At 42.5% G+C, this 57,671-nt stretch carries 48 protein-coding genes and 3 pseudogenes (1 of these 51 running past the window's edge); 23 read left to right on the top strand and 28 right to left on the bottom strand.

What is annotated here, in order from left to right; translation table 11 throughout:
- Positions 1-310 carry the start of a proton extrusion protein PcxA gene (locus MiAbW_RS00250; RefSeq protein ID WP_151694420.1) on the bottom strand. 1,028 nt of this gene lie to the left of the window's left edge, so the window shows 310 of its 1,338 coding nt (coding positions 1-310); it begins with the start codon at positions 308-310; its stop codon lies beyond the left edge, outside the window.
- Between the two features lie 77 nt (positions 311-387).
- Here MiAbW_RS00250 and MiAbW_RS00245 point away from each other — a divergent pair, with 77 nt between their 5' ends.
- Both MiAbW_RS00245 and MiAbW_RS00240 read left to right on the top strand, forming a co-directional pair.
- The gene (locus MiAbW_RS00245; protein WP_151694419.1) at positions 388-2,520 is read left to right on the top strand and encodes a recombinase family protein; all 2,133 of its coding nucleotides are present in this window, start codon (positions 388-390) and stop codon (positions 2,518-2,520) included.
- Positions 2,521-2,797: 277 nt separating this feature from the next.
- Positions 2,798-2,940: pseudogene (locus MiAbW_RS00240) on the top strand (ISNCY family transposase); the annotation flags it as partial.
- A 70-nt stretch (positions 2,941-3,010) separates the two neighbouring features.
- Here the strand turns inward: MiAbW_RS00240 and priA are convergent.
- Positions 3,011-5,569 carry a primosomal protein N' gene (gene priA / locus MiAbW_RS00235; RefSeq protein ID WP_151694418.1) on the bottom strand — a complete coding sequence of 853 codons (2,559 nt, stop codon included), beginning with the start codon at positions 5,567-5,569 and terminating at the stop codon, positions 3,011-3,013.
- 565 nt (positions 5,570-6,134) lie between these two features.
- Between priA and MiAbW_RS00230 the strand changes: the two genes are divergently transcribed.
- Both MiAbW_RS00230 and MiAbW_RS00225 read left to right on the top strand, forming a co-directional pair.
- A complete protein-coding gene (locus MiAbW_RS00230; protein WP_151694417.1) occupies positions 6,135-7,268 on the top strand; it encodes an RNA polymerase sigma factor, RpoD/SigA family in 1,134 nt (377 codons plus the stop codon).
- Between the two features lie 510 nt (positions 7,269-7,778).
- Entirely contained in the window at positions 7,779-8,939 is a 1,161-nt protein-coding gene (locus MiAbW_RS00225; protein ID WP_151694416.1) for an aminotransferase class V-fold PLP-dependent enzyme, read from the top strand.
- Between the two features lie 119 nt (positions 8,940-9,058).
- Here MiAbW_RS00225 and MiAbW_RS00220 read toward each other — a convergent pair whose 3' ends face one another.
- From MiAbW_RS00220 to MiAbW_RS20370, 9 genes and pseudogenes are all read right to left on the bottom strand, one after another.
- Complete coding sequence (locus MiAbW_RS00220; protein ID WP_151694415.1) at positions 9,059-9,835, bottom strand: RNA polymerase sigma factor SigF; 777 nt, start codon at positions 9,833-9,835, stop codon at positions 9,059-9,061.
- A 479-nt stretch (positions 9,836-10,314) separates the two neighbouring features.
- Entirely contained in the window at positions 10,315-10,407 is a 93-nt protein-coding gene (locus MiAbW_RS19480) for a PEP-CTERM sorting domain-containing protein (protein ID WP_172967330.1), read from the bottom strand.
- A 27-nt stretch (positions 10,408-10,434) separates the two neighbouring features.
- A pseudogene (locus MiAbW_RS20640) lies at positions 10,435-10,899 on the bottom strand (choice-of-anchor R domain-containing protein); the annotation flags it as partial.
- 511 nt (positions 10,900-11,410) lie between these two features.
- Complete coding sequence (groL, locus tag MiAbW_RS00205) at positions 11,411-13,036, bottom strand: chaperonin GroEL (protein WP_151694414.1); 1,626 nt, start codon at positions 13,034-13,036, stop codon at positions 11,411-11,413.
- Positions 13,037-13,082: 46 nt separating this feature from the next.
- Entirely contained in the window at positions 13,083-13,394 is a 312-nt protein-coding gene (groES, locus tag MiAbW_RS00200) for a co-chaperone GroES (RefSeq protein ID WP_002737272.1), read from the bottom strand.
- 707 nt (positions 13,395-14,101) lie between these two features.
- Complete coding sequence (locus tag MiAbW_RS00195; RefSeq protein ID WP_151694413.1) at positions 14,102-14,719, bottom strand: CP12 domain-containing protein; 618 nt, start codon at positions 14,717-14,719, stop codon at positions 14,102-14,104.
- 51 nt (positions 14,720-14,770) lie between these two features.
- Positions 14,771-15,097 carry a hypothetical protein gene (locus MiAbW_RS00190; protein WP_002751596.1) on the bottom strand — a complete coding sequence of 109 codons (327 nt, stop codon included), beginning with the start codon at positions 15,095-15,097 and terminating at the stop codon, positions 14,771-14,773.
- Positions 15,098-15,177: 80 nt separating this feature from the next.
- Positions 15,178-15,501 (bottom strand): thioredoxin, encoded by a 324-nt coding sequence (gene trxA / locus MiAbW_RS00185; RefSeq protein WP_002763751.1) that lies wholly within the window; start codon positions 15,499-15,501, stop codon positions 15,178-15,180.
- 153 nt (positions 15,502-15,654) lie between these two features.
- Positions 15,655-15,786, bottom strand: coding sequence for a hypothetical protein (locus MiAbW_RS20370; RefSeq protein WP_274596513.1), 132 nt, complete (start codon positions 15,784-15,786; stop codon positions 15,655-15,657).
- Between the two features lie 47 nt (positions 15,787-15,833).
- On the opposite strand from MiAbW_RS20370, the gene MiAbW_RS00180 reads away from it, so the two are divergent.
- Positions 15,834-16,274 carry a recombinase family protein gene (locus MiAbW_RS00180; protein WP_151694412.1) on the top strand — a complete coding sequence of 147 codons (441 nt, stop codon included), beginning with the start codon at positions 15,834-15,836 and terminating at the stop codon, positions 16,272-16,274.
- 238 nt (positions 16,275-16,512) lie between these two features.
- The gene (locus tag MiAbW_RS00175; RefSeq protein WP_151694411.1) at positions 16,513-17,685 is read left to right on the top strand and encodes a CBS domain-containing protein; all 1,173 of its coding nucleotides are present in this window, start codon (positions 16,513-16,515) and stop codon (positions 17,683-17,685) included.
- A 380-nt stretch (positions 17,686-18,065) separates the two neighbouring features.
- On the opposite strand, the gene MiAbW_RS00170 is transcribed toward MiAbW_RS00175, so the two are convergent.
- Both MiAbW_RS00170 and pcrA read right to left on the bottom strand, forming a co-directional pair.
- On the bottom strand, positions 18,066-18,494 hold the full coding sequence (locus MiAbW_RS00170; RefSeq protein ID WP_151694410.1) for a CAAD domain-containing protein: 429 nt from the start codon (positions 18,492-18,494) through the stop codon (positions 18,066-18,068).
- A gap of 375 nt (positions 18,495-18,869) precedes the next feature.
- Positions 18,870-21,191, bottom strand: coding sequence for a DNA helicase PcrA (gene pcrA, locus MiAbW_RS00165; RefSeq protein ID WP_151694409.1), 2,322 nt, complete (start codon positions 21,189-21,191; stop codon positions 18,870-18,872).
- 325 nt (positions 21,192-21,516) lie between these two features.
- Between pcrA and metK the strand changes: the two genes are divergently transcribed.
- Complete coding sequence (gene metK / locus MiAbW_RS00160; protein ID WP_151694408.1) at positions 21,517-22,767, top strand: methionine adenosyltransferase; 1,251 nt, start codon at positions 21,517-21,519, stop codon at positions 22,765-22,767.
- 169 nt (positions 22,768-22,936) lie between these two features.
- Here metK and MiAbW_RS00155 read toward each other — a convergent pair whose 3' ends face one another.
- On the bottom strand, positions 22,937-23,338 hold the full coding sequence (locus MiAbW_RS00155) for a DUF2203 domain-containing protein (protein ID WP_151694407.1): 402 nt from the start codon (positions 23,336-23,338) through the stop codon (positions 22,937-22,939).
- A gap of 72 nt (positions 23,339-23,410) precedes the next feature.
- Between MiAbW_RS00155 and MiAbW_RS00150 the strand changes: the two genes are divergently transcribed.
- Positions 23,411-23,692 carry a DUF6439 family protein gene (locus tag MiAbW_RS00150; RefSeq protein ID WP_151694406.1) on the top strand — a complete coding sequence of 94 codons (282 nt, stop codon included), beginning with the start codon at positions 23,411-23,413 and terminating at the stop codon, positions 23,690-23,692.
- On the opposite strand, the gene MiAbW_RS00145 is transcribed toward MiAbW_RS00150, so the two are convergent.
- The 5 genes from MiAbW_RS00145 to MiAbW_RS00120 all read right to left on the bottom strand — a co-directional run bounded on the left by MiAbW_RS00145 (position 23,689) and on the right by MiAbW_RS00120 (position 29,772).
- On the bottom strand, positions 23,689-24,090 hold the full coding sequence (locus tag MiAbW_RS00145) for an ATP-binding protein (protein ID WP_151694405.1): 402 nt from the start codon (positions 24,088-24,090) through the stop codon (positions 23,689-23,691). The two genes, MiAbW_RS00150 and MiAbW_RS00145, sit on opposite strands and share 4 nt — an antisense overlap.
- 341 nt (positions 24,091-24,431) lie before the next feature.
- Positions 24,432-25,799, bottom strand: coding sequence for a 23S rRNA (uracil(1939)-C(5))-methyltransferase RlmD (gene rlmD, locus MiAbW_RS00140; protein WP_151694404.1), 1,368 nt, complete (start codon positions 25,797-25,799; stop codon positions 24,432-24,434).
- Between the two features lie 162 nt (positions 25,800-25,961).
- Entirely contained in the window at positions 25,962-27,656 is a 1,695-nt protein-coding gene (locus MiAbW_RS00130) for a helicase HerA domain-containing protein (RefSeq protein WP_151694403.1), read from the bottom strand.
- Between the two features lie 354 nt (positions 27,657-28,010).
- A complete protein-coding gene (menA, locus tag MiAbW_RS00125) occupies positions 28,011-28,922 on the bottom strand; it encodes a 2-carboxy-1,4-naphthoquinone phytyltransferase (protein WP_151694402.1) in 912 nt (303 codons plus the stop codon).
- Positions 28,923-29,175: 253 nt separating this feature from the next.
- The gene (locus MiAbW_RS00120; RefSeq protein ID WP_151694401.1) at positions 29,176-29,772 is read right to left on the bottom strand and encodes a PEP-CTERM sorting domain-containing protein; all 597 of its coding nucleotides are present in this window, start codon (positions 29,770-29,772) and stop codon (positions 29,176-29,178) included.
- A 644-nt stretch (positions 29,773-30,416) separates the two neighbouring features.
- On the opposite strand from MiAbW_RS00120, the gene MiAbW_RS00115 reads away from it, so the two are divergent.
- Positions 30,417-30,710, top strand: coding sequence for a hypothetical protein (locus MiAbW_RS00115; RefSeq protein WP_151694400.1), 294 nt, complete (start codon positions 30,417-30,419; stop codon positions 30,708-30,710).
- Here MiAbW_RS00115 and hrcA read toward each other — a convergent pair.
- Together hrcA and MiAbW_RS00105 are read right to left on the bottom strand one after the other, a co-directional pair.
- Positions 30,697-31,773, bottom strand: a complete 1,077-nt coding sequence (hrcA, locus tag MiAbW_RS00110; protein ID WP_151694399.1) for a heat-inducible transcriptional repressor HrcA — start codon at positions 31,771-31,773, stop codon at positions 30,697-30,699. The genes MiAbW_RS00115 and hrcA overlap by 14 nt on opposite strands.
- Before the next feature lie 137 nt (positions 31,774-31,910).
- The gene (locus MiAbW_RS00105) at positions 31,911-32,249 is read right to left on the bottom strand and encodes a rhodanese-like domain-containing protein (RefSeq protein ID WP_151694398.1); all 339 of its coding nucleotides are present in this window, start codon (positions 32,247-32,249) and stop codon (positions 31,911-31,913) included.
- 324 nt (positions 32,250-32,573) lie between these two features.
- On the opposite strand from MiAbW_RS00105, the gene sbcC reads away from it, so the two are divergent.
- Genes sbcC through recJ form a run of 3 tightly spaced genes read left to right on the top strand, consistent with a single transcriptional unit; the run spans position 32,574 to position 38,212 of the window.
- Complete coding sequence (gene sbcC, locus MiAbW_RS00100) at positions 32,574-35,597, top strand: exonuclease subunit SbcC (protein WP_151694397.1); 3,024 nt, start codon at positions 32,574-32,576, stop codon at positions 35,595-35,597.
- Positions 35,598-35,616: 19 nt separating this feature from the next.
- Positions 35,617-35,871: a MoaD/ThiS family protein gene (locus MiAbW_RS00095; RefSeq protein ID WP_151694396.1), complete on the top strand. Its 255-nt coding sequence runs from the start codon at positions 35,617-35,619 to the stop codon at positions 35,869-35,871.
- A gap of 58 nt (positions 35,872-35,929) precedes the next feature.
- Positions 35,930-38,212, top strand: coding sequence for a single-stranded-DNA-specific exonuclease RecJ (gene recJ, locus MiAbW_RS00090; RefSeq protein ID WP_151694395.1), 2,283 nt, complete (start codon positions 35,930-35,932; stop codon positions 38,210-38,212).
- A gap of 48 nt (positions 38,213-38,260) precedes the next feature.
- Here recJ and MiAbW_RS00085 read toward each other — a convergent pair whose 3' ends face one another.
- The gene (locus MiAbW_RS00085) at positions 38,261-39,208 is read right to left on the bottom strand and encodes a fused MFS/spermidine synthase (RefSeq protein ID WP_151694571.1); all 948 of its coding nucleotides are present in this window, start codon (positions 39,206-39,208) and stop codon (positions 38,261-38,263) included.
- 174 nt (positions 39,209-39,382) lie between these two features.
- On the opposite strand from MiAbW_RS00085, the gene accA reads away from it, so the two are divergent.
- The 3 genes from accA (at position 39,383) to MiAbW_RS00070 (ending at position 42,089) form a co-directional block, all read left to right on the top strand.
- Positions 39,383-40,372, top strand: a complete 990-nt coding sequence (gene accA, locus MiAbW_RS00080) for an acetyl-CoA carboxylase carboxyl transferase subunit alpha (RefSeq protein WP_002744097.1) — start codon at positions 39,383-39,385, stop codon at positions 40,370-40,372.
- An 81-nt stretch (positions 40,373-40,453) separates the two neighbouring features.
- The gene (locus MiAbW_RS00075; protein WP_151694570.1) at positions 40,454-40,906 is read left to right on the top strand and encodes a cobalamin biosynthesis protein; all 453 of its coding nucleotides are present in this window, start codon (positions 40,454-40,456) and stop codon (positions 40,904-40,906) included.
- Positions 40,907-40,913: 7 nt separating this feature from the next.
- Positions 40,914-42,089 carry a lipid-A-disaccharide synthase-related protein gene (locus MiAbW_RS00070; protein WP_151694394.1) on the top strand — a complete coding sequence of 392 codons (1,176 nt, stop codon included), beginning with the start codon at positions 40,914-40,916 and terminating at the stop codon, positions 42,087-42,089.
- Positions 42,090-42,132: 43 nt separating this feature from the next.
- Here MiAbW_RS00070 and MiAbW_RS00065 read toward each other — a convergent pair whose 3' ends face one another.
- Positions 42,133-42,981, bottom strand: a complete 849-nt coding sequence (locus MiAbW_RS00065; RefSeq protein ID WP_151694393.1) for an alpha/beta fold hydrolase — start codon at positions 42,979-42,981, stop codon at positions 42,133-42,135.
- Between the two features lie 58 nt (positions 42,982-43,039).
- On the opposite strand from MiAbW_RS00065, the gene MiAbW_RS00060 reads away from it, so the two are divergent.
- Positions 43,040-43,933 (top strand): alpha/beta fold hydrolase, encoded by an 894-nt coding sequence (locus MiAbW_RS00060; protein ID WP_151694392.1) that lies wholly within the window; start codon positions 43,040-43,042, stop codon positions 43,931-43,933.
- 16 nt (positions 43,934-43,949) lie between these two features.
- Here MiAbW_RS00060 and aroH read toward each other — a convergent pair whose 3' ends face one another.
- The 5 genes from aroH to MiAbW_RS00035 form a co-directional block, all read right to left on the bottom strand.
- The gene (aroH, locus tag MiAbW_RS00055; protein ID WP_045358083.1) at positions 43,950-44,351 is read right to left on the bottom strand and encodes a chorismate mutase; all 402 of its coding nucleotides are present in this window, start codon (positions 44,349-44,351) and stop codon (positions 43,950-43,952) included.
- Positions 44,352-44,419: 68 nt separating this feature from the next.
- On the bottom strand, positions 44,420-45,241 hold the full coding sequence (sppA, locus tag MiAbW_RS00050; protein WP_151694391.1) for a signal peptide peptidase SppA: 822 nt from the start codon (positions 45,239-45,241) through the stop codon (positions 44,420-44,422).
- A 51-nt stretch (positions 45,242-45,292) separates the two neighbouring features.
- On the bottom strand, positions 45,293-47,311 hold the full coding sequence (gene ligA, locus MiAbW_RS00045) for an NAD-dependent DNA ligase LigA (protein ID WP_151694390.1): 2,019 nt from the start codon (positions 47,309-47,311) through the stop codon (positions 45,293-45,295).
- 14 nt (positions 47,312-47,325) lie between these two features.
- Positions 47,326-47,892 carry a Uma2 family endonuclease gene (locus MiAbW_RS00040; RefSeq protein WP_151694389.1) on the bottom strand — a complete coding sequence of 189 codons (567 nt, stop codon included), beginning with the start codon at positions 47,890-47,892 and terminating at the stop codon, positions 47,326-47,328.
- 111 nt (positions 47,893-48,003) lie between these two features.
- A complete protein-coding gene (locus tag MiAbW_RS00035) occupies positions 48,004-49,326 on the bottom strand; it encodes an aminopeptidase P N-terminal domain-containing protein (protein ID WP_151694388.1) in 1,323 nt (440 codons plus the stop codon).
- Between the two features lie 61 nt (positions 49,327-49,387).
- On the opposite strand from MiAbW_RS00035, the gene MiAbW_RS00030 reads away from it, so the two are divergent.
- The 7 genes and pseudogenes from MiAbW_RS00030 to MiAbW_RS20520 all read left to right on the top strand — a co-directional run.
- The gene (locus MiAbW_RS00030; RefSeq protein ID WP_151694387.1) at positions 49,388-49,861 is read left to right on the top strand and encodes a hypothetical protein; all 474 of its coding nucleotides are present in this window, start codon (positions 49,388-49,390) and stop codon (positions 49,859-49,861) included.
- 305 nt (positions 49,862-50,166) lie between these two features.
- Positions 50,167-51,111, top strand: a complete 945-nt coding sequence (locus tag MiAbW_RS00025; protein WP_151694569.1) for a PhzF family phenazine biosynthesis protein — start codon at positions 50,167-50,169, stop codon at positions 51,109-51,111.
- 270 nt (positions 51,112-51,381) lie between these two features.
- Positions 51,382-54,444 (top strand): FkbM family methyltransferase, encoded by a 3,063-nt coding sequence (locus tag MiAbW_RS00020; RefSeq protein ID WP_151694386.1) that lies wholly within the window; start codon positions 51,382-51,384, stop codon positions 54,442-54,444.
- A gap of 24 nt (positions 54,445-54,468) precedes the next feature.
- Positions 54,469-55,824 carry an FkbM family methyltransferase gene (locus tag MiAbW_RS00015; RefSeq protein ID WP_151694385.1) on the top strand — a complete coding sequence of 452 codons (1,356 nt, stop codon included), beginning with the start codon at positions 54,469-54,471 and terminating at the stop codon, positions 55,822-55,824.
- A gap of 55 nt (positions 55,825-55,879) precedes the next feature.
- Positions 55,880-56,938 carry a hypothetical protein gene (locus MiAbW_RS00010; RefSeq protein ID WP_238707160.1) on the top strand — a complete coding sequence of 353 codons (1,059 nt, stop codon included), beginning with the start codon at positions 55,880-55,882 and terminating at the stop codon, positions 56,936-56,938.
- A 93-nt stretch (positions 56,939-57,031) separates the two neighbouring features.
- Positions 57,032-57,376 carry a hypothetical protein gene (locus MiAbW_RS19840; RefSeq protein WP_238707159.1) on the top strand — a complete coding sequence of 115 codons (345 nt, stop codon included), beginning with the start codon at positions 57,032-57,034 and terminating at the stop codon, positions 57,374-57,376.
- Between the two features lie 39 nt (positions 57,377-57,415).
- Positions 57,416-57,671 (top strand): annotated as a pseudogene (locus tag MiAbW_RS20520) (methyltransferase regulatory domain-containing protein); the annotation flags it as partial.

Here is a 57,671-nt window from a genome sequence, read left to right as displayed (position 1 = left end):
TGGTGACAGTAATCACCCCATTATTAATTGTCGGTTGATTAGGTCCGAAGGTATTAACGATCGAACGACTAGCTTTAAACTCCGTCAATCTGACTTTAATTTTTTGCAGATAACCTTTAACTTCTGCGATAAAATAGGAATTGGTGCTGCTGCCATAATTCGAGAACTCCGCTGCCACTTTTCGCCCTTGAAAATGCTTGTCTTCTATCTCCTTAATCTTCAAAGCTGCATGATAGGCCTCATCTAAAGAACGTTCAGGAGTTTGTAATAACCATTGATTAACACCTTGCAAAATCCGATTAAGATTCATAGGAAACAATTACTTCCACAAGGAAAAAAGCTAGAGTACCGATCAGTCATCTTAACAAATACAATCGAGAAAAAACGATGTCAATCATACCAATTTGGATCGAAGGTGGCACGCGATCGGGAAAAACCACCGCTTTAGTCGGGGAATTTCGGCGCTGGGTTGTTTCTCAACCTCAGTCTAGGGATTCATTGTCTCGCAATCAACTGAAATCATCGCCCCTTCCCCGATCGATCTTAGTTTTCGCTGCCAACGATGATAACAAACGGGAATTAGCCGATCGATTAGCCATTGCTGTTAAGGGTAGCCATCCGATTCTCTGCAAAACCCCTTTAGGTTTTCTCACCGATGAAGTCATCCTGTTTTGGCCGTTAATTTTCGAGTTTTTGGGGCTAAAAGCCCAATTTCCCCGCCGATTACGCCCAGAAACGGAGCAGGAACTCGCCACCCGTCTCTGGCAACCAGCAATCGCCGAATTCTTCCAGCTTACCAGCATAAATGAATATCGTTTCGTGCGTCAAGTTCTCGATTTGTTACAATTAGCTGGCGCTAGTGGTGTTCCTGCAGAAAAGATACCCGAAAGATTAGCCGACGGATTATCAGAAACAGATTTAAAACGAGTTTTAGCGATTAATGAGCAGGAAATACCAGAAAAAGTCGGGGAATTAATTGTTAAATGGCGTGATTGGTCTCTAGAACGTGGTTTATTAAGTTATGGCATTATCTACGAACTCTATTGGCGCTATTTATTTCCTGATAGTCGTTATCAACAGCAACTATTAAAACGCTTCCGGGGAGTTTTTGCGGACGATGTGGACGATTATCCAGCTATTACCAAGGATTTACTCGGTTTTTTTCTCGATCATGATTGTTTTAGCGTTTTTACCTACAATCCCCAGGGAAAAATTCGCTTAGGATTAACTGCCGATCCCGATTATCTACAAAAATTAGCGGCACGCTGTCAAATTATGCCATTATCTACCACTGACGGGTTAGCAGTTCAGTTTAGCGAGAAGGTTCTCTCCTTAGTCAGCGACGGTAACTATCTTGGCAATCTTCCCGATCGATTTATCTCCCTGCAAACCACCTCTCGCGCCGAATTGTTACGGAAGACAGCCACAGCTATTATTCAATCAGTCAAGCAAGGAGCAGTAAAAGCCGAAGAAATCGCCGTTATTGCTCCTGGTTTAGACGAAATCGCCCGTTATAGCCTGATGGAAATTTTAACTGGTGCTGGGATAGCCGTTCAACCCCTCAACGAACAACGACCCCTGATCAGTTGTCCTCTGATTCGGGCATTATTGACCCTTCTCGCCCTTATTTACCCAAATTTGGGGCGTTTAGCCCCCCAAGAGGCCATAGCGGAAATGCTGGTGATTTTTAGCCGTTATCGCTGGGATGAAGAAGATAATTTAATTCCCGATATCGATCCAGTTCGCGCCGGATTAATTGCCGATCATTGTTATCAAGTGGATTTGGAAAATCCTCGTTTATTAGCGATCGAAACTTTTCCCCGTTGGGATCGCTTAGGACAAAAAGCTTGTACTGCCTACGAAAGAATTTGTCACTGGATCGAAGGGATGAAAAAACGGCAGCAGCAAGCCAAACTTTCCCCGATTTTTGTCTTAAATCAAGCGATCGAACAATTATTAAACGATGGGGAAAATTTGCCCTTCGATCACTTGGCAGCTTTGCGAGAATTAATGGAAACTGCCCAACATTTTTGGGAGATTGATCGCCGTTTGCGTGAGAGTGAACCCTCTTTTCAAAGTCCCAGTGAAACTATTAGTCAGTTTATCCAACTTTTGCGCCGTGGTACAATTACCGCTAATCCCTATCCTGTGCGACAATTTATTAAATCTTCCCCGGCAGTTACCCTAGGTAATATCTTTCAATATCGTTCTTTTCGTTCTAGTCATCGTTGGCATTTTTGGCTAGATTGTTCCTCCCCACTCTGGGAACAAGGAGGTGCTGCTACTCTTTTTGCTGCGCCGATTTTTTGGCGAGAAAGTCCCTATCAACGCTGGACAACAGCAGCAGAATTAGAGGAAAATCAGACCCGTTTACAGAGAATTTTAAAAGATTTATTAGCAAGGGTAAGCGAAAGAGTTATCCTCTGTCACAGTGATTTAGGAGTATCGGGAACCGATCAAACTGGACAACTTTTATCCTTAGTACAAGGAGCAAAAGAATATAATTATAGTATTACTTGAATTATCAGAATTAAGATTTTAGCAAAAAGAAACGAGATGGAAAATGATATACTACTTCGCTTAAAACTTTAATGTGGTTTTCGTTTTTTATGTTGAGCGAATTATCCCGCAAGATTCGGTAATAACTCCCAGTAATAATTTGGTAGTATTGGTGAGCCATGTTGCTTATTTGGTATAAAGTGTGTAAAATATTTATTAATAAAAATAATTGGCTCACATCAGTCTTTAAACCTCTAGCTTGATGATGACTTTTCTGATAAACATCTTTTTGTGACTCGTGGAAGGTTTACTCAAATATATTTCCTTGTCCTAGTTGTGGTTCTCACCATAGGATCAAGAACGGTTCTATGTCAAAAATGTGGAGGCGAGTTTGTGAGCAATCCCACTAATAAAACTATCTCTCCCGATACCAAACAATTAATTGATCAACTCTTGCTCGCTTTAGCAAAAGTTTGAGCTATCACCACTACAATAAAATCACTACCCTTGATTATTCTATAGTTAAGGGATCCACATCGATCGCCATACTTACCTTGGGTAAAACTAAGCTTTTCATGGGAAGAAAAAGACGGCCGATATCAGCCTTTTCTCCCGATAATTTTAACAGAATTTGCCAGCGATAACGGTTAGCAACTCTCATAATTGTTGCGGGTGCAGGTCCTAAAATATCCCAATCTGAACCGAAATTATTAACACATTCCTCTGCGACATTTTCGGCACTTTTCTGCACTGCTTCCCCATCTAAACCACTAAAGCGAATTAAGACTAAACTGCCGTAGGGAGGATAATTTAAGCTCTCTCTCTGCATTAATTCCGTCTCGACAAAACCCTCATAATCGTGGGTTTGCACTGCTCTAATCACGGGATGTTCGGGGGTATAGGTTTGGATAATTACCTTTCCTTCTGTTTCTCCCCTTCCTGCTCTCCCTGCTACTTGGGTGAGGGTTTGAAAAGCGCGTTCGGAGGCGCGATAATCGGAGTGATAAAGTAAGCCATCGGCTGCCATTACTCCTACTAAAGTAACTCGATCGATATCTAATCCTTTGGTGAGCATTTGGGTTCCCACTAAAACATCAAACTCACCATCAGTAAATTTTTTTAATAGTTCCCGGGGAGCATTTTTATTACGGGTGGTATCACTATCAAAACGCAAGCAGCGCAAATCAGTAAATTCTTTGGTTAATTCTTGGGTGACGCGCTGAGTGCCAGTACCGAAAAATTTCAGATAGGGAGAACCGCATTCAGGACATTGTTTCGGATGAATGCGACCATAGTTACAGTAGTGACAGCGTAGTAATTCTTGCGCTCCCGGTTCGGTGTGGTGGTAGGATAGGGAAACATCACAGTGGGGACACTCCAGCACATAACCGCAACTTCGGCAAGATACAAAGGTACTATGTCCCCGACGACTGACGAATAAAATTGCCTGTTCTCCCTTGTCGCGCAGGGTTTCCAGAGATGAACGCAGGGATTGACTAAACAGGGAACGATTGCCTCGTTGCAATTCCCGCCGCATATCGACGATTTCCACCCGCGGTAAGGGGCGATTTTGAATGCGATCGGGCAAAGATAGGTAAAGACGGGGATTAGCTTGGGATTCTAGCCATGTTTCTAGGGATGGCGTGGCCGAACCTAAAATTACGGGACAATGGTTTAATTGAGCGCGCCATTTAGCCACGGTACGCGCGTGATAGGTGGGGAGTAATTGACTTTGTTTAAAGCTGCTATCGTGTTCTTCATCGAGGATAATCATGCCTAGATAGGGTAAAGGGGCAAAAATTGCCGATCGCGTCCCGATAATAACTTGCGGGGTTCCTGTCAACATCTGTCGCCAGGTATCGTATCTTTCTCCTTCCGAGAGGGCGCTATGATAAACATAGACTCGATCGCCAAAACGGGCCACAAAGCGATCGGTTAGTTGCGGTGTTAATCCAATTTCGGGGACTAAAACCAAGGCAGATTTACCCGCTGCTAGGACGGGTGCGATCGCCTGTAGATAGACTTCTGTTTTACCCGATCCCGTCACTCCATGTAAGAGAGCGCTTTCACCACCTTTCAGGGTTTGAATCGCTTCTAGGGCTTGTTTTTGACTAGAAGTGAGTGTTTTTGGTTGATCCCTGCTCATAATCGCCGAGGATAAGCGCAGAAATTCTCGATCTTGAATCACCACATAACCCTTGTCAATTAGCGGTTTAAAATGCTTTGTCCCCGCAAGTTGTACCAATTCTGGCAGCCACATTTCTCCTCCCTGGTGGCGTAAGATTTCGACAATTTTGCGCTGATTTTCGGTTAAATCAGCAGGAAAGTCAGTTATCAGCAGGGTAATGGCTTTTTTTAACTTAATATTAGGACTTTTGGGTGCTTCTAGATAACTTTCTACCCAACCGCGCTTAATTAAATCTTTGATACCCTTATCGGCACTTTTTACCTCCTTTCGCAGGTATTTCGCCGAATAATCGCCTTCTTTTTGATTCTTGAGCAGGGATAAAATCTGATGGGAGAGGGGAGTACAAAAAACCTCCGCACCGGGGGGAATCGCTTCTGGTTTTAATCTGATGCGACGTTGAGGTGGTCGCAGTAAATTTGAAGGCAACGCAGCACAAATAGCCGTAACGATATCTGTTGCATAGTAATATGCCACTTTTTTGATAATTGGCCAATAATTGTCGATAAAAAAGCCCTTAGCGACTACATCTTCCACCGGACGAATTTGATCTTCCCGCAATCCGGCAGGTAAATGTTCGAGAAAACCAATCGCAATTCCCCGAAACAATTCAGAACGAACGGGAACGTTTAAAATATCCCCGAGTTCTACGGATAAATTAGATGGAACACGATAGGTGAGTATTTGTTGCCCATCTGATAAGGTTCCTGCCTCCTCTACAGCTAAATCAAGGGGAACATCATCAGATGATAATTTTTGTTTATCTTGACCATCTATAGCATAGGAGAGAATTACCAAAACTTCTAACCACGGTTGCCCAGTTGTGGTTAATTGGTAAGGTGTGCGAGGTTCCGCTACAGTTAGAGTAGCACAGCGATCGAGCATAGTCAGTGGGGAGATGGGGTGATCGGGAGAATAGGGTATTTAAATTATAGTTTAAAGCTTGAGGGGCATAAAACCAGTTAATTTTCTCTAAAAATACTTTAAATATTGCTTTTTTGCCCACAAATTTTGATTTTTAGCTAGGGCAGTCTTCCCAAATGATAATCATTGACTATTAGCTATTAAATCGCACCATAGTTAGTCAAAAGTTGAGAATAGTTCTCAATAGGAAAAGCAAAGAATAGTAATAAAAAGCTGACTGCTATCTTGATTGTTAAGAAGGGTGATCTTTACCTAGTCAAATACCAAAAACCTTAGTTAGAGTGTATGAGTAGAAACACTGAAAGCTCCTCCCATTTACCAGAAAATCTGATTATCTGGTGCGGCGATTTGTAACCATCGACACAGAATCGCATAATTATATCCCAGAAATGGCCGCCATTAATTAAGAAAACGTTTAAAAAATCTGCTCCCCGAAAATTCAATGTAACAATCATCCCATTGGGAGAAACTGAGTTTTTCCCCGCTATTATAATCCCACTCCATCCATAACCACTAATAACTGCTTATGAAAATCTCTAAACTAGCCGCCGATGATAATTTTAATCAAATCATTGCCCTGGAGACAAATCCTTTAGAATTGGACAGCGTGGATTTTGGGGAAAGAACTGACGAAGATCTGACTGAACCTTTACCAGAACCCCTAAAAACCACTGCTGCAGCTAGTGGAACAGGATACGATAAAGGCAGCAATGAAGATACTGTTGGCGCATTTTTTAAAGAAATGGCCCGTTATCCGCTGCTGAGTGCGGAAGAAGAAATTGAATTAGCCCACTCAGTTAAGTTTCTGATGGAAGCGGAAGAAGTGCGCCAAAAACTGCAAGAAAATTTACATCGTCCCCCGACGAAAACGGAATGGGCGATCGCTTTAGACTTAGATAATGAACGTCAACTGGAAAACCGTCTTTATCGCGGACGAACAGCTAAACGGAAAATGATTCGTTCTAATTTGCGCTTAGTGGTTTCTATCGCTAAACGCTATTTAAATCGCGGAGTTCCTTTCCTAGATTTAATTCAAGAAGGTGCGATCGGACTCAACCGTGCGGCCGAAAAATTCGATCCCAATAAAGGTTATAAGTTCTCTACCTATGCTTATTGGTGGATTCGACAAGCAATCACCCGCACTATTGCTAACGATGCGCGGACAATTCGTTTACCGATTCACATTGTTGAAAAACTCAATAAACTCAAAAAAGCGCAGCGCATTCTCAAGCAAGATTTGCAGCGCAATCCCACTGAACGAGAACTCGCAGAAGCGTTAGAAATAACTCCCGAACAATTGCGGCAATTATTACAATTGCGTCGTCAATCTCTCTCTTTAAATCATCGTGTGGGTAAGGGAGAAGATACGGAATTAGTGGATCTGTTGGAAGATGATGATCTACAACTTCCCGAAGATAAAATGAATGAGATGATGATGCGTCAGGAAATTTTCGCAGTTTTAAGTGATGTTCTCACGGAACGGGAAAAAGATGTTATCTCCCTCCGTTATGGTTTAGCTAACAGTCAACCCTATACCCTAGAGGAAGTGGGGGGAATGTTCAATTTATCTCGCGAACGGGTACGTCAAATTCAAACTAAAGCGATGCGAAAATTACGTCGTCCTCAAGTTGCGCGTCGTCTGAAAGGATGGTTACATTAATAATTTTTTCTAACTCGTTCTCTCCTCTCTCCTTTTTCCTGGAGAGCTTTTTTTGTCGATATTTAGGTTAAAATTAAGATCAACTTGATTGGCTCTCTTAGGTTTGTTGGGTAAAATGTATTCTAAGATACAGTACTTGGAACGAACCACAAAGACACAAAGGACACAAAGATTGAGCGTTCCTATATAAGTCAAACTGATCACACAAAGAAGAAGAGAGCCGCTGATTTTCTCAATAGATAGTCATAATAGCTACCTACTTACATCTTCCCCGACAACAAGAGCATCTAATCCAACGGAAAGTGAAAACGGGAAAATATCAATCTCCCGAAAATCATCCTTTCATAGATGGAGAAACTTTTATAACTGCAATTATCCATCGTTTTCAAACCATGGCAGATTAATCTAAAATGGGTTGTTATGTCATATACTAGCTAGTTAGAAGCTGAATACAATAGGCAATTTTTCAGCTATTTTTTCTAGTTCTGAATAAAATCAAATTAATTCAATATGTCCAAAAACTCTTGGTTAATTCCCGATAATATTTATTTTCTCAACCATGGTTCCTATGGTGCAACCCCTAGAATAGTCTTGGATTATCAGCAACAATTACGGGAAAGAATGGAAAGACAACCTTTAGCATTTTTGGGGAGAGAGTTAGAAGGATTATTAGATATTGCTAGGCAAAAATTAGCGGATTTAGTGGGAGTAAATAGCGCTGATTTAGTCTTTGTTCCCAATGCAACCACAGCAGTGAATGCGGTGTTAAATTCTTTAACTTTTCAGGAAAATGAGGAAATTTTGATCACCGATCAGACCTATAATGCTTGTGCTAATGCAGTTAAACATATAGCTAAAAGATGGGGATTGAAGGTAATTATCGCTAAAATTCCCTTTCCTGTACAGTCTCCTTTAGAAATTAGTCAGGCAATTTTAGCATCTGTTTCTCCCCAGACAAAATTAGTAGTTTTAGATCATGTCACCAGTCCCACGGCCTTAATTTGGCCAATCGCAGAAATTGTGCAAGAATTAAATAATCGGGCTATTGATACTCTTATCGATGGCGCTCATGCTTTAGGTTTTTTACCCCTTAATATCAGGGAAATTAATCCCACCTATTATACTGCTAATTGTCATAAGTGGTTATGTAGTCCCAAGGGGGCTGCTTTTCTCTATGTTCGCAGGGATAAACAGGCAATAATTCGACCTTTAACTATTAGCCATGGCGCAAATTCTCCTCGACAAGATCGCTCCCGTTTTCAGTTAGAATTTGCTTGGATGGGAACCGATGATCCCAGTGCTTATTTATCAGTGCCAAAAGCGATCGAGTTTTTAAATTCTCTCTCTATTGATGGTTTACTGGGTCTGATGGCGAGGAATCGTAATTTGGCTTTAAAAGCCAGAAATTTGCTTTGTCGTACCTTGCAGGTCAATTATCCCTGTCCAGAATCAATGATCGGATCGATGTCCTCGATTCTAATTCCTAATTATTCTTGGACAGCAGAAGATCTATCTAGACAACTCTGGGAAAAATATCAGATTGAAGTGCCGATAATTACCTGGGGAGACGCATCATTAATTCTGAGAATTTCTGCTCACTACTATAATTCGATCGAGCAGTATGAATATTTAGGTGGGGTTTTAAATTACTTACTATTTGGGCAAAAATAAGCTGAGAGCATCCCAATCCTAATAATGTTGTTTTTATGCAAAAAATTGAGTTTTTGAGGTGTGTTTTGATCATTTTTCTGATTTTTGGAGATTTTAGGGGTTGAGAACCGATAATTTGCTTAAAATACTTCTTGAGTCATGGTTTCCTTGAGAATTTCTAAACCTTTTTTCACCCGACGGGAGACGGTAACGACACTAATGCCTAATTGTTCGGCGGTTTCCCGTTGAGTAAGATCTTTAAGGAAGACAAATTCGAGAATATGACGGGTTTTGTCTTCTAATTGAGCGAGTGCCTGTTGTAAACGAATGCGATCCTCTTGACATAGTTGAAAGCTGCGATAATGGGGATCGGGAATGAGGTCTTTTAAACAGGTATTATTATCTTCATCGTTATTAACCGTCACATCGAGACTGAGGGGTTCACGGTTTTGGAAAGCCAGTTTTACCTCTTGCCATTCTGCGAGGGAAATATTTAAAGCGAGGGAGATTTCCGTATCGTTGGGTTGACGATTGTGAACAGTTTGGAAATGCCGACGCACATTTGTCGCTTGTCTGCCTAAATCTAACCAACGGCGAGGAATACGAACTGTGTAACCTTTATCCCGCAGATAGTGTTGAATTTCGCCGCGAATATAGGGAATAGCGAAAGAACTAAAGGCATTACCTTTGCTGCTGTCAAAACGCTTAATCGCCCGAATTAATCCCATACAGCCAACCTGCACTAAATCTTCGTAATTTTCATGGCATTGATTGACCCAATGATGAGCTTCCTTTCTGACTAATCCTAAATTTAACTCCATAATCCGATCCCGTAACTTATTATCCCCTGTTTTTTGGTATTCTTGGAACAGGGTGAGGGTTGCCAGCTTAAGATTTTCTTGATTGAGGATAGACATCGCGTATTAAAGGACTTAAAAAACCATTGACTGTAAAAGATCACTATTGCAATTAGCTTTGACTAATCCCAACACAGTCTAGATTAGAAGCGGAAAGCAATCGCAACAATGTCATTGACTATGATACAACCTTTATATAAAGAATTGTGCGATTTCAGGCGGGGAAAGGAAGTATTTAAGACAATTTTTCTGCATTCGTGGCGGGCATCTACACCCCTATCCCGCCTCCTTGGGGGTTGGCGGTGAGGAAAATCAAGCATCTCTGCCATTGCTGATCATTAGCCTACAATATTACTAGGCGATCGAATATTCCCCGAAATTCATGAGTCAATCCCCCGTCACCGATTCCCTAAAAATTATCCTGACAAATATCACGGAAAAATTAGTATAGTAAATTTGTAGGTCGGGTTGAGGCAACGAAACCCGACATAGATCCTCGGTTGTTGGGTTGAACAGAGTGAAACCCAACCACCGGCAACTTATCCCTTGTTCCGACGACCTTTAACCCCCAGTAATCCCAATCCGAACAGTGATAACGCCGCGATCGCACTAGGTTCGGGCGTGCTGGCCACTGGACCGGTTATCTCGGTCGCGTTGATCTGGAAACTGTTGAGAGTTCTACTGTTATTGAAACTCGATCCACTAAAGTTCCTAAACCGGTTTCCCGATAGCGTCGCGATGCCCGTCGGGGTTATACCCGGATTAGAGGCGCGCCAGCTGAACCCTCCAACGGTACTGGCAACGTATAACCAGTATTTAGTACCGGCGGTAAACGTGAGGGGGCCAGTGGGAGTGAAGGTGTAGTCAAAGGTTGCCACTCCTTGAGGGGTGGGATTGGTGAAATTGGCGAGGACGGTACTGCCCGGATCGCTACCCCCGACATCATTGCGGATCTGGACGAGAGGAACATCTCCACTCTCGTAGTTCTCGAGTCGCAGGATGGCGTTGTCGAGGCTGTAATTGTTACCCGCGGGCAGGGTAAAGGCGAGTGCTTTTACAAAAGTCCCCGAATCGGCAGTAAGAATAGTACCACCATTATCATTCGTTTGCGGGAGATTCCCGATCAGAACCGCCGCGCGGACAGGGTTTACCCCCCCCCACTAGGACAAATGAACTACTGATGCCTGTCAACACCAAAGACATAGATGAGGTTTTCATGATCTCTAAAAAAGTTAAGAAATTATGTAGATTAGCCTATCGCAGCCGTCTCTTCTTTTCAACTATTGATTAGATTTTCTTATCATTTACCGTCTGGTATGATATTTAATTCTATAGTGTATTGACAAAATAGCTAGAAAGTGGTATGCAACATCGGGCAGTTTCTGCTCGTGCCAAGTGCGATTCCTTTAGGGAGAGGGTAATAGATCCTCGGTTGTTGGGTTTCACTCCGTATTAAGTAGTCGTGCAAAATAAATTTCCTAGTGAAGAAAGGCACTCATGCAAAAGGCAAAAGGCAAGAGGTGGCTAGATATGTGTAATTAATTTTGCTTAGGTACTTAACCCGAAGTGATGTTTTTTTATCAAAAAAACTCGATCGCAATTAAGCGATCGAGTCGAGAAAAAATAGACTAATTATTAATAGTCGAAGTCACCACCGCCGGCGGGAGCAGCGGGTTTTTCTTTTTCGGGTTTATCCACGACAATACACTCGGTAGTTAAAACCATACCGGCGATAGAAGCGGCATTTTGTAGGGCAGAACGAGTCACTTTCGCAGGGTCAACGATACCCGCCTCAAACATATCGGAGAACTCACCGGTAGCGGCATTATAACCGACATTAAAGGGCTTCTCTTTCACCCGTTCGGCAATAACTGCACCGTTTTGGCCGGCATTTTCAGCGATCCGTTTTAAGGGAGCAGCAATGGCGCGAGAAACGATTAAAGCGCCGGTTAATTCTTCATGGTGTAGGGTTTCTTTAGCCCAGGTTTCCAATTGGGGAGCGAGGTGAGCTAAAGTAGTACCACCCCCGGGGACGATACCTTCTTCTACGGCTGCTTTAGTGGCGTTAATTGCGTCTTCTAGGCGCAATTTGCGGTCTTTCATTTCCGTTTCCGTAGCGGCACCGACTTTAATCACTGCCACACCGCCGGCTAATTTAGCCAGACGTTCTTGCAGTTTTTCTTTATCGTAGGAAGAATCGGTTTCCTCGATTTGACGGCGAATTTGCTCACAACGGGTTTTCACTGCCACGTCGTTTCCTTCGGCGACGATGGTGGTGGTATCTTTGTTCATGGTGATACGACGGGCCGTACCTAAGCTGTCAATTTTGGTGGTTTCCAGTTTTAAACCCGCATCTTCGCTGATGACTTGACCACCGGTTAAGACGGCGATATCTTCTAACATCGCTTTTCTGCGATCGCCAAATCCGGGAGCTTTCACCGCAGTGACGTTAAGAACACCGCGCAGACGGTTAACCACTAGGGTTGCCAAAGCTTCTTTTTCGATGTCTTCGGCGATAATTACTAGGGGTTTGCCTTGACGGGCCACTTGTTCGAGAATGGGAACCAAATCCTGTACTAAACCGATTTTTTTGTCGGTAATCAGAATAGCGGGATCTTCAAAAACGCATTCCATGCGTTCGGTGTCGGTGACAAAGTAGGGAGAGATATAACCTTTGTCAAAACGCATCCCTTCGGTGATTTCTAGTTCGGTGGTCATCGATTTCCCTTCTTCTAGGGAAATTACGCCTTCTTTACCGACTTTATCCATGGCCGAGGCGATCATTTGACCGACTTCATCATCGTTACCGGCAGAGATAGCGCCCACTTGTGCGATCGCTTTGGAATCTTCTACGGGTTTCGCGTGTTTGGCGATTTGACTGACGAGGAAATCGGCAGCTTTATCGATGCCTTTTTTCAGAGAAATCGGGTTAGCACCGGCGGCGACGTTGCGTAAACCTTCTTTAACGATAGCGTGAGCGAGAACGGTGGCGGTAGTTGTACCATCCCCCGCTACATCGTTGGTTTTTGAGGCAGCTTGGCGAATTAAAGCCACACCGGTGTTCTCGATATGGTCTTCCAGTTCGATTTCTTTAGCGATGGTGATGCCATCATTGACGATTTGGGGCGCGCCAAATTTCTTTTCGAGGACGACGTTACGACCTTTGGGGCCAAGGGTGACGGCTACCGCTTCGGCCAGGAGGTCCATGCCTTTTTCTAAGGCGCGACGGGCATCTTCGTTGTAGATAATAGATTTAGCCATAATGTATCGTTATTCGTGCAAAATAGGGGTTTTCAAGGGTAGATGACTAGGAAACGGCGGCGAGAATGTCTTTTTCGGAGAGGAGAACGAATTCTTCGCCACCAAGTTTGATATCGGTTCCGGCATATTTGGAGTAGAGAACTTTGTCACCCACACCTACTTCTACAGGGGTCCGGCTACCGTCATCGTTGCGTTTGCCGGGGCCGACGGCCACAACTTCCCCGATTTGGGGTTTTTCTTTAGCGGCATCGGGAAGGAAAATGCCACCGGCGGTTTTTTCTTCGCTGGGGCTAACTTTAACGAAAACTCGATCGCCTAGGGGTTTAACAGTTGTTACGTTGATGCTGACTGCAGCCATGGAATATCCTCCGTTTGTCTTGTATTTGGGTAAGTGCTTTTTTCAGATTAGCACTCTTACCTTCCGAGTGCTAATTTACCGAAATAGAAGGCCCCCTGACAACTGCTCGATCGGTACGGGTTTCCGAACTATGGTGTTAAGCTATAGCAGTTATCTTAATGGTGAGGTACAAAGTTTTCCTTTTGGGAAGGCAGCAGTCAGCATATCCCTTTTCCGTCCCTCTAGGGAAGGGGAAAACAGAAATGACAGGAAAAAACGGATACCAACAAAGAATTTATCAATCGATTAAGTATTTGTTTAAGAATAACCTGAACAATTTTGACCAGGGTAATCGCACATTATTCTGTATAAATTGCAACAGACAAAAATCCCTGACTATTACTTTCAGCAGGTTGAACTAACAGGAGTTAATCTGAGAGAAAGTACAAAGTTATGTAAGTCCAGCTGAATAAAAGTAAAAACCTTGTTCAATAATATCTTTAGGCTTTTTAGACATCAAAAAGTGCTCACCATTGGAGAGATCGGAGGTAAAAATCTGGGACTTTTTCCCTGAAAATGGTTAAAAACCGCCCGAAACGCTGATTATGGGGGTTTAAGCAAGCGTCGGTGATAGAGCAACAGAAACCGCGACCTCAGCCCTAGAGAAGTCGCGTGTAGTTCATATTCTCACCCTCAAAGCGATCGAATTTCCCAAAACCCGCAAAGATTTAATCCTCATAAATGCGGCACTCTAAAGCATCGGGATTAGCCTCGCAGTAGGACTGGAGTGAGTTACTCCCCTGTTTTTTGACCCGTTGATGAGAGGCTTCCGCCTGGAGTTCCTCCACCACATCCCAGGCCGCGGCGCAGTCTGGAGAGGTCTCACCCTTGGCTGCACAAATTGCCCGCGCGTCTTCCCGGGCTGCTTCAATTTCATCTTCAATGAACAACCGCTTGGGCTTTTCAACAAAATCGCTCTTGAAGAGAATATCACTGACAGAAATAATACCCAGCAAAGTTTTACCCTGAATCACCGGTGCGCGGCGAATGCGGGTTTGAGCAAATAACCGAGCCACATATTCCACCCCCAGTTCAGGATTGACGACCACACAGGGCTTGGCCATAATTTCATAGACCCGCATAGTTTTAGGATCGTGGCCAAAGGCCGCCACTTTGTAAACAATGTCGGTTTCGGTGACAATTCCATAAGGATCCTGTTCATGGCGCGGTTCGACAATCAAACCCCGCAGTTTTTTTTCTTTCATCAATTTCACAGCATCGGCAACCGTTGCCGAACCACGAATGGTGACAACGTTTTGGGTCATAATTTCTTGAGCTTGCAGCATATATGGTTTGGTTTTTTTTAATGAAAGAACTGGTATAAATGCAAAAGTTGACTAGGGTTGCCCCGATAGCAATTTCCTAGACTCTTGTGGGCTGAGTGCCACTTTGAACACAGATGACAAAGACCAATGGGCGATCGCTGGTTGGGGCTGAGGCGGCATGGCCGCAGCTGTGTTCCCCTGAATGCCAGGAGCATAGGCTTCCAGCACAGCACCATTTTGCCAACACATGGCGATGAAATAATCACACACTGGGCATTCCGTCTGAGCAACCTGCCGGGCTGGACACTTATATCCTGCGGGCAGGCGATCGCTCAAGAGCCGTTGAGCTACGCTACCACAGTTGGGACACCGGATTTCTATAAGCTTGTTCATCGCCATACCTCAAAATTGAATAGTGATGTGAGAAGGAAAGGGTCAACTTCGGACGTTTGCCCAGAGTGTTTGTTCACGGTGGAAGACTATAATTGTCGTTCTACGGCTGCCGTAAATTCTTCATAGGGTTTAACCCCAACTAATGTTTCTATCAATTTCCCCTGTTTAAATACCATGACAGCAGGAATACTTCTAATCCCAAAGCGTTTGGCCACGGGTTTGTTACTGTCCAGGTCAAGTTTGAAGACTTTGGCGCGATCGCGATAGTCATCGGCCAATCGATCGATCAACGGCGCCACCAGTTTGCAAGGTCCACACCAGGTTGCCGTGCAATCTACCACCAACAGTGATTCACTCTTTAAGAGGGAATCAAATTCAGTTTCATCTTGAATAAATGTAGCCGTACCCATGTTTATATCTCCAAATTGATTTTGTGTAACTTAGGACAAATTCTCTGATCGCTGCGTTTTACAATACAAATCCAGCCTTGACCCGCTCCTCATCTAAAAATGCTTGGCCTTATCGCCGAAACTTTCTTCTTTGAAAAGGGTTGAGGTCTAGGACTATGAGTAAAGCAAAATGGCATTAGTCAATGTCCGCCTCCCGGGGGTATCGTCTATAGTTTGGTCGTCCCAGACATCGATGGTGATATCTAGTCCCTGCTCATGCAGGGGTTTTAATTTGTAAGTCGTCATCGGCTGCTCCCAATCAAAACAAATTTGCGACGTCAAGTTGCGATAATATGGTTTTGCAAGTTATTGCATTTAGATACCCTATGACAGCGACCCCTTCCAACGATTTATCTGCCTGGGAGCGGCTAGAACAAGGCAGACAAGCAAAAGCAAGCAACGGTGGTTATGCGGGCTACGGCTCTCCTGCCTTTGGACAACGATCGATCGATGGGGAATTAGTGGATGATCCGGAAGAGTGCCGGGTCATTGAACTGATTCGCCGTCATCACAAATCAGGGAAATCCTTGCAGAAGATCGCCGATTGGCTTAATGAACAGGGCTACACCACCAAACGCGGTCTACCATGGCAGCGTATTTCCGTAAAGCGGGTGCTGGATCGACTTTATGGAAAGGTGTCCAGAATTTCCGGAGTAACCCTTCAGGCCGACCAGAACCCGGAAGTACTCACCCCAGCGTCTGGTGATGCAGCCCCTAAAACCATTAGAGGCTGAATGACCCCTAAATAAAAAGTTTCAGGGTTTAACCTGTTACATCCCTCTATGATACACCGAAGTGGGTCTAAAATCTTTACGAGTTTAATAAAAATTGTAATAAAACGTTACATCTTTTAGGAAAAAGTTAAATGACGCTACACTTTGAGATAGTTTTAGAACGGGTTTTGGCAACTCTGAGAGTCTGGGTTCTTTGCCCGGTGGCTGTTCTGTCTATCTTGGCCTTTGTGATTGCAGGATGGTGCTGATGTCCCTCGATACACCTCTGAGTTGGGCCCCCGATCTGGAAAAGGCGATCAATCGCCACCCCTTGACGGTGCCGCCAACCACTTCCCTGGCAGATGCGATCGCTATGATCGGCCAGGCCCATAGTCGTCTGTGTTTGCTCACCGATGACCTATCCCCTCTAGCTGCTCCGGCCGGAGAGGTGCGTGTTAGCTGTCTGCTGGTGGTGCAAGGGCAAGAGTTATTAGGAATTTTGACAGAACGGGATGTGGTGCGACTCACCGCCCAAGGAATTAACCTGACCGAGACAACCGTTGCCGATGTGATGGTGCATCCCCTGATCACGTTGCCCCAGCAATCTGCTCAAGACATTTTTGCTGCCCTGTTTTTGTTTCGGCGCTACCGCATTCGCCATTTGCCGATTGTCGATGACCAAGGACACTTAATCGGGGTGATCTCCCATGAAAGTATTCGCCAGATTTTGCGTCCGGCCAATCTGTTGCGGTTTCGTCGCGTATCGGATGTGATGACCAGTCAAGTGGTACAGGCCCCACTCACCGCCACAGTCCTGCAATTGGCACAGTTAATGGCGGAACATCGTGTTAGTTGTGTGGTGATCACCCAGAGAAATTCCGAAGATAATGACTACCCCGTTGGTATTGTGACAGAGCGAGATCTTGTCCAATTTCAAGCAGTTCAAATCGATCTGCACAAAACTAAGGCCCAGACGGTGATGAGTACGCCCTTATTTCTCCTCAGCCCCGAGGATTCCCTGTGGACAGCCCATCAGGAAATGCAAAAACGGCGGGTGGGGCGTTTGGTGGTTTCTTGGAACTGGGGTCGGGGGTTGGGTATTGTCACACAAACCAGTCTGTTAAGGGTTTTTGACCCGATGGAAATGTATGGGGTGATTGAAAATTTACAACAAACGATTCAACAGCTAGAGTCCGAGCGATCGCCATCCCTTCCTTCTCCACCAGCGGACTTATTACCTCAACCAACTTGTGACCCATCCCCCAAAGATATTGCCAGCGATCGCGAATTATTACTTGTCTTGCTGGACAATGCCTACAAAGACGTAAAGTATATGTTGGCTAACTTAGATATTGTGGTAGAGCAGCGGCGATCTCTGCTTCAATCTGTTCTAGAGAAGCTTGCCTACCTCGGTCGTGAAATTAGCTCTTAGATATCCCTCTTCTGTCAGAGGAGGAGAGTTAGAATAGAGAGAAAAGCCCTCATACTCAACTTAATCGCTTGATAAATTCTCTGTGGGCATTCGTTGGCTCTCTTGGGTTTGGTGATCTGGCAAAATATATTCTAAGATACAGTTCTGCGGGCGAGGGAGTGGAACGAACCACAAAGACGCAAAGGACACAAAGATTGATTGCTCCTATATAAGTTAAACTTATCACACAAAGAATAAGAGAGCCATCCGTTTTTCCCCGTCATTTCTGTTTTCCCGTTCATATACGGTGAGAAAAACCAGACGGCCTCGATTGTTGCTTTTGTGCAAAAACAAAAGAGTTGAGTGTTTCCGCTCAACTCCTGGGTTATCTATGCTTGATTCTATAAAGGGTTATTGTGACTGCCAAAAACTTGCGCTTTTAGTGCATCAATTTCGGCTAATAACTCGCGGCGATTTTGATCCTTGAGCAGATAGCGCCAGACAAACCAACCAGTGTAAACGATTCCAACTAATTGTAGGATAGGAGCAAGGAGAGGAATATCATCGATCGCATCTAAGACCGCTAGGGTAACTTTCACGGTAACAAAACTCGCTAAAATTGCCCCTAGAACGATTAAAGGTTTTTTGTATCCAGAGAAGAAACTACCAATATAATCAGGGACATTAGCCAGATAGGACATCACCGAATCCCAAACTGGTTCTACATATTCAGACCAAATCTGTTCGGTGCTGCTGCTGGGTTTGCTCAGAGACCCAGGTAAATCCGTTCTAATCGGATTTTTGGTCTCGGTCGGTTGCATTGATTCCATATTAACTGATCCTCATCATTAAGGTTAGACAGTGCGCGAATACGACCAACGGGGGTCAATTTTAACAGACTGAATAGACTAACTCGCTGTTGCCCATATTATCGGATAATTGCGATAGTAGGCGGAAAGTTTCTCAACAACTATTAAGAATCAAGGATTTAGCTTCTCAATTTTATCGTCAGTCTGACCGCAATTCTCTATTTTAACAGCAGGTAGCGATCGGAGTTGAGGAATCGGGGGGTGTCAGTTATCAGTGAACAGTAATCAGTTATCAGTGGGGAGATAGGGAGTAAAAAGCCGGTGGGTTACGGCGAATACTCAATTTTTAGTGAGATTATAACTTATTTTCGCCTAACCCACCCTACAGATGATTACCTATTCGTGGATAAGTTGCATGGGTGCGGTGCGAGGATCGATGATTTTCTGACCTAAACCCGAAAATTTGACCGCTAGATTCATTGTTTTGCCCGTACTGAGGATATGGGTCACTTCTCCTTCTCCAAAAGTGGAGTGTAACACTCGATCGCCCACCTGCCATTTTCTTTGATTAGAGACAGCTTTTTCCATGGGAACCACTTTTGGGGTCTTTTTCGGTTTCAGGTTGCTTGTGAGCAATTCTGGGGGCAATTCCTGCAAAAATTGGGAAGCTACCTTTGTCTCTTTATTCCCCCAGACGTATCTTTCTTTTGCGTAGGTTAAAAATAATTGTTCCTTGGCCCGAGTCACCCCCACATAACACAAACGGCGTTCTTCCTCAAGGGCAATGGGATCGTTTAAACTACGATTATGGGGAAAAATGCCCTGTTCTAAACCGACTAAAAAGACGATAGGAAACTCTAAACCTTTGGCCGAATGAAGGGTCATTAACGAGACTTTTTCTTGACCTTCCTGAAGATTATCTAAATCCGAGGCTAAACTAGCACTAGCGAGAAATTCCTGGAGATTGGTTTCTTCGTTTTCTTCTTGGAATTGTACCACAGCGCTATACAATTCTTGAATATTTTCGATCCGGGTATCAGCTTCCTCGGTTCCCTGCTGTTTTAATTCATCAATATATCCCGAATCTTCCATGATTTTATCTAAGATTTCACTAGCGGATAAATCGGTAATTTTTTCTTGCAGGTTTTGGATAATTTTAGCTAATTTATTTATGCTTTTAGTGGCACGACCAGCGAGAGTATTAACGGAAGTTTCATCGCTGATAATTTCCCATAAAGGTACTCCTAATTCTTGGGCAGCTTTGAGCAAATTATCGATTGTGGTTTTACCAATACCGCGCCGGGGAGTGTTAATAATTCTCAGTAAACTAACGGTATCAGCAGGATTGGCAATCACTCGTAAATAAGCGATTGCATCTTTAATTTCCTGTCGATCATAAAATTTAAATCCCCCGACAATATTATAGGGGATATTATTGCGAATTAACGTATCTTCAAAAGGACGAGATTGAGCATTAATTCGGTAGAGAATAGCAAAACTACCCCAATTTAATTCGGGGTTTTCTTGGGTAAATTCTCGAATTTTATCGAGAACAAACGCCGCTTCTTCCTGTTCATCTCTGGCTTTAAAAACATAGATACTCTCGCCTCCTTCTCTGGTGGGAACAAGGACTTTATCGATTCTTTGACTATTCTTTTCAATTAACTTATTTGCCGCTTGTAGAATATTTTCCCGTGAACGATAGTTTTCCTGTAGTTTCACCATCGTGCGAGTATCATCATCGGGTAAACCATCGCCAAAGTCCGCTTGAAAATTGAGCAGAATAGTAAAATCCGCCATCCGAAAACTATAGATAGATTGGTCGGCATCACCCACCACAAAAATCGATCGATCCGTCCAATTCCACTCACTTTTTTTCGTTTCACCATTGGTGGACAAAAGCCTAATTAACTCGTACTGAATCCGGTTAGTATCTTGGTATTCATCGACTAAAATATGCTTAAATTGCGTGTGCCAATAACCGAGAATAGATTCATTTTGCTGAAAAAGACGGACTGGAACCAGTATCAAATCATCAAAATCTAGGGCGTTATTTTGTGCCAATTGCATCTGATAAGCCTGATAAACCTCAGAAATGACCTTTCCCCGAAAATGAGGGTTTTCTCTGGCGTAATCTCTGGGGGTTAAACCTAAATTTTTGGCATTACTAATCGCATAACGTAGATTGCGAGCATCAAATTTTTTATCGTCTAAATTCATTTGTTTAGTGACGATATTTTTCACCAAACTCTGGGCATCAGATTCGTCCATGATCGAAAAATTTCTTTGCCAACTATGACCATATTCATCCTGATATTTATTAATGTCATAGCGCAAAATACGACCGCAAAGACTGTGAAAAGTCCCAATCCAGAGTTTTTTAGTATAATTCCGATAAACTTGAGAAAAGAGTTTTTTCTGTTCGTATTCTTCCAAAAGTTCTAATCTTTGACCGTATTTTTCCTGTGCTTTCTGTTGAGCAAAAGTTTTTTCAATTCTCGTTTTCATTTCCCGGGCTGCCTTATTGGTAAAAGTGACCGCGAGAATATTTTCCGGATCGACCCCGTGATGACAGATCAAATGGGCGATACGATAGGTTAAAGCGCTGGTTTTTCCCGATCCTGCCCCAGCAACCACCAACAAAGGGCCGCAAAAATGCTCCACAGCAAGGCGCTGAGAAGGATTGAGTTGTTCTAAATAATCGGCTGTAACTGTCATAATCTTTCCATATAGCTCTGCCACCTCTATTATTCAGGCTACATCATCGAGACGGGGATCGGGCATTAGTCAGCCCCTTCAAGAAATAAAAATTTTTTTGGCCAGTTTGTTTCAAATCGTTCAAGATTCTAAGTTGTCCTCTACAATGGAATTAGCGGAGACGAAAGTTTCCGTTCACTCCTCACACCACACTCCGTCCGGACAATGTTCGGGCGGTTTCTTATTGAAAATACTCGATCTCTACAAATTCCCTGTTACACTGTATAGTCAAAGATTTCCGAGAATCTTTTCTTGTTCAAATGTACTACTATGTGAGGGACATCACTTGTCTAAACGTTATTTGTTCACCTCCGAATCGGTTACAGAGGGACATCCCGATAAAATTTGTGACCAGATTTCTGATACCATTCTCGACGCTCTGTTATCCCAAGATGACCACAGTCGTGTAGCGGCTGAAGTGGTTGTCAATACAGGGTTAGTCTTGATTACTGGTGAAATCACCTCGAAAGCACAGGTTCATTTCGTTGATTTAGTTCGCAAGAAAATCGCTGAAATCGGCTATATAAACGCAGATAACGGATTTTCCTCGAATAGTTGCACCGTTTTAGTCGCTTTAGACGAACAATCTCCCGATATTTCCCAGGGCGTCACGGCTGCTCAGGAAAATCGCGAACTTCTCAGCAATGATGAACTTGATAAAATTGGTGCGGGAGACCAGGGTATTGTCTTCGGTTTCGCTTGCAATGAAACCCCCGAATTTATGCCCTTACCGATTAGTTTAGCCCACCGCATCGCTCGCCGTTTAGCGGCAGTCAGAAAAACGGGTGAACTGTCCTATCTGCGTCCCGACGGTAAAACGCAAGTATCGGTCATTTATGAAGATGGTCGTCCCGTGGGTATCGATACTATCCTTGTTTCTACCCAACACGATGCCACTATCGGCGATATCACCGATAATGATCTCGTCCAACAAAAGATTAAAAGTGATCTCTGGGAAGCAGTAGTACAACCGGTCTTCAGCGATTTAGAGATTAAGCCCGATGCCAATACCCGTTATCTGGTTAATCCCACCGGAAAATTCGTCATTGGTGGACCCCAAGGCGACGCGGGATTAACGGGACGGAAAATTATCGTCGATACCTACGGTGGCTATTCTCGTCACGGTGGCGGTGCTTTCTCCGGTAAGGATCCTACCAAAGTCGATCGCTCCGCGGCCTATGCTTGCCGTTATGTGGCTAAAAATATCGTCGCGGCTGGTTTGGCCGATAAGTGCGAGATTCAAGTGGGTTATGCGATTGGGGTAGCTCGTCCGGTGAGTGTCTTCGTGGAAACCTTTGGCACTGGCAAAGTCCCCGATGATGTCATTCTGGACTTAATCAATAAATACTTTGAACTTCGTCCGGCCGGTATTATCCAAACCTTTAACCTGCGTGGTTTACCCTCGGAAAGAGGCGATCGTTTTTACCAAGATGTAGCAGCTTATGGTCATTTTGGTCGCAATGATCTCGATTTACCCTGGGAAAGAACCGATAAAGCCGCTATTCTCAAAGAAGCTTTGACTTCTGCGGTGGTATAGGGTTAAAAATTAACTGAAAATTTTGATTGAGGAGTAGAGTTTCAGGCTCTATTCCTTTTTTCGTCATTAAGTGTGCATTATTAAATGGCAGTTTTCTGCTGTCTTTTCACTGATTGCCAGTTCCTGTTTACCGATCACAGCAAAAAGCTTCCCTCTCCGCTGCAGTTAATCACCCCGTGCAGGATCGCAGAATCCAACCCAGCAAGACTCCAATACCACCAAAGCGGACAATTTGCCAAAAAACTTCCCCCAGCAGTCCGCGACGGATTCCTTCCCAGAATAGGTGCTTTAATTCCCCTTCTTTGAGTAAATTGCTTTCTAAAATTACCTCTAATTCTTGAATCTGTTCGCGAATTTGTGCCAATTCCTTTTCTAGTTCAGGTAGGGGATTTTCGCGCCATTGGGGTTCTATTTGGCTAAATTGTGCCTCTAGGTCTTTTTTTTGCTGTTCTGCTTCGTTGATCTGTCGATAACGGTCTTTTAGTGATGCGATCGCCGCTTCGACTTCTGCAATTGCTTGGGTAAATTCTGCCGATTCATCGTTAGGGTACGGGTTTTCTTCTAAGGACATGGACTCGATCCGATTGCCTGCGTCTAAACTATAGTTATAGACGATTTTACGGTTTTACGAAACCTTTTAATTATGATTCCATCCCCTGTCTCCTCCCCATCTCAGACTCTTGATCATCTATCTACCCTGGAATTGGCGCGGATTTTGGCGGAACGTTTGGCGATCGCACCGATTGACTGGCATCGTCTGAAAGCCAATCGTAATGCTCGGGCTGCTGAACAATTGGGGACGGCTTTGGTGTTTTTATTAGATAATCAGCCAGAAGAAGCACTTCCTCGGCTACAACAGGCTACAGGCTGGCTCGATCGCTCGATTTCTGCTCCTCCCTGTCCTTCTCACGGTCATGGTCATTAATTCAACCAGCGTTCCTGTTTAATTTGTTTACAAAGTTTCAGTTGGGTTCCTTTTTGATTCCAGTGAACTTGGTCGAAGATTTGATATAATATACACAGTCCTCGGCCATTTTCCGCTTCTTCGGGGGGTAAATCGGGACAATCGCAACCGCAGCCATGATGGGGACAACGGGGGGTAAATCCACCACCTTCGTCGGTAATTACCCAAGAATACTCGTCTTTACTGCTAGAAAAGTGAACCACCACGGTTTTGCCCGGATCAAGATGATTGCCGTGTTTAGCGGCATTAACTAAAGCTTCTTGCAATCCTAATCTAATTTCTGGTTCTAATTTTTCGGGAATACTAGCGGTCAATAAATCTAAAATCGGACAAAGATACAAGGTGGAAGCGAAACTCATGGTCTTCCAGCTTCGTTTGCTTGTGGGCAGTGAAATAGCAATCACGCGCTTTACCTCTAGCTTTTATTCAATGACTGTTCTCTTACAGAAAGATTAAGGTTTCTTAACCGTCGATCTAGATGATTGCCATACCTAATGAGTCATATTTTGTCCCTTTTCTGTCTCTGAGATGGATTAGATATTTTTATGATTGATCTACACACCAATCGAGAATCAAGGCAGCTTTGAGCGGGTAATTAATCAAAAAAGTAGTTGACTGGAACGGGTCTTAATATGCTATTATCTTTAACCGTTGACTTTTCAGCTATAAACGGCTAAAGGGTCAGGTTTTTCCCCTTATTTCATCCTACCATATTTGCTGTTTTTTGTCTAAGAAAAGCGGCGCATTCGACGTGGGGAGTTTGGGGAAAGAAATCGGCGGTTTGCACTTCTAGCAGTTGATAATCGCCTGTTTTACAGAGATACTGCAAGTCTCTGGCTAAAGTTGCACTTTGACAACTGATATAAACAATGCATTGACTTTGCAGCCGTAACAGACTATCAAGGACAGAGCGATCGCAGCCTTTGCGGGGTGGATCGAGTAGAATAATGTCAGGTTTAACTGTCAGTTGCGGTAAAGTTTTTTCTACTGCCCCCAAAATAAAGGTTGTGTTGGTAATATTATTTAATTGGGCGTTAATCTTGGCTCGATCGAGGGAAAAGCTATAGGATTCTAGTCCAATCACCTCTTTAACCCGTTTAGCGAGGGGTAAAGTAAAAGTACCGATACCACAGTAGGCATCAATAAGAATTTCTTCACCTTTAAGGTCTAATTTCTGACAAATAAGCGCCAATAAAGCTTCAGCAGCCTCTGTATTAACCTGAAAAAAGGTATCGGCAGCCAATTGATAGGTTAATCCGGCAAACTTTTCGGTAATATAATTCCGTCCGGCTATAGTTGTGGTCTGAGCGCCAAAAATAGCATTACCTCGATCGGGGTTATAATTCAGGGTTACACCGACTAAATTGGCGTATTTTGCCAGCCATTGCCGCGCCTGGGTCTCAATTCCCTGTAAATTATTATCGGTACTAATCAGGGTTAATAAAATTTCTCCAGTGTGGCGGCCAATTCTTAGGGATAAATGGCGTAATTGTCCTTGATTGGTCTTTTCATCGTAAATTGACCAGCCTTGCTCCTGAATATCCCGTTTTATCTCTGCTAGAAACTGATTTAAAGCCTGATCTTGAATCGGACATTGATTGAGATTAATCAGATGATGGCTGCCGCGACGATAATAACCTGCTTGCACATTGCCGGTGGGAGAAAATCCGAGGGGATAGGTAGCTTTATTGCGATAAGCGAGGGGAGAATTACCGGTGAGGGGAGGATGAACCAAAGGATCGATAAAACCGCCAATTCTGGTTAATACCTCTTGTACTTGCTCTTTTTTGACCTGAATCTGAAATTGATCCTCGATGTGTTGCCATTGACAGCCGCCACATTTATCGGCGACGATGCAGCGGGGACGGATACGATGGGGAGAAGCTTGTAGAATAGTTTGTAGTTTGCCGATCGCATGACTTTTTTTGATATAGGTGATGCGAGTTTCAACGCGATCGCCAATGACCGTATCTGGCACAAAAATCACCTGTCCTCGGTATTTTCCCACACCTTCGCCCGTATGGTTGAGGTCGGTAATCTCGATCTCGATTAAATCACCTTGTTGCATAGTTAGGGAAACCAGTTTTCATCCAGGGTTTCTGCTGGGGTAATAATGACTTCTATCGGAATTTCTTGCTTGCTCAATTCTTCGGGATCGGTATTGGAGCGGTCATGAGGGGTAAACAGTAAAAACAATCCAACTCTATTCTACAATTAAAAATCAATTTTTTTAAAATCCTAGATCGGCCTTGGCAATTTTGGCCGCCGCTAAAACTTCCTCATCGGGTAATTCTCGCCAGTCGGTCGCACCTATTTCAGTATAGAATTTTTGATCGTAGGCGCGAGTACGAATTACCACCGGCATGGGGACCGCATGACCTAAAACTAAAGCCTGTTGTTTTGAGTCTAATTTCGCTAACACTGATCGCAAACTTCCCCCTCCAGAAACCCCAGTAAATATGGCTTCGATGTCCTTTTCATCGTTTAATAAACAGGTGATCCTCGTCCCTACCTGAGACATGACTTCGTTATCAATTCCTGAAGGTCTTTGATCGACAATTAGGAGAGTAACAAAGTATTTTCGCATCTCCCTAGCGATAGTTCCAAAGATAGTTTGATGTACCACAGCAGAATCTAAAAATCGATGAGCTTCTTCAATGGTAATCACTAACTGTTGCGGCCGATCAACGGGGTTTTTAGTTTGTAAAAAATATTCAGCTTTTTTAACATAATTAGCATGAATCCGACGGGTGATCATATTGGTGGCTAACATATAGGAAAGCATATTACTTTGGGAGCCAAATTCGATGACAACGTGCTTACCCGCATCTAAAGCTTGCAAAACCTGATCGATATAATTGTGGGGACAAACACTTTTTAAATATTTCAAACTCTCCAGACGCATTAATTTTCTCTGGAGGGACATAATTGATCCCGCATGGCCCTGTTTTTCCGTACAGAAGATTTTAATATCCTCGTTACTCATACTTAATAACTGAGTAATCCAAAATTCTCCATACTCGTTATAGAGAATATTGGCATTATCTAAACTAGCTTCCGAGATGCCTAATTCCCGACCGATTAAACGAATATCTTCGATTTCAATCTGATTATAACTTAAGAATAATTCCTGCGCTCCTCGTACTCCCCGGCGTTTGGTAGAATCGGGATCGAGGGTATAAATTTCTACCTGTCCGGGGAATAATTGACATAATCCTTTCACCGTAGAAACCTCTTTCCCCTCTTTCATCGCTTCCCAACCGTATTCCGAGTGCATATCAAACATGAGGTTAACCCCTGCTTGTTTGCGAATAATGCCCGAAATTAGTAATCTAGTTAAAAAGGATTTTCCCGTCCCGGATTTGCCAAAAACACCGTTACTACGTTCCACAAAGCGATCGAGATTAATACATATTGGCACGTCCATGTCAAGGGGTTGACCAATAGCAAAATTCTTTCTGGTGGGATCATCTTCCCAACCGAAAACCATGCGAAAATCCTGCTCACAAGCTTCATAAACTTGGCTAAAATGGGCGGGAATAGTTTTAACTGGCAGTAATTCTAAATCGGCGCTGGTTTGGGGTTGAAAAGAGCCTAAAGAAGTGTCGGAAACTGCGGGAGAATTACCTCCCGTCGGTGTGAACATGAGCATAGGCGATAGTTCAATAGTACCATAAGTACCGCTACCCGCCAAAACATCCCGCATAAAACTATCATCGGGATGGGGAGGATTCGCGATAATCCGGGGACTGGAGTTACCCAGGGAGACATCGGTGAGGAGACAGAAAAAACGCGAGCGAGTGCCTTGCACCACTAAAAATTTACCGACGCGCATATCTTCTACCGAAATATCGGGATAAAGACGGATTTCTAAACCTTCACTCAGGGAACCTTGAATAACCGATCCGAGGGGCTGTTCACTCATGCTAACCTTGATTTGTGGCGATCTATCTCCCTATTCTGTCACTTTTCCGTTAATCAGTGCAAACTCGATCGGGTACAGTAAACAGTCATCAGTGATCAGTAAAAAGACAGTAGGAAACTGGAAGATGTACAAGACTAAGGCTGAATCCGCCGTATTTAACACGGCCCACTTAATACATACTGCACACTTAAAACTCAAATCTGATAACTGATAACTGATTCAAGTCGGTTAATTTTTTGCGGTCTATCCCACCTAAAAATGAGGGGTTCGCAGGCAGGCACGGATTACCATTATGAATATAAGTATATGTCAAGTGACGGGGTTTTGTCAAGGGGTTTAAGAAAAAAATCTGGTCTATGAACGGGAAGCAAGGCAATAACCAAGGGCAAAGAGAAGGCCACTAAAAAAGTGGAGATTAACCGCCATAAACTTGCAGTTACTGACTAGCTGGGGTTGGTCGTGATTTCGGTTAACGTGGTTGACTAATTGCCAAGCGAAAGGGAGACTAAGAAAGATTAAAAGAGTGAGAGGGGGATAAACTTGCAGCAGGACAAAAACTACCGTTAAAACGTAAACGAGAACCGTCACTGCGGTTAAAACTCTAGAACCTTTCAAAGTACCTAAACGGGCAATAGGTGATTTTTTACCCGCTTTGAGATCATCGGCGACTTGATGGAAATGGGAACAAAAAAGGATGATAGAAGTGGTAATCCCGATAATAATTGAAGCTGCTAGACTAGAGAGAGAAAAAGTGCCAGCTTGGGAATAGTAGGCAGCGGCAATCGCCAAGGGTCCAAAAGTAAAGAAACAGATAATTTCACCTAATCCTTGATAACCGAGACGGAAGGGCGGCCCTTGATAGGTATAGCCCAAAAAACAGCAGAGGGCGATTAATTCTAGGATAGTCCAATCGCCTCGCCCATAACTAATAGCAAGAATGCCGGCGATGCCTAATAATAGAAAAAGATTACTCAGCCAGAAAATTAAAGATTTGTTACCGGTTAAATTAACGATCGAATGTGCCTTATTGACATCGATCCCGGTATCGGCATCAAAAACATCATTACTGAGATTTAACCAAGCGAGAATTAAAATAGCTGAGAGGATAAAAGTGGCGAAAATCAGAGGAGAAAATAAACCTGTTTCCTGATAAGCGATCGCTGTTCCCAAAATAATCGGTATAATCGCCACACTATACATTGGTGGTTTAATGGCTGCTAACCAGAGTTTTTGGGGCGAGGGAGTGGTGACAGTATTGGTGGTCATAGTTAATTAAATAGGGTTTGCTGGAGAAGTTTTTCCTAGAGGTAGGGTGTGGGGTGTGGAAAAAGTCCCTAAAATTTCCCCCCCCCGATAACTCCAATGGAATGGTCGGCACTTTTTGAAATCAAAAAGGCCTAAAGATATTATCCAACAAGGTTTTTAGATTTATTCAGCAAGCCCTAGATAGTTCTTCAAAATTGAGATGCACCTAACCCGACACACCTCGTTTTAGTGTCAAACCGCAATTTTAGATGATTTAGACTTTGGTTTTGGCTTTTTCTTGCAGTTGACGACGGGTAGCGGCACTGGCTAAACCCAGACCGAATAAACCGATAGCGGTCATAGCTCCTGGTTCAGGTGTTTTGGTGGTGATTTGTAATTTAACGCCATTAATGCTGGTTGTACCAGTACCAGAGAGGACGCTGAACTGAACCACGAGATCCGTATTGGCAACACTTGGAACAATGGACTTCAGATCAATGTTATAGGAGCCAGTGGTAGAGAAACTGTCAGTAAAGACAGAACTACCGTTAGATAATAAATCGAAGGTGAGGGGGTTGCCAGCAGTGTAATTAAATAGCACATTGGCACCGAGGAAATTAGACAGAATTGCACCGCCGGTGGTGGGATTAAAGGGGATAGTGCTACCACTGCCAGTACCATTAATGGTGGCACTAATCCCATTGATGGGATCGGGAGTGCCAGGAGGGGTGGAGGGGGAAGTAAAACCACCTGTAACGGTTACGAATTGAATGGGTAGGGAGGTAACAAGGGTTCCCGCTTGGACTGCGGGGGCAACTAGGGCAACGGTAGCGAAAGTAGATAATAAAACTGCGACTTGATGGCTTCTCATGATTTTTTCCTTGTCTAGTAAGGAGATAAATTAAGCAAATTACCGGAGTTCAAAAGGTTTAGGGGAACATCGGCAGAAAATTAACATCCGCAGACAATAGATAATACCTACTATATACTGTTGATTTTCGAGGTTGATTCTAATTGGTAGCTTTTGATTTTGTCAAGGAGATTTTTGTTAATTTTTCTTTACATAAAACAATTTACGAGCGGATATCCACGAAAAAAGCTGATTTTAAAGTGAGCCATTTATAAGTGCAGATTATCAAAACCCTGCACTGGGGATAGGAATTAATCTATCCTAAGCTGTTCGTAATTTAAATTGCCTGTTGAGATCAGGCAAGAGGCAAGAGGCAAAAGGCAAGAGGCAAGAGGCAAAAGGCAAGAGGCAAGAGGCAAAAGGGAGAATAAATAATCAGTTTTTAATAAGCTGGATTTACTATAATCTATCGTATCCAATGAAAAAGCTCTATTGAAGAAAACTTCAGTTTGTCAAGACTGTTTGGTACATTTTAGGAAAACTTGACATAATCTTTAATATAAATTCATGATTAGGGTGGGTTTTCTGGGGCAACTCAAGCGATCGCTAAAGATGTTATTATCTAGACAGTCAGCTGAAAATTCCCGCAACCTTCCTAGCCACCGATGAGAGCGATCGCTAAAGATGATATTGTTTATATTCACCATGAGGATGTACCGGTTTATAAAAAAGGCGGTTCAGTGGTGAGAAATAGTTATTTCTGGGCGCTAAAATCGATCGCCTGTGGGGCGCGTCGGGGACAGGATTGGGAGTTCGATGCAGATGTGTGGGTGGCGCTGGTGCGGATGTTGCTCTGTTTTGCCAATTCTGGCTATTTGGGGGATGGTGAGACAATTTTAGAGTTTACCGTCGATTGTCCCATTCCCGAACCTCTGCGGGCGATATCTACTTACTTATAGCCTCGCTGAGATAGTTAGCGGTGGATTCCACTAGGGGAATGGTATTTTCGTATAACATTCGCGTCGGTCCGATAATACCAACACTACCGACGGGAGTATCTCCCTGTTTATAAAAAGCGGAGATAAGAGTACAAGGGCGCATGGATTCCAGAGTATTTTCGGAACCAATGCTGATTTTGACTTTTTTAGCTGATTTTTCTGGTTCTGGTCTTTGTAAAATCAGGGGTAAAAGGCGATCCTGTTCTGCTTCCAATAGATGTAGCAACATTTGTACTTGTTGCCATTGGGCGAATTCTGGCTGTCGAATGACTTCAGCGACACCATGGACGATAATCTCTGGGGTGGCAGTGGATTGGAGACTAGCGCTGATTTCTTGGCTTAATTGTTGGAGAAAATGGGTATAACGGGCAAATTCTCGCTCGATTTGCTGCCAATCGAGGTTAATTAAATCTGCCAAGCAATAACCCTTTAATTTTTCCCCGAGAAAATTAGAGAGGATTTGTAATTCTTCTGCTAATCCATCCTCCTTGTCCGTTGCCATGTAATCGGGAATCTCTATCATAACCGAGCGTGTTTGTAAACTATCTGTAACAATAATTAACATTATCTGCTTGGCTGAGACGGGGATTAATTGCAGATGACGCAGGGTATTAGTGAGGGTGTGGGGAAGGGTAACGATAGCGATATAACCGCTTAAACTGGCTAAAAATTGGGTGGCCCGTTGCAGCAGACTTTCGAGACTCCAAGCGGGAGATTTAGCGTTTTGATGCAGATAATAGCCGATTTTTTCGCCGATACGGTCATCGGGAGTCATTAACTCATCGACGTAGAGACGATAACCCCAATCGGAGGGAATGCGTCCGGAGGAAGTGTGGGGTTGATAGAGTAAACCTTCTTTTTCCAGTTTACCGAGGGCATTGCGAATCGTGGCGGAACTAACAGTAAAATTGTACTCCTCCAGCAGAGTTTTCGAGCCAACTGGTTCGGCCGTGGCGATATAATGTTGAATTGTCGCCTTTAAGATATGTTGATAGCGATCGCTGAGATGGGTTCTAGCGGACATAGGGGAATAATCTTAAGATAAAGATTTATAACATTTTTTTAGACAGTATAACGCTTAATCAGTTATCAGTTATCAGTCCTCCGTGGGGAGAAAGGGGATAGTTTACCCCTCTCTTTTCCCGATGGGGGCTATAAAAATTAGTAACGGGGAATATTGGGATCGACGAGGAGGGAATAAGCATCGATGCCACCGTTAATATTTTTAACATTGGTAAAACCCTGACTTTGTAGCCATTGGCACATCTGTAGGGATCTCATGCCATGGTGACAGATAACGAGGGTTTCCGCTTGGGGGTTGAATTGGCTGGCAATAGTGGGCGACCATTCTTGGTATTGACTCAAGGGTAAAATGGTAAAACTGTCCACAGATGCGATCGCAACTTCCTCTGGTTCGCGCACATCAATAAGTTGTAAATTAGGATCATGATCGGCTAAACGGAGAGCGAGTTCATGGACGCTAATTTCGGGAATGCTCATAGATTTGGTCTTAAGAATCGGTTATCTTTCCTTTAGAGTAGCAAATCGAGGAACCCTGAGCGTTTATCTGTGAACAGTGCCTAAGTTGTAATGATGGTGAGGAGAATTCTGGGGAACAAAAAAGTGCATTTGCCCCTGGCTTGATTTCAGTTAAGCTTTGATTAGAGGTTATTGCGGGAGGGAGTTATTGATAGCGAATAGATTCACTCAGATGTATTGCCCTGAAGCTATCTTATCCTCGGTTTTTTATCCTCCGATTAATTTCTAACCTGTACTGTATTCTCCCCCCACTTACCCACTCCCCACTTACCCACTCCCCAGCTTATGATTCCTCTACAATTAACCCTAAAAAATTTTCTCAGTTATCGCGAGGCAGTGCTGGATTTTCGCGGACTACATACTGCCTGTATTTGTGGTGCCAATGGTGCAGGAAAATCCTCTTTACTGGAAGCAATTACTTGGGCAATTTGGGGAGAAAGTCGCGTCTCGATTGGTGATGATGTGATTCATGCGGGCAGCGATTATGCGCGGGTAGATTTCGAGTTTAGTTATGGGGGAGAAATCTATAAAATTATCCGTAGTCGTCACCGGGGAGGGAAAGCTTCTGGTTTAGATTTTCAGGTGATTAATGATCAAAGTTTTCGTCCTTTATCGGGCAAAAGTATTAAAGATACCCAAGCACAGATTAATACTTATCTAAAAATAGACCATAAAACTTTCATTAATTCTGCTTATTTGCGACAGGGACAAGCGGACGAGTTTATGAAACAGCCTCCCAGTGGTCGTAAACAGATTTTAGCAGAATTATTACAACTTGATCGCTATGAAATTTTAGCAAATAAAGCTAAGGATATATCGAAACAATTTGATGGACAGTCCCTCCAGATCGAGCAGCAAGTAGAAACGATTAAACTCCGTCTTCAGGAGAAAAATTCTTATCAGGAACACCTACAAGAGTTAAGCACTCAAATTAACCAAATTAATCAAGAACAAGAGGTAAGTAATCGGCGTTTACAGCAACTGCAAGGGGAGGAAAATCAGCGTCAGAATTGGGAAAAACAGCTGCAGTGGCAAAGAGAACAGGAGCGAGCTTTATTAGCAGAAATCGAGAGATTAGACCTAGAAAAAGTTAGTCTAGACCATCAATTAAATCAAATAAAGACTATTCTTCATCGCAAAAATGAAATCATTACAGCCCACGAGCGCCTAATCAATTTAGACCAGAAAGAGGCCAGTTTGTCAAGTCAATTGCAAGCTTGGCAACAGGCCCAGTATGATAAACAACAATTAGAACAGAAATTACAGCAAAAAATTAACGAATTTACCCTTCCCATCCAACAAACGAGTGCTCGTTTAGAAGAATTGGGAAGACAGGAACAAGAAACTCAAAAAATTATCGAGCAAGCGGGGGATATTCAAGCAGGATTAGAGAAGTTAAATTATCATCGTCAACGTCTTCAGGAATTGGATAGATTAGCTTTAAAATATGCCCCTTTAAATAGCCGAAAAGCTGATTTAAATATGCAGTTGGAACGGGAACAAGCCAGGATTAATGCTCGTCGGGAACAACTGCAAAGAAATCGGCAACAATTAGAGACAGAAATCGCTCGTATTCCTGTACTAAGAGAGGAAGCTCTCAATTTAGCCAAACGAATTAAGGAACTAGACAAAAAACAAACCTATTGTCAACGAGTTGAAGAAAAGGAAACGCTCAAACAAGTGGATAAAAAAAGTTTATTGGATCAACAGAAAAGATATGAAGAACAACTTTTAGAGTTAACTGATAAATTGGAAAAATTAAATATTCCCGATTCGGTTTGTCCTCTGTGTGAACAGAATTTAGACAGTCATCACCGTCATCAAGTAATCAGGAAAACCCATCAACATCAAGAACAAATTCAAGAGCAAATTTGGTCCCTACAGGAACAGATGGCGGACTGCGATCGAGATTTAAAACGTTTACGGGAGGAATTAGCCCAAATTAAACAAGAATTGCCAGTAAGATCGAATCTACAACAAAAATATGTGCAGTTAGAAGTCAAGTTAGAAACCATTGAAGAAAAGGAAATAGAACTAGAGAAAACCGAGGAGATACTTGTGGAGTTAGAAGCACTTTTACGCAGTGGCAATTATGCCCTAGAATTACAGCAAGAATTGCAAATTGTCAATCAAGAAATCGCCCTATTAAACTATGATGAACAAAGTCACGCTTTAGTCAGAGGAGAAGAAAAAAGATGGCGTTGGGCAGAAATTCAAGAATCAGAACTTAAGCAAGCAAACCGTCGTTTAGCTAATATCAATGCCGAGAAACCTAATTTAACTCATCGATTAGCTAGACTAGAACAAGAGAAGCAAGAACTAGGTCAAAATTCCCCAATTAAACAGGAAATTGAACGCTTAGAAAAGTTTATTCAAAACTTAAATTATGATCGCAGTGAACATCAGAATATTCAAAATCTGATCCGACAGTTACAGGGGGTAAGATTACAGTATCAAGATTGGCAACAAGCAGAAAAAAATTATCCAGAAATAGCCGCTAAAATTGTTGACATTGAGCAAAGATTGCAGCTGCGAAATCAGGATCGCCAGAAGATAAATCAGGAGTTAGCAAATATTAGTCAAAAGATTGGTACTTTGACTGACTATCGCCAAGAAATAGCCGCATTATCGACTAATATTCAACAGCGAAGACAGATAATTGATGGATTGCTCTCCCAAAAAGGTCGGGTTGAGGAGAAGTTACATCAACTGGAAACGTTAGGTAAACAACTGACAGAAAAAGAGAGCGATTTAGCTAAAGTTAAAAAACAATATACAGTTTATAAAGAGTTAGCCATAGCTTTCGGCAAAAATGGTTTACAAACTCTGATGATTGAGAATATTTTACCAGAGTTAGAAGCACAAACTAATCATATTTTAGCTCGCTTAACCGGTAACCAATTTCATGTGCATTTTTTAACCCAAAAAAGCGGTAAAGGTACGAAGAAACAGCGACAAAAGTCAATCGATACTTTAGATATTGTTATTGGCGATACTCGGGGATCTCGCCCCTACGAAACCTATTCAGGAGGGGAAGCTTTTCGGATTAATTTCTCCATTCGATTAGCTTTAGCGAGATTATTGGCACAAAGAGCCGGAACAGCCCTACAAATGCTCATTGTTGACGAAGGATTCGGAACTCAGGATGCGGAAGGATGCGAGCGCTTAATTGCGGCAATTAACGCTATATCCGCCGATTTTGCCTGTATTTTGACGGTAACTCATATGCCCCAATTTAAAGAAGCTTTTCAACACCGCATCGAAGTCCGCAAAACCGAACAGGGTTCCCAATTGATGTTATTATCCTAGAAAAAATATTGATGTAAAGATGGAAAAGATTACGATCACAGTAAAACTATTTGCTATTTATCAAGAAGTCTATAAAACTTCACAATTAAACCTTGAATTTCCTGCCCACACTTCCGTGGCAGCAGTGTTAAACTATATCATAGCCCCCTATCCTCAATTAGAAAGATGGCGGGATGTTACTCGTTTTGGAGTCAATCTTCAGTTTGTTTCGGGAGAGAAAATCCTCAAAAATGGCGATGAGATAGTTTTAATTCCCCCCGTTAGTGGTGGCTAAATGGAGATAGGGAACATCACAAAAACTGCCACCTTTTTTACTTTTTCCTTGATATCCCGTGTCTAACTGGCAAATTCCCCCATCGGTAACTCTTCCCCAAGAGTTTTTAAAAATAGTCCAAGACTACACCTCACAGTCGGATGGCAGCGTCGTGGCACAAATATTATGGCATCGCGGTGTCCGGGATGGGGCGACTCTGCGGACGTTTCTGGATGAGAAAGCTTATCAGTCAAAAACTCCCTTTGATTTTGGGCAAGAAATGAACTTCGCCGTCAAAAGACTGGAAAAAGCCCTAAATAAAGGCGAAAAAGTGACTATTTGGGGTGATTTCGATGCCGATGGTGTCACCGCTACCAGTGTCCTCTGGGAAGGATTGGGGCAGTTTTTCCCACCCTATCAACAGTTAGATTATTACATACCCGATCGCCAAAAAGAATCCCACGGCCTCAATTGTCCTGGTATCGAGAAACTAGCGCATCAAGGAACCAGTTTAATCGTCACCTGTGACACGGGAAGCACGAATATCGCCGAAATTGACTATGCAAACAGTCTAGGCATCGATATTATCATCACCGATCATCATACCCTACCCGACGAGCGCCCCGAGGTGATTGCCCTGATTAATCCCCGCTACTTTGTGGAAACCCATCCTTTCTATCATCTTTCTGGGGTTGCCGTTGCTTATAAATTAGTGGAAGCGATGTATATAACCCGGCCAGATATTCCCAGAAAACCCCTAGAAAATTTACTGGATTTAGTTGCGATTGGTTTAATTGCCGATTTAGTCAAATTGACGGGAGAATGTCGTTATTTAGCCCAAAAAGGTCTTCAAAAACTGCAAAATACTCAGCGTTTAGGAGTTAAAAAATTACTCGATTTATGTAACAAAACCGGAGATAGACCGATGGATATATCCTTCGGTATTGGACCGCGCATCAATGCCGTCAGTCGCATTTATGGCGATGCCAGATTTTGTGTGGAATTACTTACCAGTGAAGATGAAAAGCGCTGTCACGAATTAGCTGAACAAGCAGAATTGGCCAATATTCGTCGCCAAGAAATCCAACGGGATATTATTAAACAAGTTCAGAAAAAACTAGAGAGAATTGATCTTTCCACTACTAATGTAATTATTTTAGATGATCCCCAATGGCTGGCGGGAATTTTAGGATTAGTTGCGGGAAAAATTGCCCAAGAATACCAGCGACCAACAATTTTATTAAGTACCAGTGAACCACCTTTTGCTAAGGGTTCCGCTAGGTCAATTTGCGAGATCGATCTCTATCAATTAGTATCCTCTCAATCCCATCTTTTACATCGTTTTGGTGGTCATCCTTTGGCCGCTGGTTTAAGTTTAACCATAGAAAATTTACCCCTATTTATTGAGGGAATTAATCAACAATTGCGACGCACAGGAATTGATTTAACTTCCCTTTCTTCCCCGATAGAAGTGGATGCAGTGGTGACGGTTTCCCAATTGGGAAAAAGTCTATTTCGAGAATTAAAATTACTGGAACCCTGCGGGATGGGTAATCCGACACCGAAGCTATTAATTCAAAATTGTTATTTTCAAAATCTTTGGCATAAAAATCTTGAGGATTTCAAAGGCAAAAAAATCGCTTATCTCCGGACAACTTTTGATATCTGGGATAGTTCGATCGAGCAGGGATTCCCCGGTATGTGGTGGGGTCATCACAAAGATGAAATCGCTGCCGATACCCGTTATGATGCCGTAGTTGAATTAGATTTTAATACCTACAAAAATCGCTATGAAGTGCGCTTAATTGCCCTGCAACCCTATCAACAAGAATCCCTAACCTATAGCAATAAAAAAGATTTTTTAATCGACAATCGCCATCGAGAAATTAGTCAAGAAGTTAGCCAATTAAATTCCCTTTTTCTCTGGGAATGTCCCCGGGATTGGACAAAACTTTCCAGGGAATATCAACAGGCAATTTTACGCGATAAAAAGTTAGTTCTTGCCTATGGTAGTCCTTTTAAAAAATCCGCCCACACCACATGGATAAACCTTGTGGGGATTGGGAAATATTTAGCTAGAACTAAAACCAGTATTTCCCGTCAACAATTACAAAACCGCTTAAACCTCAGTTATCATACCCTAGAATTAGGATTAATTTCCCTAGCAGAAAATGGCTTTAAAGTCAAGAAAAATCAAGAAAATTTATCCTTTGAATTAGTCAATCATGGGGCAGAAATTAATAAGATTGAGCAATTTCTAGAAGCGGTAGCCCTAGAGAACTTTCTCCAGCAATACTTTGCTACTGTTCCCCTAGAAATTCTGCAAACAATTCTTAATCATGAAGACTCGATCGATTTCTAATTATAACCCTTATTTACTGATAACTGATAACTGATAACTGATTACTGATTACTGATTACTGATTACTCCTTGACCGAAGAATTTCGGGGGTTTTGCTAGGGTATAAACTTCCGTATTTTGTGCGATAGCTTGACGAATATAGAGAGGAGTTTGTAACATTCCGAGTAAACTCATGCCATCAATTAAACGTAATCCTCCCGTAGTTGTATCGCTGATTAATTCATCCACCACATCGGGATCAGGACGAGTATTTAAAGGATGATTAGCACAGAGAGTAAAACCCCAAGGAGAACCATAACTAGGAGTGGGAGCGCAATAGGAATGAACGTAGGGAAAAACTGCTTTTAAAGTATTTACCAAACGAGCATGATACATCACCGAAGGAGGAGAAACCGGGCCAGATTGGACAACGACAATGCCATTTTCGGCCAAAACTCTTTGTAGTTTTTCAAAGTATTCTTTCGTGAATAGGGGGAAAGAAGGACCCTCTCCGATGGGATCAACCAGATCGGAGATAATAATATCCCATTGATCGTTAGTGGTGTCTAAAACTTCTAAAGCATCGGCCACAACTAACTCAAAACGAGGATCATCAAAAGTGCCTTGGTGCATTTCGGGAAGATGTTCCTTACAAGCTGCCACCACATCCCCATCGATATCGATCATCATCACTTTTTCGATTGTTTTCCAACGCAATAACTCCCGCGTTGTCGCACCTTCACCACCTCCCAGAATTAAAGCAGTTTTTGGTTCTTGGTGGGCAATCATTGCCGGTTGCACTAATGCTTCATGATAAATAAATTCATCCCCCGTACAAGATTGCCATTTCCCATCCAGTACCAAGGCTTTTCCATAGGCCCCCGACTCAACAATATACATCTCCTGAAAATCGGTTTTTTTGTAGGCTAAAATCCGCGAAACCCCATGACTATAAATGTCCCAGGGGGTAATATATTCGTTAACCCATAGATCCGCTTTTAGTTCACTTCCTGCCATAACTAATCCTCCTTGGGGTGAAAAAGGCACGATCTACTATTATACAACAATTGACAAAATTCGATCGATAACCTGAAATTATCTCTGGGTAATCCCGAAGCTGCCGATAATCGATCGCTGAAAAACGGTAAGCTAGAAAAGATTAGCGAACAGTAAACTTCTAGCCACTAACCTATGACCAAAAACGAGACTACCGAGAAAAAGATTTTTCTCCTAGATTTTGAGAAACCCCTCTACGAATTAGAATCCCGCATCGAACAGATTAAAGAATTAGCCCAAGAAAATAGCGTAGATGTCTCGGAACAAATTAGTCAACTAGACGAACGAGCTAATCAATTACGTCGTGAGATTTTTAGCAATCTCACCCCTTCCCAACGGCTACAATTAGCCCGTCATCCCCGGCGCCCCAGTACCCTAGACTATATTCAGGCAATCACCGATGAATGGTTCGAGTTACACGGGGATCGCGGTGGTTACGACGATCCCGCTCTTGTGGGGGGTGTTGCCCGTTTTAACGGTCGTCCCGTGGTGATTATCGGGCATCAAAAAGGCCGGGATACTAAGGATAATGTGGCTAGAAATTTCGGCATGGCTGCCCCCGGCGGTTATCGTAAAGCCATGCGTTTAATGGAACACGCCCATCAGTTTAATCAGCCAATTTTAACCTTTATTGACACCCCCGGCGCCTGGGCGGGGGTGGAAGCGGAAAAATTAGGTCAAGGGGAAGCGATCGCCTATAATCTCCGGGAAATGTTCCGTTTAGATGTGCCGATCATTTGTACTGTTATTGGTGAGGGTGGTTCCGGCGGTGCTTTGGGCATTGGTGTCGGCGATCGCCTATTAATGTTAGAGCATTCTGTCTATACCGTGGCGACTCCCGAAGCTTGTGCCGCTATTCTCTGGAAAGATGCCAAAAAATCCGATAAAGCAGCAGTGGCCCTCAAAATTACCTCAAAAGATTTAAAAGAGTTAAATATTATCGATCAGATCGTTCCTGAACCCTCCAGAGGGGCCCATGCTGATCCGATTAAAGCGGCAGCCAATTTAAAAGCCGCTATTAGTGAGAATTTAGAGGCTTTATCTTTGTTAACACCCCAACAACGGCGCGAATCTCGTTATCAAAAATTCCGCAATTTAGGCGTATTTTTAGAAGCTACCGCTTAATCAGCGAGCAGTGAGCAGTTTCTTTTGTAGATTTGCTAGGCTTCAGCTTCAGTTTGAGGGTTGCACCCAGAAAGCTATAATATTGATGGCAGGTTCAAAGACCAACCAGATGAAACGGCTCCTTCCCCAGCAAAAGTGCAATGGCATGGACGAGTATTATGGCTAGGTATAGGTTGCATCCGTGGCACGGAGAAAGCAGTCATAGATAGGGCAATTAGGGCTGTTTTTAAGCGTTACCACCTCTCTTTAGCCGCTATTGCCGGTATCGCCACCCTTGACACCAAAGCTGATGAACGGGGTTTAATTGCCTACTGTCAGGAGAAAGGATTGCCCCTAAAAACCTTTACTGCCGAGGAGTTGAGAGATACTAATGTCCCCAATCCCTCGGCTATTGTCAACGAGGACATGGGAACTCCTAGCGTCGCCGAAGCTGCCGCTTTAAAAATGGGCGAGACTTTGCTAGTCAGCAAGCAAATAGAAGCAAAATCGGTGACGGTGGCGGTTTCTTTGGCAGCAAGGGAATATAGAGGATAGCAAATCGATGCTTAAACAGGTTTTATTTCTTAGTAATGGTCATGGCGAGGATTTAAATGCTAGTTTAATTGTGGGAGAATTACAAAAAATTCAGCCCCAATTATCTATAGCTGCTTTGCCTTTAGTAGGAGAGGGAAAAGCTTATCAAAAATTGCCAGTACCAATTATTGCCCCCACTGCCACTATGCCCTCGGGGGGAATTATTTATACCAATCCTTTTAATTGGATTAAGGATATTGGGGCGGGATTAATTGGTCTAACTATTCAGCAAATTCAGGCAGCTTTTAAGGTTAGCAAGGATTGTGATTTATTGATAGCAGTGGGGGATATAGTGCCGATTGTGTTCGCTCGTTTAACCAGTCGTCCTTTTGTGGCTTTTATTGTTTCTACTTCCAGTTACTATGAAGGTACAATTAAATTACCTTTACTGACAGAATTATGTTTGAGATCAGACAAGTGTTTAAGAGTTTTTACTAGGGATAAATATACAGCAACAGATCTACAAAATCGGGGTATTAAAAAAGCGATTTTTGCTGGTTATCCGATTATGGATGTGTTAACACCGACGGGTAAAGATTTAGAATTAGATAGTCAAATTCCCATGATTGCTTTATTAGCGGGGAGTCGTTTACCCGAAGCTTTAAGTAATTTAGCTCTACAGTTGCAAGTCTGTGAGGAAATAGTTAAAATTAAACCGATGCAGTTTCGGGCTGCTATCGTTCCTAGTATCAGAGAAACCGACTTAGAAAATTTAGCCAAACAAGAGGGATGGCATTATTTAGGAGCGGGAAAATTAGAGAAAAATGGGGCTAATGTGTGCTGTTATCGTGATGCTTTTGCCGATATTTTACACCATTGTGACGCTTGTTTAGCCATGGCGGGGACAGCAGTAGAACAATCAGTAGGATTAGGAAAACCCGTCCTACAAATACCCGGATTTGGTCCCCAATTTACCTACCCTTTTGCTGAGGCACAAATGCGCTTACTAGGGGAATCGGTGATAACTATTGGACAGAAACCCACAGAGGTAAATTTATTTAAAAATGCTGCGGTTAAAATTATCGATATTTTGGCAGATTCTCGTTATTTACACAGATGTTTAGAGAATGGTAAAATTAGAGTGGGAGAATCTGGAGGTAGCAGGAATATTGCCGAGGAAATTTATATGAACTTAGGGTGTTAGCGAGCGCATAATGCAGCTTAAAATTAACTCAATTACCTTTTCATTAAACATCGTCATTTTTCTGAACAGATAAAAATTCCCCTACTGCTTGATTAAAAGTTTCAGGTTCCCCTAAAAATGCCCAATGATTACCCGGTATCTTTTTAATCTCTAGAGACGTTAAATACTTTTTATAGGATTGAATTTGCCAAGCAGTGCGATTTAATCCCTGTTGGGGAAGGATTAATAAACTGGGAATATCTAAAGTTTTAGTTAATCCAGCAAACCCCATGACATCCTCAAAAATTTCCTCGCGTGCCGATAAAGTAAATTTACTGCTCCAACTGCCATCAGCTTTTTGTTCAATGGCATTTTTAAACACCTCTTGCTGTAAATTTGACCAACCTTTATATTGTTTTAATTGACGAGCAATCGCTTCTATGCTCTGATAGCTATCAAAGGAGCGAGTAATCTTTAAAAAGGGCAAAACTTGATAGAGAATTGGAAAAGTTATCCTAATCCAACTAGGCATTTTATCGATAAAAAAGGGATCGACTAAAATTAAACTCTTAAATAATTCCGGCTGTTGAGTTGCCCAAATTGCCGCTATTTTAGCACTCCAAGAATGACCTAAAATATGTGCTTGCCTCCAACCTAAATGATTAATTAAAGTCCTTAAATCGCCGATATAATCCTGAAAGTGATAACAAGTTGCCGGTTTACCGCTTTCCCCATGTCCCCGCAAATCTGGGGCAATAACTTGATAATTTGAGCTTAAATAATCGCCCAAACTTGACCAAACCAAAGCATGATCCGCCATGCCGTGCAATAATAATAGAGGCCTACCTCGATCGCTCCATTGTAAATAGGAAATTGCCATCGAGTTATTGGTAAAAGTCCGGCGTTGTGGCATAAATTCTCGGCTGATTTTTACTCTATAATTTAAGTATCACTTAATAAAACTTCATACAATGACACTACAATCGCCGCTCACTGCCACTAGCTTAGAACAATTGTCTTGGACATGGCAAGGTCACACCATCCCATACACTGTGCGGGGAGAAGGACAACCCCTAGTATTAATTCACGGTTTTGGGGCATCTATCGGTCATTGGCGCAAAAATATCCCCGTTTTAGCGGAAAATGGCTATCAAGTCTATGCCCTAGATCTCTTGGGATTTGGGGGTGCGGATAAGCCCGCTTTAGATTATAGTCTCAACCTTTGGCAGCAGCAAATACAAGACTTTTGGCGAGAAAAAATTGCAAAACCAACCGTATTTGTCGGTAATTCCATCGGGGGACTGGTTACATTAATGCTGATGGCAGAATCTCCCGAAATCACTGCCGCAGGAGTAATTATCAACTGTGCGGGAGGATTAAACCATCGTCCCGAAGAATTAAATTTCCCCTTGCGTTTAATCATGGCTGCCTTTACCGGTTTAGTTAGTTCTCCGGTGACAGGAAAGTTTATTTTTGAACAGGTAAGACAGAAAAATCGCATCCGGAACACCTTAAAACAGGTTTATCGCGACCATACCGCGATTACCGAGGAATTAGTCGAAATTCTCTATCAACCCTCCTGTGATGAGGGTGCGTGGGGAGTGTTTGCATCGGTGTTGACAGCACCCCCCGGACCTTCTCCCCAGGAATTATTACCGCCAATCGATCGCCCTTTATTGGTACTCTGGGGAGAGGATGACCCTTGGACACCGATCGCCGGTTCGGTAATTTACCAAGAAAGAGCTAAAATGGGAAATAATACCCAATTTTATCCGATTGCCAAAGCCGGTCACTGTCCCCACGATGAACATCCCGAAAAAGTTAATCAATTAATTTTGAGTTGGCTGTCGGAAATGGGGATTTAGTCAGTTATCGAAGATTTTAGCGATTAATAGTTACTGGAGAAATCTGCCAATCGGGGCGAAGATTTTTCGCCCCCCGGAGATAGACGTGCTGCATTTCCCCTTGCAGTTTGGGAGTATTAACGTGGAGAATTACCCGAATACACTTGTCCAGACTACCAGCGACCTGCATCTGTTGCACATCAAGGAGGGGGACATTTTGCCAATGGGGACGTTCGCGAGCGATAGCAGCGGGGAAAATCACGTCTAAATCCTGAGTTGCCGTAAAGATAACACTAACAATATCATCGGGGTCGAGACTATTGTGGATTTCGATCGCTTCGAGGAGTTCTGTTACTGCTTCTCGTATAGCTTCAATAGTATTAGCCGTTACTGTCGTCGCTCCCCGAATGGCTCGAACCTTCCACTGCACGATTGTCATCCTCCGCTAATCCTGATGAGTCAATTTTAGGGGTTAACGCGCCCTTTTTCTCGACTTTAATCTGGCCATCAGGGTCGGTATAACCACAATAGTTGTCCGTTAACTTCCAATTCAAATTCTAGACGCTGTAGGGTTTTTTGTAATCCTAGGGGTATTTGGGAACGATTGCCCGTCAGACGACTGAGGAGGGGTTTCGGTTCTTCGATAGTCTGACATTTAGTTTTATCTGGGGGTAATCCTGCCAATTCTAGCGCCCAAAGTCGGGCATCTTCCTCGGTTCCCAGGCGATCAACCACTCCTAATTCTAACGCCTGTTGACCGGTAAAAATGCGCCCATCGGCAAAACTTTTCACCTGATTGACATCTAAATTTCTGGCTCTGGCGACGGTTTGCAGAAATTGCTGATAACTGGTATCGATCATATCCTGGAGAATACTTTCTTCTTCATCAGTTAATTCTCGATCGAAGGAGAGAATATCTTTATAAGGGCCTGATTTAATCACTTTAAACGAAACTCCCACCTTATCCAACAATCTTTCCAGATTGTTCCCCCTCAGGATAACACCGATCGAGCCAGTAATCGTGCCGGGGTTAGCCATAATATAATTAGCCCCCATACCGATATAAACGCCACCAGAGGCGGAAATATTGCCAAAACTAGCGATTATTTTGGTGGTTTTTTGTAACCGCTTCAATGCTTCATAAATTTCTTGGGAATCCCCCACGGTTCCCCCGGGGGAGTCAATGCGGAGAAGTAGGGCGGGATATTGCCTTTCTTTGACGATTTCTAGGGCTTTTAAGACCCTTTTGCGGGTATCGGAGGCAATTGCACCTGTAATTTCTATTCGAGCGATTTGTTTGCGGGTTTTCGGTTTAAAAGGCCAGACCATCAGGTTTAAATATCTCTCAAAAAAGGACTCTTTCTAATCTAACGCTTTATTTTACCGATGGAAATCCCCGATTAATTCGAGTAATTGTGCTTCGGTTAGCTGAGTAATGCCCAATTCTAGGGCTTTTTCTAGCTTAGAACCCGCCGCTTCTCCTAGCACTAAATAATCGGTTTTTTTGCTCACAGAACCCGTCACTTTCCCCCCAGCTTTTTCGATTAATTCTTTCGCTTCCTCCCGTTTGAGAGTTGGTAAAGTGCCACTAATCACAAAGGTTTTCCCTGCTAAAGTCGCTTTAGTGGTGGTGGTTTTTGCTGCTGCGGCAAATTGTAAACCAGCCGCTTGTAATTTAGCGACTAAATCCCGATTAGCAGCAATTTTAAACCAATCATAGACCGATTGAGCGATTTCTTCACCGATACCATAGACAGAGGCTAAATCAGTCACGCTGGCGTTAGCTAACTCCTCCACAGTCCGAAAACTTTCGGCGAGAATTTTGGCGTTAACGCTGCCCACATAGCGAATTCCTAGCCCATAAAGTACCCTTGACCAGCTTTGATTTTTGCTCTGAGCCATGGCTGTAATCAAATTTAAGGCGGATTTCTCGCCCATTCGGTCTAATTTGGCAATTTCCGTTTTTTCGAGGCTGTAGAGGTCAGAAATGGCGGTAACTAATCCCTGTTCAATCAGCAAAATTACCACTTTTCCCCCTAATCCCCGGATATCGAGAGCATCGCGACTGGCCCAATGCACTATACTTCCCCGCAAAATCGCCGGACAGGAACTATTGACACAGCGCGTCACCGCTTCCCCCACTGGACGAACTAGGGGAGATTGACATTCAGGGCAATTAGTGGGCATCTGGAAGGGTAAGCTGTGGTTAGGACGCAATTCTGGCAGGATTCTCACCACTTCTGGGATAATTTCCCCCGCTTTGCGGATAATTACCGTGTCACCGATGCGGATATCTAATTCGGCCACTCGATCGCTATTATGTAAAGTAGCCCTTTGTACGGTGGTTCCTGCTACTTGTACCGGTTCCATCACCGCCATGGGTGTAACCGCGCCGGTGCGTCCCACATTGACGATAATATCTTTAACTACCGTGGGGACTTCTTCGGCAGGATATTTTAAAGCGATAGCCCACCGAGGGAATTTTTGAGTGAATCCTAACCGATTTTGTCGCTGTAAATCGTTGATTTTGACTACGACACCATCGGTCATGTAGGCTAATTGATGACGTTTTTCTTGCCAATCTTGATAGTATTGCGCCACTTCTTGCAGGGATGGACAGAGTTGACGGTGGGGATTAACCAGAAATCCCATGGTTTCTAATCTATCTAAGGATTGCCATTGAGTAGTGATATTATTATCGTCTAAATGCAGGGTATAGGCAAAAAATTGTAAGCGTCTTTTATCAACTATTTTCGGATCTAATTGTCGTAGGGTTCCTGCTGCCGCATTGCGGGGATTAGCAAAGAGAGATTCCCCTTTTTCTTCTCTTTCTTGATTGATTTTATCGAAGGTATCGAGGGGTAAAAAAGCTTCGCCGCGCACTTCCACAATTGCCGGAGGATTATCTATATTTAAGCGTAAAGGAATAGAGCGAATTGTCCGCACATTGGGGGTAATATCTTCGCCAGTGACTCCATCCCCTCTAGTAACACCCCTGACTAAAAAGCCGTTTTCGTAGGTTAAAGCTAACGCGGAACCATCGATTTTTAATTCACACACATATTCCGTGTCTTGGGTTTCATTTATATATCTCTGCCAACGGCTGCCCCATTTATTTAATTCTTCGAGGTTAAAGGCATTTTCGAGACTATACAGGGGAATATTATGACGAACAGAAAAAAATTGACTAGAGATTTTATCTCCGACTCTTTGGGTGGGACTATCGGGGGTGATTAATTGGGGATAACGCTTTTCTAGGTCTTCTAATTCCCGATAAAGTTGATCATAAACGCTATCGGGTATAAAAGGATCATCAAGAACATAATAAGCATAACTGGCTCTTTGTAGTTCTGTTTTTAGTTGTTGGTAACGCTGTTGGATTTCTAAGGGGATAGTCATAATCGTTAATAATGCTACTGGTCAAAGACCATTTGAGGAGTTAATTGTAAATCGGGAAATGTCACCGATATTATCCTATCTTCGTTGTGAAATTCTGCCAGTTCATAAAATCCCGAAATCAGGGTTAAAACCGATATTTTTAGGGCAATAGGATCGATAATCCAGTATTCAGGAATGCCTCTCACTGCGTATTCTGAACGCTTATAACGGTAGTCATCATCGGCATTATTGGGGCTAACAATTTCCACAACTAAGAGGGGAGGAAATTCAATCACTGCTGTGGTCATATTTCTAATCTCTTGACATTGTTCAGCAGTTAAAATCATTAAGTCTGGGATTCTCGATTTAGCTTTATCGGTGCGAATTCCCACGGTAGCAGGCATAACTTTCCAAGTTAGATTTAATCTTTTAATTTCTGCCATTAAATAATCATAAATAAAGGCAAGAATTAAAGGATGAAAGCCACTAGCGGGAGGCATGGAAATTAATTCTCCGTTAAATAATTCGTACTTATTATCCGTGCAGTCCCGATAATTTAAATATTCCGCAAAGGTATATAATTTTTCTTTGGTGGCAACCATAATAATCTCTAGAAAAAACTTAATTGAATCTACTTTGAAGATAGATTTTGCCTTTAATCCCCCCTTAATAATGGCTTTAGGGGGAATCTGACAATTTTTAACACCTACCTTTTACTTAGATTCGATATCCTCAACTTTTTTGGGAACCGTTGCAGTTAAAACCTCATTTCCTGTGGCAGTAACTAACACATCATCTTCAATACGGATGCCGATACCTCGCCATTTTTCCGGCACTTCCGGCTGTCCTTCAGCAGGTTTAATATCGGGGGCGATATAAATACCCGGTTCCACGGTTAAAACATGACCGGGTTGCAAAGTTTGCCAAGTTTCTTCGTTAACTTTATAACCTCCCGCATCATGGACATCTAATCCTAACCAATGGCCAGTTCTGTGCATATAAAAAGGCTTATATTTTTCCTCTTTAATTATCTCATCAATGTCGCCGACTAATAGCCCCAAATCCACTAATCCCTCCACAATTGTTCTCACGGCTGTGTCATGAAAAAGATTATAAGGATTACCAGTTTTTACCACTTCAATCGCCTTTAATTGAGCTTCCAGAACAATTTCATAGATAATTTTTTGTTCGGGTGTAAATTTACCATTAACGGGAAAAGTGCGGGTAATATCACCGTTATAGTAATTGTAGGCACAACCGGCATCAATTAATAAAAGCTCATTTTCTTGTACTTGACGATTATTGTTGATATAGTGCAGAATACAGGCATTAGCACCACTAGCGACAATAGAAGGATAAGCCGGACCCATACCCCCTTCTAGGCGAAAAGTATGCTCAATTTCCGCTTGAATTTGATACTCATAGTGACCAACTTTGGTAAATTCTCTGGCCCGATTATGTGCCTGTGCTGAAATAGCAGTTGCTTGGCGAATATTGTCCAATTCGGCCTCGGTTTTCAGTAAGCGCAAAGGATGGAGAATAAAATTAGTATCCTCTAAAGCAGTCGGTCCGGTGCCGCGACGGGGAAAAGTGGCGATTAATTTTTGCCAGTGATTGAGAACATTTGTATTAAAAGTTTTGTCCCGTCCGAGATGATAATAAATTCGTTCGGCTTTTTCGAGATATTGGGGTAATTTTTCGTCCAATTCTTGGATAGAATAGGCCGCATGAGCACCAAAAATCTCCTTTGCTCCTTCCACCCCGTGGAGATAGCCAGTCCAGGTTTCTTTTTCCGGGTCTTTTGGCTGCACGAACAGGATAAACTGATGTTCGGGGTGATGGGGTGCTAAAACCGCCACCGCCTCCGGTTCATTAAATCCTGTCAGGTAAAAAAAGTCACTATCCTGACGATAGGTGTATTCTACGTCATTGTGCATGACCGCCATGGGCGCACTGCGAAAAATTGCCGTTCCATTGCCGATTTTTTCCATTACCTGCTGACGACGCTGCTGAAACTCTCTGCGATCGATGCCCATAGATATTCCTAAAAATGTCACAATAAGTCCTATAGTCTATTATCGCTAATCTTTTTAGTTTATGACCCCTGAAGAACCGGATTTTTCCCAAGATATCATCGAAAGGCGTGAGTTTACCCTAGCAGATTTTATCGCTCAAGAGGGGGCGGATTTCCTCAAGGGAGAATCTCCCGTCCCTAAATTGGTGCAAGTTACCACAGAGATTAAACAATTTATTGCCGCTAATTTAGGGGATTCTTCGGGAGCTTTGCAGATAATTTTACAGCTTATCGTTGATGAAGAATTAACCAAAGTCAGTCAAAATTTAGATAATCCCGTTCAAGCTTTACAGTTAATTCTAGAAGAAATTTTAGACAATCAAGAATTACTCTATGAATTAGTACACCGAGTCGATGTGAAATGGGGACAATTATACGGGGAACGTCCCTATTTTCAAAAACCCAATCAGAAACCTCACCCTGAAGACGAATACACCCACAATTCCGTTAGAGATAAGTTAGTTAGTTTATTAGCCAGATTAGAAGCGAATAAGTAGTAGAGCCTATAGCAGTTATGAGGAGACTCCGAGACGATGCCCTATCAGGTTATAGCGTTTCTGATTCACACGAGGTACATTTCCGATTCTGAACAGCTTAATCAGCAAAGGTTTAAGTGTGCCGCACAGATGCGAGAACCGCTATATACTTCATGAAAAACTCTGTATTTTAATTATTTCTCAGTCAACAGAGACTAACAGGACTGACAGGGAGAATCTATCCCTAGACAGACCATCAGGGCGGTCAGGGGTGAAAATAGGTGTAAGATGAAAAAATTCTCCGATAACTGTTGCCCTATCCCCGCGTGCCTACCTATTCCTACTATACCGCCGATGTTTTTACCGATCGCATTTTTGGCGGTAATCCCTTGGCAGTTTTTCCAGAGGCATCTGGATTAACCCGCACCCAGATGCAAAAAATCGCCGCCGAATTTAACTTCTCGGAGACAGTCTTCGTTTTTCCGCCAGAAACGCCCCAAGGCAGCAAAAAAGTCCGGATTTTCACCCCCAGTACCGAATTACCCTTTGCTGGCCATCCTAGCGTCGGCACGGCCTATATTTTAGCCCTAATCGGCGCTATTCCCCCCTACCGAGAAACCACGATTTATCTGGAGGAAGGAGTCGGTTTAGTACCGGTGAAAATTATCATGGAGGGGGAAAAACCGGTCTATAGTGAGTTAAAAGTGGCACAATTGCCAGAATTAGTGACGGATACTTATGCTCTCGATGATTTAGCTGCGATTCTTTCCCTAAGCGTTGCCGATTTCCTACCCGGTTATCCCCTCCGCGCCTTTTCCTGTGGTCTCCCTTTTTTATTCATACCTGTCAAAAATCGAGATATTTTAGGGAAAATAAAACTAAATCTAACTCAATGGTCATCATTATTAGGCCAATCCCCCGCTAACTCCCTTTTTGTCTGCTGTTTTGACCCAGAATCACCCCAATCTCGTCTCTATGGCCGAATGTTTGCCCCCGGTTTAGGAGTTATGGAAGATCCCGCCACTGGTTCGGCTGTGGCCGCTTTGGCTGGCTACCTAGGGGCCTTAGAATCTTCCAGGGAAGGGATGAATCAATGGACAATAGTCCAGGGAGTAGAAATGGGCAGACTCAGCACCATACAATTAAAGTTTCAGAAAAATAACCGGTCAATTACAGAAGTTTCTGTGGGTGGTGCATCAGTTCTAGTCTGCCAAGGTGAGATGATAATTCCCGATGGGGAAACAAAAAGCGATATAAAAAGGTCGTTGTGATAGCAATCACTGAAGTTAGTAAAAAGGAGATGAACAATCTTAAAACATTAAAACCTGCAAGGAGCAATCTCCGTTTTCTGGGATAGATAGGAATAAATTTGACAGGGTATATCGAAGAATATAAAATTTCTTGAGGGATAACCAAGAAAAAAACGGCAGTTATCTTAATGACGAGGCCGTAGGCGAAACGAGGTTATGCTTTGTTTTTCAGAGAAAACCTGTCAGCGGTCATGGAATATCTATAGTTAGAGCCTATTATAATTAATCATTATGCTCACCTCTTATCAGGAACTACAAAAAGAACTTAGTTTGTCCTTACAAGACTTAAATAGTTTTGCCGACAAATTCCAAGAAAGTTATGATATCATCGTCTCACCCAGCGAGGTTAACGAGCGGCACGGGGTGGGCGTTCTTTTAAAGAGAAATTTTCCCGATACTAGCCGGATAGTTTCCCTACGAACCACTAATCTCTACGAAGGAGATCAAGATTTTGGTGTTCAGAATTTTTGCCTAGATGTGCGCGGCTGTTCCTATGGGGAAATTTTATTAAAAATCCAAAATTTATTTGTTTATTTAAAAGCGAAAAGAGTCTTAGTAATTCCCTACTTTATCGAAGATTTTTATGTAGCTATAGCGATTAAATCTCTCTTTCAAGTCCCCGTTTGTACCTACCTGATGGATGATCAGAATATCTATGTAAGGGCTGTGGCCGATGGCATTGTTAAGCAATTAATAGATAATAGTGATCTAGTTTTAGGCATTTCTAAGCCTCTTTCTCAAGCCTATAGCAAAAAATACGAAAGGAAAATTTGGTTTGTACCGCCCCTAGTAGAAAGTTATTTAATGCCCCCAGAAATTACCGCCCCCGATTCTATGGCAAGAGGGATTTTAATCGGTAATATCTGGTCTCAGACTTGGCTAGAAAATCTCAGACAATTATGTCGAGAATCCCAGATCAAATTAGATTGGTATGGCAATCCTAACCGTCAATGGTTGCAATTCCAAGAAGCAGAGTTAGAAAAAGATGGTATCTTTTTTAAAGGTTACTGCAGCCAAGATGCTCTCATCTACTACTTACGTCAAGCCCCTTTTGCAATCGTTCCCACCGCCAGTTCTGAAAACGAGCAAGATCGTCCCGAATTCGCCTGTTTGAGTTTGCCTTCCCGCATTCCCTTTATTACCGCCGTTGCTAATACTCCGATCATCATTGTTGGTCGTGAAGATAGTGCCGCCGCTCAGTTCGTCAAAGAATTCGACCTAGGAACTGTCTGTGATTATAAAGCTCAAAGCCTATTAGCAGAAATAGAGAAACTACGAGTAGAAAGCAATCAACTGCGGCTCCGTTATTCCAGTCAAAAATTAGCCAAAAGCTTAAAAGCCGATCATTTTGATGATTGGCTCTGGAGATCGTTAGAACAAGGAAAACCCATCGATAATCGCTTTGAACAATTCGAGAAAAATAGCCTTAAGTGCAGTGTGATCGTCACCGCTAGTGAAGTCAATCAAAGTCACGGGACAGGAGCCTTGGTCAGAAGAATCTTTCCCGATGACAGCGAGATTATTTCCATCCGTTCCGATAATCACTATGGCGGTGAACAACAATTCGGGGTCTTAAGCTTCCATCTTGACCATAAGAAAATGTCGCGACCGGCGATATTTCAATCAATTCTACAAACTCTCGGACACCATCAAGTCGAAAAAGTTTTTTGTGTCCCTTATTACGCCAGCGATATTCTGACAGCGATCGCTATTAAGGAATTATTTAACGTTCCCCTTGCCACCTACATCATGGACGATCAGAATATCTGCGTTCAGGAGATTCCCGATGCTTTGATGAAAGAGTTTTTAAGCAAATGTTCCGTTCGTTTTGCCACCCATCCCGAACTCCGCGACGCTTACGAGAATAAGTACGGCTACAAATTTTGGCTCCTACCGGCGATTGTTCCCCACCGTCTCATCAATAGTGAAGTTGCCGAAGTTTCTCCCCAACGCTGTCAAGAAAAATGGGGAGCTTTATTAGGGAGCATTTGGAGTCCCCAATGGTTCCAATCTCTTTTAGAGAGTATTCAAGGGGCAGGGATTAAACTAGATTGGTATGGCAATTCTAACTATTATTGGCTCAAAGAATCTGCCGCAGAATTAGAAAAATGGGGACTTTATAGCCAAGGACTTTATCCCGAAGAACAACTAGCACAACAACTACAAGCATATCCCTTTGTTATTGTTCCCACGGGGACCATGGACGGAAGAGACGATCGGACAGAATTGTCTCGCCTTAGTTTACCCGGCCGGATTATTTTTAACCTCGCCACCGCTAACACCCCGGTAATTCTTTTAGGCAGTAATAAAACCTCGGCGGCCAACTTTATTAATCGCTTTCAAATCGGTGTGGTTTGTGATTATACACCCGAAAGTTTGGCAGCAGCCGTGAACTACGTTCTTAACGCCGAAAATCAGCAAAGAATGCGCGAAAATGCCGTTAAGGTAGCGGCAAAATTCTCCGACCAAGATATTAACGATTGGGTTTGGCAGTCCCTAGAAAAAGAACAGGCGGCCGATGACAGATTTGAAGCGATTTTACCTCGATCGCCGATCGAGGCCGTGCCTTTTATTGAGCCACCTGTCCCCAAAAAGATTTATAAAGACTATGTGCCAGTTTATCAAGTGATGCGACGTTTACGAGGGCAAAAATATCAGCCTGATTTTGTGGTTGATGTGGGAGCTTCCCACGGCATTTGGTCTCATACCGCTAGTCAATTATTCCCAGAAGCTCGCTTTATCCTCATCGATCCGCTAATCTCAAAATACGAGCAATCGGCCAGAAATTACTATATATCTAATATTCCTAAAGCGGAATTACTAGAAATTGCCATCTCTAATCAAGCTGGTCGGTTAAGTTTTCAGGTTTCCCCCGATTTATACGGAAGTTACTTGATCACTCCCGCCGATTTTAGAAACTATGAAACGATTACAGTGGCGGTTAAAACCCTCGATCAGGTGGCAACAGATCAGCAAATTTCTGGCAGAGGAATATTAAAATTAGACGTGCAATGTGCCGAGCATATTGTCTTAGAAGGGGCCAAAGAATTTATCGCTCAGGTAGATTTGATTATCGCCGAACTATCCGTGATCCGATACGATGAGGAATCTCTAGTTATTAGTGAAATGATTCATTGGTTATACCAGTTGGGATTTCGCTATTATGACGAAACGGGAGAATGGCGCTCACCAATAGATGGAACTCTTTTGCAAAAGGAAATCGTCTTTATACGTCAGGAGCTATTAGTTCCCGAAACTAACCGAGAAATTAATCAATTTCCCTCTAAACCTTAATCTTCTATACCTAAAATATACCCCATGATTAAACAATTATTAGCCAAAAATAAAATTGTTCGGCGAGTTAAAGCAGTCAAAGATTTATTTCTAGAAAAACTCGATTCACTCAGTCATGTCCAACTTGAACAAATCCAAAAACTGGAGAAACTTAATCAGCTTGATACCTTAGATTTTAAGGTTGAGCAACTCAATAACTCCACGGAGAAAATCCGACAAGAAAATGCAGAAACCAAGCGAAAGGCTGATTTATCACTGGAAAATCAAGCTTTTTTGCTCAAGTTTTCCGTAGATATCGTCCAAGGAATTCAACAATTTAACAAAGATTCCCAGCAACAACAGCAAGCTATTTATCAGGCGACCGAGAAAATTTATCAAGATTCTCAACAACAACAGCAAGCTATTTATCAGGCGACCGAGAAAATTTATCAAGATTCCCAGCAACAACAGCAAGCTATTTATGAAACTTTTCAAGCATTTCAAGAGGAAACTCGAGAACGTTTTCAACTTAATCAACAACTGCTAAGTAAAGTTTATGAGGATATTCATAATTATAAATTTAAGGTTGTCACTAATCAATCAAATTTTCAAGGAATTGAAGTTGAATTGATGTGTTATTTATACTCCTATCTTCCCTATCCTTATGCCTTAGATATCGGAGCCAATCAGGGGGATGTAACAGAACGACTATTGCAAACAGGCTATGAAGTTTATGCCTTTGAACCGTTTTTACCCGTTGTCGAAAAATTAAAAAATCGTCTATCTAATTTCTCTAATCTTCACGTTTTTCCTTTAGCATTAGGAGCGATAAATGAGGAGAGGGAGCTTCACCTAGTCGGGGATCAAAATCTAGTTAATGACCCCAATAGTCAACCCCTTTATCCCGACGCTGACTATACTCTACTGAGCAGTATTAACATCCATTCGTTACCAGAAGGAATGGTCTTTACAGAAACAGTCCCTATTACGGTGACAACTCTGGAAACCTTACATCAGCAACAGCAGGTTCCCTCGGAAGTTGGTTTGGTAAAAATTGATACCGAAGGTTTTGATTTAGAAGTGATAATAGGTATGGGTGACTATCGTTATCCTGTGGTAGTTGCGGAATTTTGGGATGAAAAGTTTCCTTTTGGTGAGTTTGGGGCAGACAACCGCTTACCGAGTCTTGTCGAAGCAATGAAATTACGCGGCTATCGTTGGTTTATTGTAATTTATCGAGTATTCCCTAATAATGAGGTGAGTTTTTATTGTAATCACTTAATCTCCGTTGGTAGTTCATGGGGAAATGTTTTCTTTTTTCAAGAACATTCTGTTTTTAGTGAAGCACTTAAATGGTGTTCCTGTGTCATGCCCGCAACTTATTTCTCTAATGCTTATTAAAATCTTGGATAAATATTGAGTTGTTTACGGAATAACTGATAGGTGAGTAATGATTATGAAAAAAAATATATCTTTAACCAGTGAAATTTTGATTCTCATCGGTTTTGGAATCGCTTTTTTGCTAGTAGGCATATTCTTTGGCTCTCGATTACAACCCGTGTGGATAGATGAAGTAGTATTGGCAGAACCAGCAGCTAATCTAGCTTTATACGATAGTTTTACCTCGGCTGCTTGGTATCATCAAAATGCTCAAGAGTTCCATGTTAGCACTTCTTTTCTTTATACAGTTTTGCTGGCTTTATGGATAAAAGTTTTGGGATTTAGTATTGAAAAAGTTAGGCTTTTTAATTATGTGTTAATGCTTCTTAGCATAACTTTAATCTGGTTATTTATCAAGAAATTACCTTTAATTAAGTTTTCTTGGCTAAGAATCATCTTAGTGGTTATTTGTCTTTTGCCAGCAGGAATTACCTTTATTTATATATCGGGAAGGTACGACACTTCCTGCATTTTCTTATCAGCACTGGTTTTGGGAGCTTTTTTAATAAAAGATGCTAAAATCCGATGGCTTACTATGACAATTATTGGATTTTTCTTTCCCCTTTCTGGATTGTCAGCCGTGGTCTTTGCGACAATTTTTGGCGGTATCCTACTCCTTTTCAACTTTCAGCGATTTTGGCGGGAATTTGTCGCCCTAGGTGGGGGATTTATTTTAGGAATGTTATTTCTTTATGCACTTTACTCAACTAATGGTGTTTGGGATGATTTTGTTAGTCTGACTTTGGGTCATACTGTTGCCAGTGCCAACCTTAACAGAAGTGTCATTGATCTAATATTTTCCAGAGTGAGCAAACTTTTTTACCAGAAAGATTATCTGTGTGGTGGCTGCTTGCATCCGTCTTTTCCCCCACTGTTACTACTGCTGATCATCTTGATATTTTATGAACTATTGACCAAATCTTTCCAGTGGCGTTCTCCTTCCTTTTTTGCTTTGATCAGCGTTATTACCATACCAACTACTATGTGTTTTCTGGGGAAATATCCACTTTACTATAGTTGGATGTCGATGTTTCCCTTGATCATTTGTATTTGCTGGAGTTTTAATAATATTTAAGAAAAAAATACTGGCAAAATTCAGACAACAATTATTAGTATAGCTTTTTTGGTTTTATTATTTTATGCCAACTTACTAGGACTACCTTACCTAGTGCAAAGTACCTTACAACAATGGGAAAATAATGACTATGCTAAAGTACAAAACTTTCTTGACAACAAAATTAATCATGAGGATCACATTTATGCTGATTTTCAAACATTCTACGCCCTCAAGTCTTGGGCTAAACGAGTTTATTTCCCCCTTTATAATGGGCAGATGACACCAGAGGATAGGGATAATCTTTCATTAATTATCATTGATACTAGGGCCAGTGCTAGAGCGCCCTGGAATCCCGGATTAGCAGAAATTGTTGGCGACTCACTCCCCCAGTGGTACGATACAGGAGAACAGTTAGATACAGGCACTTATGGGATGAAATTGTACCGAAAAAGATAAACCAGGAAAAGTTCAAGGGATATAAACTCTGAAAAACTGCTTGAACAGGCACTTAATTTTACAGGAGAATTATTAGAAGCTAATCCTAGTTATTTTGCCCAAAATCCAATTTTAAAAAGTCGTTACTATCGCCTGAAGGAACAAAATCGTTATTATTTAGCTCACGAATATTTTAATCAGGAATGGAATTCTTTTTACTTCGATGAAGTGGCGAAAGAATCAGAGGATGCTAAACTTAAATATGTGGGTTCCGCTCATATTAATGACCATATCGATATGGTCAATCTCTCAGCAG

Source organism: Microcystis aeruginosa NIES-4325 (assembly GCF_008974145.1).
Taxonomy (GTDB): Bacteria; Cyanobacteriota; Cyanobacteriia; order Cyanobacteriales; family Microcystaceae; genus Microcystis; species Microcystis aeruginosa_G.
This window is presented reverse-complemented; position numbering and strand designations above follow the sequence as displayed.

Excerpts from the sequence above, each read along its gene's own strand:
- MiAbW_RS00245 (WP_151694419.1), top strand. The coding sequence starts at position 388 with ATGTCAATCATACCAATTTGGATCGAAGGTGGCACGCGATCGGGAAAA.
- priA (WP_151694418.1), bottom strand. The coding sequence starts at position 5,569 with ATGCTCGATCGCTGTGCTACTCTAACTGTAGCGGAACCTCGCACACCT.
- MiAbW_RS00230 (WP_151694417.1), top strand. The coding sequence starts at position 6,135 with ATGAAAATCTCTAAACTAGCCGCCGATGATAATTTTAATCAAATCATT.
- MiAbW_RS00225 (WP_151694416.1), top strand. The coding sequence starts at position 7,779 with ATGTCCAAAAACTCTTGGTTAATTCCCGATAATATTTATTTTCTCAAC.
- MiAbW_RS00220 (WP_151694415.1), bottom strand. The coding sequence starts at position 9,835 with ATGTCTATCCTCAATCAAGAAAATCTTAAGCTGGCAACCCTCACCCTG.
- groL (WP_151694414.1), bottom strand. The coding sequence starts at position 13,036 with ATGGCTAAATCTATTATCTACAACGAAGATGCCCGTCGCGCCTTAGAA.
- groES (WP_002737272.1), bottom strand. The coding sequence starts at position 13,394 with ATGGCTGCAGTCAGCATCAACGTAACAACTGTTAAACCCCTAGGCGAT.
- MiAbW_RS00195 (WP_151694413.1), bottom strand. The coding sequence starts at position 14,719 with ATGCTGCAAGCTCAAGAAATTATGACCCAAAACGTTGTCACCATTCGT.
- MiAbW_RS00190 (WP_002751596.1), bottom strand. The coding sequence starts at position 15,097 with ATGGCGATGAACAAGCTTATAGAAATCCGGTGTCCCAACTGTGGTAGC.
- trxA (WP_002763751.1), bottom strand. The coding sequence starts at position 15,501 with ATGGGTACGGCTACATTTATTCAAGATGAAACTGAATTTGATTCCCTC.
- MiAbW_RS20370 (WP_274596513.1), bottom strand. The coding sequence starts at position 15,786 with ATGACGACTTACAAATTAAAACCCCTGCATGAGCAGGGACTAGATATC.
- MiAbW_RS00180 (WP_151694412.1), top strand. The coding sequence starts at position 15,834 with ATGGTTTTGCAAGTTATTGCATTTAGATACCCTATGACAGCGACCCCT.
- MiAbW_RS00175 (WP_151694411.1), top strand. The coding sequence starts at position 16,513 with ATGGTGCTGATGTCCCTCGATACACCTCTGAGTTGGGCCCCCGATCTG.
- MiAbW_RS00170 (WP_151694410.1), bottom strand. The coding sequence starts at position 18,494 with ATGGAATCAATGCAACCGACCGAGACCAAAAATCCGATTAGAACGGAT.
- pcrA (WP_151694409.1), bottom strand. The coding sequence starts at position 21,191 with ATGACAGTTACAGCCGATTATTTAGAACAACTCAATCCTTCTCAGCGC.
- MiAbW_RS00155 (WP_151694407.1), bottom strand. The coding sequence starts at position 23,338 with ATGTCCTTAGAAGAAAACCCGTACCCTAACGATGAATCGGCAGAATTT.
- MiAbW_RS00150 (WP_151694406.1), top strand. The coding sequence starts at position 23,411 with ATGATTCCATCCCCTGTCTCCTCCCCATCTCAGACTCTTGATCATCTA.
- MiAbW_RS00145 (WP_151694405.1), bottom strand. The coding sequence starts at position 24,090 with ATGAGTTTCGCTTCCACCTTGTATCTTTGTCCGATTTTAGATTTATTG.
- rlmD (WP_151694404.1), bottom strand. The coding sequence starts at position 25,799 with ATGCAACAAGGTGATTTAATCGAGATCGAGATTACCGACCTCAACCAT.
- MiAbW_RS00130 (WP_151694403.1), bottom strand. The coding sequence starts at position 27,656 with ATGAGTGAACAGCCCCTCGGATCGGTTATTCAAGGTTCCCTGAGTGAA.
- menA (WP_151694402.1), bottom strand. The coding sequence starts at position 28,922 with ATGACCACCAATACTGTCACCACTCCCTCGCCCCAAAAACTCTGGTTA.
- MiAbW_RS00120 (WP_151694401.1), bottom strand. The coding sequence starts at position 29,772 with ATGAGAAGCCATCAAGTCGCAGTTTTATTATCTACTTTCGCTACCGTT.
- MiAbW_RS00115 (WP_151694400.1), top strand. The coding sequence starts at position 30,417 with ATGAGAGCGATCGCTAAAGATGATATTGTTTATATTCACCATGAGGAT.
- hrcA (WP_151694399.1), bottom strand. The coding sequence starts at position 31,773 with ATGTCCGCTAGAACCCATCTCAGCGATCGCTATCAACATATCTTAAAG.
- MiAbW_RS00105 (WP_151694398.1), bottom strand. The coding sequence starts at position 32,249 with ATGAGCATTCCCGAAATTAGCGTCCATGAACTCGCTCTCCGTTTAGCC.
- sbcC (WP_151694397.1), top strand. The coding sequence starts at position 32,574 with ATGATTCCTCTACAATTAACCCTAAAAAATTTTCTCAGTTATCGCGAG.
- MiAbW_RS00095 (WP_151694396.1), top strand. The coding sequence starts at position 35,617 with ATGGAAAAGATTACGATCACAGTAAAACTATTTGCTATTTATCAAGAA.
- MiAbW_RS00085 (WP_151694571.1), bottom strand. The coding sequence starts at position 39,208 with ATGGCAGGAAGTGAACTAAAAGCGGATCTATGGGTTAACGAATATATT.
- accA (WP_002744097.1), top strand. The coding sequence starts at position 39,383 with ATGACCAAAAACGAGACTACCGAGAAAAAGATTTTTCTCCTAGATTTT.
- MiAbW_RS00070 (WP_151694394.1), top strand. The coding sequence starts at position 40,914 with ATGCTTAAACAGGTTTTATTTCTTAGTAATGGTCATGGCGAGGATTTA.
- MiAbW_RS00065 (WP_151694393.1), bottom strand. The coding sequence starts at position 42,981 with ATGCCACAACGCCGGACTTTTACCAATAACTCGATGGCAATTTCCTAT.
- MiAbW_RS00060 (WP_151694392.1), top strand. The coding sequence starts at position 43,040 with ATGACACTACAATCGCCGCTCACTGCCACTAGCTTAGAACAATTGTCT.
- aroH (WP_045358083.1), bottom strand. The coding sequence starts at position 44,351 with ATGACAATCGTGCAGTGGAAGGTTCGAGCCATTCGGGGAGCGACGACA.
- sppA (WP_151694391.1), bottom strand. The coding sequence starts at position 45,241 with ATGGTCTGGCCTTTTAAACCGAAAACCCGCAAACAAATCGCTCGAATA.
- ligA (WP_151694390.1), bottom strand. The coding sequence starts at position 47,311 with ATGACTATCCCCTTAGAAATCCAACAGCGTTACCAACAACTAAAAACA.
- MiAbW_RS00040 (WP_151694389.1), bottom strand. The coding sequence starts at position 47,892 with ATGGTTGCCACCAAAGAAAAATTATATACCTTTGCGGAATATTTAAAT.
- MiAbW_RS00035 (WP_151694388.1), bottom strand. The coding sequence starts at position 49,326 with ATGGGCATCGATCGCAGAGAGTTTCAGCAGCGTCGTCAGCAGGTAATG.
- MiAbW_RS00030 (WP_151694387.1), top strand. The coding sequence starts at position 49,388 with ATGACCCCTGAAGAACCGGATTTTTCCCAAGATATCATCGAAAGGCGT.
- MiAbW_RS00020 (WP_151694386.1), top strand. The coding sequence starts at position 51,382 with ATGCTCACCTCTTATCAGGAACTACAAAAAGAACTTAGTTTGTCCTTA.
- MiAbW_RS00015 (WP_151694385.1), top strand. The coding sequence starts at position 54,469 with ATGATTAAACAATTATTAGCCAAAAATAAAATTGTTCGGCGAGTTAAA.
- MiAbW_RS00010 (WP_238707160.1), top strand. The coding sequence starts at position 55,880 with ATGAAAAAAAATATATCTTTAACCAGTGAAATTTTGATTCTCATCGGT.